At 73.1% G+C, this 57,671-nt stretch carries 49 protein-coding genes and 1 pseudogene (1 of these 50 running past the window's edge); 26 read left to right on the top strand and 24 right to left on the bottom strand.

Features of this window, described 5'->3' with window-relative positions; translation table 11 throughout:
• Nucleotides 1-294, bottom strand: partial view of a hypothetical protein gene (locus tag AB0C12_RS34890; RefSeq protein WP_360554390.1) — the start only. The gene continues 906 nt to the left of window position 1, outside the view; only the first 294 of its 1,200 coding nucleotides appear in the window; the start codon lies at nt 292-294; its stop codon lies beyond the left edge, outside the window.
• A 72-nt stretch (nt 295-366) separates the two neighbouring features.
• Here AB0C12_RS34890 and AB0C12_RS34885 point away from each other — a divergent pair, with 72 nt between their 5' ends.
• From AB0C12_RS34885 to fliQ, 4 genes are all read left to right on the top strand, one after another.
• Nucleotides 367-930 (top strand): sigma-70 family RNA polymerase sigma factor, encoded by a 564-nt coding sequence (locus AB0C12_RS34885; protein WP_360554388.1) that lies wholly within the window; start codon nt 367-369, stop codon nt 928-930.
• Entirely contained in the window at nt 923-1,678 is a 756-nt protein-coding gene (locus AB0C12_RS34880) for a hypothetical protein (protein WP_360554386.1), read from the top strand. The genes AB0C12_RS34885 and AB0C12_RS34880 overlap by 8 nt, the downstream gene beginning before the upstream one ends.
• A gap of 51 nt (nt 1,679-1,729) precedes the next feature.
• Entirely contained in the window at nt 1,730-3,004 is a 1,275-nt protein-coding gene (locus AB0C12_RS34875) for an erythromycin esterase family protein (RefSeq protein ID WP_360554384.1), read from the top strand.
• Between the two features lie 106 nt (nt 3,005-3,110).
• Entirely contained in the window at nt 3,111-3,380 is a 270-nt protein-coding gene (gene fliQ / locus AB0C12_RS34870) for a flagellar biosynthesis protein FliQ (protein WP_360542727.1), read from the top strand.
• 50 nt (nt 3,381-3,430) lie between these two features.
• On the opposite strand, the gene AB0C12_RS34865 is transcribed toward fliQ, so the two are convergent.
• The 6 genes from AB0C12_RS34865 to AB0C12_RS34840 all read right to left on the bottom strand — a co-directional run bounded on the left by AB0C12_RS34865 (nt 3,431) and on the right by AB0C12_RS34840 (nt 8,085).
• Nucleotides 3,431-3,892: an SRPBCC family protein gene (locus AB0C12_RS34865; protein ID WP_360554382.1), complete on the bottom strand. Its 462-nt coding sequence runs from the start codon at nt 3,890-3,892 to the stop codon at nt 3,431-3,433.
• Entirely contained in the window at nt 3,889-4,224 is a 336-nt protein-coding gene (locus tag AB0C12_RS34860) for a metalloregulator ArsR/SmtB family transcription factor (RefSeq protein ID WP_360554380.1), read from the bottom strand. Before AB0C12_RS34860 ends, AB0C12_RS34865 begins: the two co-directional genes overlap by 4 nt.
• A 73-nt stretch (nt 4,225-4,297) precedes the next feature.
• Nucleotides 4,298-4,825: an AAA family ATPase gene (locus AB0C12_RS34855; RefSeq protein ID WP_360554379.1), complete on the bottom strand. Its 528-nt coding sequence runs from the start codon at nt 4,823-4,825 to the stop codon at nt 4,298-4,300.
• Nucleotides 4,822-5,622 (bottom strand): methyltransferase domain-containing protein, encoded by an 801-nt coding sequence (locus tag AB0C12_RS34850; protein WP_360554377.1) that lies wholly within the window; start codon nt 5,620-5,622, stop codon nt 4,822-4,824. Before AB0C12_RS34850 ends, AB0C12_RS34855 begins: the two co-directional genes overlap by 4 nt.
• Complete coding sequence (locus tag AB0C12_RS34845) at nt 5,612-6,670, bottom strand: spore photoproduct lyase family protein (protein ID WP_360554375.1); 1,059 nt, start codon at nt 6,668-6,670, stop codon at nt 5,612-5,614. Before AB0C12_RS34845 ends, AB0C12_RS34850 begins: the two co-directional genes overlap by 11 nt.
• Nucleotides 6,667-8,085, bottom strand: a complete 1,419-nt coding sequence (locus AB0C12_RS34840; RefSeq protein WP_360554374.1) for a DHA2 family efflux MFS transporter permease subunit — start codon at nt 8,083-8,085, stop codon at nt 6,667-6,669. Before AB0C12_RS34840 ends, AB0C12_RS34845 begins: the two co-directional genes overlap by 4 nt.
• Nucleotides 8,086-8,184: 99 nt before the next feature.
• Between AB0C12_RS34840 and AB0C12_RS34835 the strand changes: the two genes are divergently transcribed.
• The 5 genes from AB0C12_RS34835 (at nt 8,185) to AB0C12_RS34815 (ending at nt 13,826) form a co-directional block, all read left to right on the top strand.
• Nucleotides 8,185-8,898, top strand: a complete 714-nt coding sequence (locus AB0C12_RS34835) for a TetR/AcrR family transcriptional regulator C-terminal domain-containing protein (RefSeq protein WP_360554372.1) — start codon at nt 8,185-8,187, stop codon at nt 8,896-8,898.
• A 151-nt stretch (nt 8,899-9,049) separates the two neighbouring features.
• Nucleotides 9,050-9,577, top strand: a complete 528-nt coding sequence (locus AB0C12_RS34830; RefSeq protein WP_360554371.1) for a hypothetical protein — start codon at nt 9,050-9,052, stop codon at nt 9,575-9,577.
• Between the two features lie 84 nt (nt 9,578-9,661).
• Nucleotides 9,662-10,477, top strand: coding sequence for a PRC and DUF2382 domain-containing protein (locus AB0C12_RS34825; RefSeq protein ID WP_360554369.1), 816 nt, complete (start codon nt 9,662-9,664; stop codon nt 10,475-10,477).
• 138 nt (nt 10,478-10,615) lie between these two features.
• Nucleotides 10,616-12,724 (top strand): glycogen debranching protein GlgX, encoded by a 2,109-nt coding sequence (gene glgX, locus AB0C12_RS34820; RefSeq protein WP_360554368.1) that lies wholly within the window; start codon nt 10,616-10,618, stop codon nt 12,722-12,724.
• Nucleotides 12,725-12,755: 31 nt separating this feature from the next.
• Nucleotides 12,756-13,826 carry a DUF4037 domain-containing protein gene (locus AB0C12_RS34815; RefSeq protein ID WP_360554366.1) on the top strand — a complete coding sequence of 357 codons (1,071 nt, stop codon included), beginning with the start codon at nt 12,756-12,758 and terminating at the stop codon, nt 13,824-13,826.
• Nucleotides 13,827-13,885: 59 nt separating this feature from the next.
• Here AB0C12_RS34815 and AB0C12_RS34810 read toward each other — a convergent pair.
• From AB0C12_RS34810 to AB0C12_RS34780, 7 genes and pseudogenes are all read right to left on the bottom strand, one after another.
• Nucleotides 13,886-14,874 (bottom strand): annotated as a pseudogene (locus AB0C12_RS34810) (IS481 family transposase).
• 107 nt (nt 14,875-14,981) lie between these two features.
• Complete coding sequence (locus AB0C12_RS34805) at nt 14,982-15,794, bottom strand: isocitrate lyase/phosphoenolpyruvate mutase family protein (RefSeq protein ID WP_360554364.1); 813 nt, start codon at nt 15,792-15,794, stop codon at nt 14,982-14,984.
• Nucleotides 15,795-15,848: 54 nt separating this feature from the next.
• Entirely contained in the window at nt 15,849-16,181 is a 333-nt protein-coding gene (locus AB0C12_RS34800; RefSeq protein ID WP_360554362.1) for a hypothetical protein, read from the bottom strand.
• Nucleotides 16,182-16,314: 133 nt separating this feature from the next.
• Entirely contained in the window at nt 16,315-18,552 is a 2,238-nt protein-coding gene (locus AB0C12_RS34795; protein WP_360554360.1) for a tetratricopeptide repeat protein, read from the bottom strand.
• Nucleotides 18,553-18,604: 52 nt separating this feature from the next.
• Nucleotides 18,605-20,095 (bottom strand): tannase/feruloyl esterase family alpha/beta hydrolase, encoded by a 1,491-nt coding sequence (locus AB0C12_RS34790; RefSeq protein WP_360554358.1) that lies wholly within the window; start codon nt 20,093-20,095, stop codon nt 18,605-18,607.
• A 59-nt stretch (nt 20,096-20,154) separates the two neighbouring features.
• Complete coding sequence (locus AB0C12_RS34785) at nt 20,155-20,829, bottom strand: response regulator transcription factor (RefSeq protein WP_360554356.1); 675 nt, start codon at nt 20,827-20,829, stop codon at nt 20,155-20,157.
• A gap of 103 nt (nt 20,830-20,932) precedes the next feature.
• The gene (locus tag AB0C12_RS34780) at nt 20,933-22,024 is read right to left on the bottom strand and encodes a sensor histidine kinase (protein ID WP_360554354.1); all 1,092 of its coding nucleotides are present in this window, start codon (nt 22,022-22,024) and stop codon (nt 20,933-20,935) included.
• Between the two features lie 117 nt (nt 22,025-22,141).
• Between AB0C12_RS34780 and AB0C12_RS34775 the strand changes: the two genes are divergently transcribed.
• Together AB0C12_RS34775 and AB0C12_RS34770 are read left to right on the top strand one after the other, a co-directional pair.
• The gene (locus tag AB0C12_RS34775; protein WP_360554352.1) at nt 22,142-22,540 is read left to right on the top strand and encodes a ChaB family protein; all 399 of its coding nucleotides are present in this window, start codon (nt 22,142-22,144) and stop codon (nt 22,538-22,540) included.
• Nucleotides 22,537-22,947: a DUF1810 domain-containing protein gene (locus tag AB0C12_RS34770; protein ID WP_360554350.1), complete on the top strand. Its 411-nt coding sequence runs from the start codon at nt 22,537-22,539 to the stop codon at nt 22,945-22,947. The genes AB0C12_RS34775 and AB0C12_RS34770 overlap by 4 nt, the downstream gene beginning before the upstream one ends.
• On the opposite strand, the gene AB0C12_RS34765 is transcribed toward AB0C12_RS34770, so the two are convergent.
• On the bottom strand, nt 22,935-24,602 hold the full coding sequence (locus AB0C12_RS34765; RefSeq protein WP_360554348.1) for a DEAD/DEAH box helicase: 1,668 nt from the start codon (nt 24,600-24,602) through the stop codon (nt 22,935-22,937). The genes AB0C12_RS34770 and AB0C12_RS34765 overlap by 13 nt on opposite strands.
• Nucleotides 24,603-24,686: 84 nt before the next feature.
• Complete coding sequence (locus AB0C12_RS34760; RefSeq protein ID WP_360554347.1) at nt 24,687-24,977, bottom strand: YiaA/YiaB family inner membrane protein; 291 nt, start codon at nt 24,975-24,977, stop codon at nt 24,687-24,689.
• Nucleotides 24,978-25,054: 77 nt separating this feature from the next.
• Here AB0C12_RS34760 and AB0C12_RS34755 point away from each other — a divergent pair, with 77 nt between their 5' ends.
• The 6 genes from AB0C12_RS34755 (at nt 25,055) to AB0C12_RS34730 (ending at nt 32,805) form a co-directional block, all read left to right on the top strand.
• Nucleotides 25,055-25,984, top strand: coding sequence for an FAD-dependent oxidoreductase (locus tag AB0C12_RS34755; RefSeq protein WP_360554345.1), 930 nt, complete (start codon nt 25,055-25,057; stop codon nt 25,982-25,984).
• Nucleotides 25,985-26,085: 101 nt separating this feature from the next.
• A complete protein-coding gene (locus tag AB0C12_RS34750) occupies nt 26,086-28,176 on the top strand; it encodes a PhoX family phosphatase (protein ID WP_360554344.1) in 2,091 nt (696 codons plus the stop codon).
• A gap of 133 nt (nt 28,177-28,309) precedes the next feature.
• Nucleotides 28,310-28,660: an STAS domain-containing protein gene (locus AB0C12_RS34745; protein ID WP_360554343.1), complete on the top strand. Its 351-nt coding sequence runs from the start codon at nt 28,310-28,312 to the stop codon at nt 28,658-28,660.
• On the top strand, nt 28,657-29,655 hold the full coding sequence (locus tag AB0C12_RS34740; RefSeq protein ID WP_360554341.1) for a sensor histidine kinase: 999 nt from the start codon (nt 28,657-28,659) through the stop codon (nt 29,653-29,655). The genes AB0C12_RS34745 and AB0C12_RS34740 overlap by 4 nt, the downstream gene beginning before the upstream one ends.
• A 106-nt stretch (nt 29,656-29,761) precedes the next feature.
• Nucleotides 29,762-30,577, top strand: a complete 816-nt coding sequence (locus AB0C12_RS34735; protein ID WP_360554340.1) for a DUF4142 domain-containing protein — start codon at nt 29,762-29,764, stop codon at nt 30,575-30,577.
• 134 nt (nt 30,578-30,711) lie between these two features.
• Nucleotides 30,712-32,805 carry a PhoX family phosphatase gene (locus AB0C12_RS34730; protein WP_360554338.1) on the top strand — a complete coding sequence of 698 codons (2,094 nt, stop codon included), beginning with the start codon at nt 30,712-30,714 and terminating at the stop codon, nt 32,803-32,805.
• A gap of 48 nt (nt 32,806-32,853) precedes the next feature.
• Here AB0C12_RS34730 and AB0C12_RS34725 read toward each other — a convergent pair whose 3' ends face one another.
• The 4 genes from AB0C12_RS34725 to AB0C12_RS34710 all read right to left on the bottom strand — a co-directional run bounded on the left by AB0C12_RS34725 (nt 32,854) and on the right by AB0C12_RS34710 (nt 37,242).
• Entirely contained in the window at nt 32,854-33,927 is a 1,074-nt protein-coding gene (locus AB0C12_RS34725; RefSeq protein ID WP_360554336.1) for a hypothetical protein, read from the bottom strand.
• Nucleotides 33,924-34,628 (bottom strand): TIGR03943 family protein, encoded by a 705-nt coding sequence (locus tag AB0C12_RS34720; protein ID WP_360554335.1) that lies wholly within the window; start codon nt 34,626-34,628, stop codon nt 33,924-33,926. Before AB0C12_RS34720 ends, AB0C12_RS34725 begins: the two co-directional genes overlap by 4 nt.
• Nucleotides 34,625-35,620, bottom strand: a complete 996-nt coding sequence (locus AB0C12_RS34715) for a permease (protein ID WP_360554831.1) — start codon at nt 35,618-35,620, stop codon at nt 34,625-34,627. The genes AB0C12_RS34720 and AB0C12_RS34715 overlap by 4 nt, the downstream gene beginning before the upstream one ends.
• Before the next feature lie 149 nt (nt 35,621-35,769).
• Complete coding sequence (locus tag AB0C12_RS34710; protein WP_360554333.1) at nt 35,770-37,242, bottom strand: GGDEF domain-containing protein; 1,473 nt, start codon at nt 37,240-37,242, stop codon at nt 35,770-35,772.
• A gap of 76 nt (nt 37,243-37,318) precedes the next feature.
• Here AB0C12_RS34710 and AB0C12_RS34705 point away from each other — a divergent pair, with 76 nt between their 5' ends.
• On the top strand, nt 37,319-38,494 hold the full coding sequence (locus AB0C12_RS34705; RefSeq protein WP_360554331.1) for an acyl-CoA dehydrogenase family protein: 1,176 nt from the start codon (nt 37,319-37,321) through the stop codon (nt 38,492-38,494).
• Here AB0C12_RS34705 and AB0C12_RS34700 read toward each other — a convergent pair whose 3' ends face one another.
• Nucleotides 38,495-39,175 (bottom strand): GNAT family N-acetyltransferase, encoded by a 681-nt coding sequence (locus AB0C12_RS34700; protein ID WP_360554329.1) that lies wholly within the window; start codon nt 39,173-39,175, stop codon nt 38,495-38,497.
• A gap of 82 nt (nt 39,176-39,257) precedes the next feature.
• Between AB0C12_RS34700 and AB0C12_RS34695 the strand changes: the two genes are divergently transcribed.
• The 3 genes from AB0C12_RS34695 to AB0C12_RS34685 all read left to right on the top strand — a co-directional run bounded on the left by AB0C12_RS34695 (nt 39,258) and on the right by AB0C12_RS34685 (nt 46,422).
• The gene (locus AB0C12_RS34695) at nt 39,258-43,463 is read left to right on the top strand and encodes a serine protease (RefSeq protein ID WP_360554328.1); all 4,206 of its coding nucleotides are present in this window, start codon (nt 39,258-39,260) and stop codon (nt 43,461-43,463) included.
• A gap of 10 nt (nt 43,464-43,473) precedes the next feature.
• On the top strand, nt 43,474-44,289 hold the full coding sequence (locus tag AB0C12_RS34690; protein WP_360554325.1) for an SDR family oxidoreductase: 816 nt from the start codon (nt 43,474-43,476) through the stop codon (nt 44,287-44,289).
• A 120-nt stretch (nt 44,290-44,409) separates the two neighbouring features.
• The gene (locus AB0C12_RS34685; protein WP_360554323.1) at nt 44,410-46,422 is read left to right on the top strand and encodes a translation factor GTPase family protein; all 2,013 of its coding nucleotides are present in this window, start codon (nt 44,410-44,412) and stop codon (nt 46,420-46,422) included.
• Here the strand turns inward: AB0C12_RS34685 and AB0C12_RS34680 are convergent.
• The 3 genes from AB0C12_RS34680 to AB0C12_RS34670 all read right to left on the bottom strand — a co-directional run bounded on the left by AB0C12_RS34680 (nt 46,350) and on the right by AB0C12_RS34670 (nt 51,530).
• Nucleotides 46,350-49,367, bottom strand: coding sequence for an EAL domain-containing protein (locus AB0C12_RS34680; RefSeq protein ID WP_360554321.1), 3,018 nt, complete (start codon nt 49,365-49,367; stop codon nt 46,350-46,352). The genes AB0C12_RS34685 and AB0C12_RS34680 overlap by 73 nt on opposite strands.
• 72 nt (nt 49,368-49,439) lie before the next feature.
• Nucleotides 49,440-50,486: a Gfo/Idh/MocA family oxidoreductase gene (locus AB0C12_RS34675; RefSeq protein ID WP_360554319.1), complete on the bottom strand. Its 1,047-nt coding sequence runs from the start codon at nt 50,484-50,486 to the stop codon at nt 49,440-49,442.
• Nucleotides 50,487-50,495: 9 nt separating this feature from the next.
• The gene (locus AB0C12_RS34670) at nt 50,496-51,530 is read right to left on the bottom strand and encodes a LacI family DNA-binding transcriptional regulator (RefSeq protein ID WP_360554318.1); all 1,035 of its coding nucleotides are present in this window, start codon (nt 51,528-51,530) and stop codon (nt 50,496-50,498) included.
• A gap of 113 nt (nt 51,531-51,643) precedes the next feature.
• Between AB0C12_RS34670 and AB0C12_RS34665 the strand changes: the two genes are divergently transcribed.
• The 5 genes from AB0C12_RS34665 to AB0C12_RS34645 all read left to right on the top strand — a co-directional run bounded on the left by AB0C12_RS34665 (nt 51,644) and on the right by AB0C12_RS34645 (nt 57,240).
• A complete protein-coding gene (locus AB0C12_RS34665) occupies nt 51,644-53,551 on the top strand; it encodes a discoidin domain-containing protein (protein WP_360554317.1) in 1,908 nt (635 codons plus the stop codon).
• 67 nt (nt 53,552-53,618) lie between these two features.
• Entirely contained in the window at nt 53,619-54,119 is a 501-nt protein-coding gene (locus AB0C12_RS34660; protein WP_360554316.1) for a hypothetical protein, read from the top strand.
• A complete protein-coding gene (locus tag AB0C12_RS34655) occupies nt 54,112-54,945 on the top strand; it encodes a helix-turn-helix domain-containing protein (protein WP_360554315.1) in 834 nt (277 codons plus the stop codon). Before AB0C12_RS34660 ends, AB0C12_RS34655 begins: the two co-directional genes overlap by 8 nt.
• Before the next feature lie 80 nt (nt 54,946-55,025).
• A complete protein-coding gene (locus tag AB0C12_RS34650) occupies nt 55,026-56,444 on the top strand; it encodes an MFS transporter (RefSeq protein ID WP_360554829.1) in 1,419 nt (472 codons plus the stop codon).
• Nucleotides 56,445-56,526: 82 nt separating this feature from the next.
• Nucleotides 56,527-57,240 carry a DUF1775 domain-containing protein gene (locus tag AB0C12_RS34645; RefSeq protein WP_360554313.1) on the top strand — a complete coding sequence of 238 codons (714 nt, stop codon included), beginning with the start codon at nt 56,527-56,529 and terminating at the stop codon, nt 57,238-57,240.
• Nucleotides 57,241-57,671 lie beyond the last annotated feature (431 nt).

The raw sequence follows: 57,671 nt of genomic DNA, 5'->3' as shown, positions 1-57,671 counted from the left end.
GCCCGCGGCCAGCGGCAGCGGCCGGCCCAGCTCGCCGGTCGCCGGGTCCAGCCGGACCAGGGTCGGCCCGCCGGCGCCGTCGCGGCCGAGCGCTCCCGCGGCCGCGCCGTCGGCGCTGGTCACCGCCGCCCGGCCGAGGCCGCGCCGATGCGGCCCGCCGAGCACCACCAGGCCTTCGCGGGTCCCGGCCAGCACCACATCCGGTACGGACACAGCGCGCCGCGGCTCGTCGCGGCAACCGGACAGCAGGGCGGCGCCGCCCGCGATGATGAGAAGATCCCGCCGGGTCGTCATGTCCGGTCGACACCGCGAGGTGTTCCTCGGGTTCCCGGGAACCTTTCCCCGGCGTGCGGTGTCGAGGAGGTGATGGTGACCGAACTGGACGATGCGGCAGCCGTGGCGCGTGCCCGCACCGGCGACGTGGACGCGTACGAGGTCCTCGTCGTCCGTTACACCACGCCCGCGCACCGGGCCGCCGTCCTGCTCGGTGCCGGGGCCGACGCCGACGACGTGGTGCAGGAGGCGTTCGTGAAGGCGTACCGGCAGCTCGCCCACTACCAGGGCCGGTCCGGCTTCCGGCCGTGGCTGCTGGCCATCGTCGCCAACGAGACCCGCAACCTGCACCGGTCCCGCCGCCGGCGGGACGGCCTGGTGCTGCGCGCCGCCGCCCGGGAGCACCCCGAGGCGGCCGAACCGGATCCGGCCGAGTCGGTCCTCGAGGGCGAACGCCGGCGTCACCTGGTCGAGCAGATCCGCCTGCTCGACGCGCGGGACCGGGAGGTGCTGGTCTGCCGGTTCCTGCTGGATCTGTCGGAGGCGGAGACGGCGCAGACCCTGGGCCTGCCCAAGGGCACGGTCAAGTCGCGGACGTCGCGGGCGCTGACCAGACTGCGCGGCCGCCTCGTGGGGCAGGGGGTGCCCGGTGCCTGACGACCTCGACGACCTCGCCCGGGAGCTGCGGGCGCTCGCGACCCGTCTCGACGTACCGGATGCCGCCGATCAGCGGGCCGCGGTGCGGGCCCGGCTCGCGCAGCCCGCGCCCCGCCGCCGGTGGTTGCCGGAAGTCAAGGTCCGGCCGGGCCGCCGGTGGATCGTGGCCGTGGTGGCCGCACTGATCGCGCTGGTCGCCGGGATCGCCCCGGCCCGCGCGGCGGTCGTCGACGCGGTCGGCGGGCTGCTGCGGATCGCGGGGATCGAGGTACGCCAGGAGCCCACTCCCCGGGGCCTGCCCGCCGACCCGAGCCCGCTGCCGTCGGTGCGCACCGGCAGCCTCGACACCGCCCGCAGTGTGGCGTTGTTCCCGGTGCGGGTCCCGGAAGAGCTCGGCCCGCCCGAACGGGTGGAACTGGGCGACCCGGATCCGGCCGGCGCGCCCCGGGTCGTCACGCTGGTGTACCGCGGCGGCACGGTCCGGCTCGACGAGTTCGACGGCCGGGTCAGCCCGTTCTTCTTCAAGTCCGCCCCCGAGGCCCGGTGGGTCGAGCTGGCAGGCGCGGACGCGATCTGGCTGCCGCAACCGCATCCGGTCACCTACGTCGGGCGGGACGGCGTCGAGCGCGTCGAAACCGCCCGGCTGGCCGGTCCCACGCTGATCTGGACCAGCGGCGACCTCACCTACCGCCTGGAGGGCTTCGCCGACCTGGAGGAGGCCCGCACGGTCGCAGCATCACTGCGCTGAGGCCCAAGAGTCAGACGTATGAACGGCGTCCGGGCCGGGTAGGCGCGGCTCATGGCACGCTACGGCGACGAAGTGGCATCCCTGGCGACCCCGCTGCGGGACCCCGGTGACCTCGACGAGCTGGTCGAACGGGCCGGCCCGGCCCGGGTCGTGCTGCTGGGCGAGGCGAGCCACGGCACCCACGAGTTCTACACCTGGCGGGCGGCGCTCACCCGCCGGCTGATCGAGGAGCAGGGCTTCTCCTTCGTGGCGGTGGAAGGGGACTGGCCCGACTGCGCCCGGGTGGACCGCAGCGTGCGGGGACTGCCGGACGAGCCCGCGGATCCGCGTGAGGCGCTGCTGGCCTACGACCGGTGGCCGACGTGGATGTGGGCCAACGAGGAGGTGACCGACTTCTGCCGGTGGCTGCGGGCGGGCAACGAGAGCCGGGAGCGGCCGGTGGGCTTCCACGGCCTGGACGTGTACTCGCTGTGGGAGTCGCTGCGCGAGATCCTGGTGCACCTGCGCGAGCACGACCCGGATCAGGTGCCGGCCGCGCTGGCCGCGTACCGGTGCTTCGAGCCGTTCGCCGAGGACCCGCAGTCGTACGCGTGGGCCACCCGGTTCGTGTCGGCGACCTGCGAGAACGAGGTGGTCGGCCTGCTGGTGCGGCTGCGCGAGCGGGCGGCGGCCGCGGCGGGGAAGTTCTCCGCCTGGCAGAACGCCGAGGTGGTCGCGGGTGCGGAGCACTACTACCGGGCGATGGTGCACGGCGGCCCGCGCTCGTGGAACGTTCGCGACCGGCACATGGACGAGACCCTGGACCGGCTGCTGACCCACTACGGTCCCGAGGCGAAGGCGGTCGTGTGGGCGCACAACACCCATGTGGGTGACGCCCGGGCCACGGACCAGGCCCGGCACGGCGAGAACACGCTGGGCGAGCTGGCCCGCGACCGGTACGGCCGGGACCGGGTGGTGCTGGTCGGCTTCGGTACGCACCGCGGCTCGGTGATCGCGGGCGACTCGTGGGGAGCGCCGATGCGCGAGATGGGTGTGCCGCCGGCCCGGCCCGACTCCCTGGAGGACGTGCTGCACGCGACGGCACCCTCCCGCGCGCTGTTCGTCTTCCCCGAGGACGGCCCGGCGCTGCTGACCGATGAGCTGGCCCACCGCGCGATCGGCGTGGTCTACCGCCCGGACCGCGAACGCTGGGGCAACTACGTCCCGACGGTGGTGGGCGAACGCTACGACGCCTTCCTGTGGTTCGACGAGAGCCAGGCGGTCCGCCCGCTGCACCCCGCGACCATCGACACCCGCGAACCCGAGACCTTCCCCTCCGGCGTTTGACCTATCTTCCTAGGACGCGGTAGGCGGTGTGAGCCCGAACCGAACGGCAACCGTGGCGCGCCCGTTCTGCGCTCCCCGGCTTCGTCAGGGTCCCGAAGGGGATGGCATGACGGACACGCAGATCGTTGAGCTGGGGCTGCAGGCCATGACCATCGCCGCGAAGATGTGCGCGCCGGTGTTGTTGACGGCGCTGCTGATCGGTTTTGCGATCTCGTTGTTCCAGTCGGTGACCCAGATCCAGGAGGCGACGCTGTCGTTCGTGCCGAAGGCTGTGGGCGTGGGTGCGGCGATCCTGTTCTCGGGTAACTGGATGTTGCACGAGATGGTCACCTTCACGACCCAGCTGTTCGAGAAGATCCCGACGCTGATCGGCTGACCTCCCGAGCAACGAAAAAAGGGCCGCCCATCGGGCGGCCCTTTTTGTCGTCAGCCAATCTTGAGAAGGTACGCGTCCAGCGCCGCGTAGCTCTGGTCAGCCCCGGCCTCCATGCCCGACTGGAGCATGCCGTCGCGGTCCTCCTGCGAGTCGAAGGTGCTCGACGCGGTCACCGTGGTCCTGCCGTCCTGCTCGGTGAAGACGAACTTCTCCACCAGGACGTGGCCGGTCATCGGCTCGTACTCGAAGGTCCAGGTGTAGGAGTCGGGCGCCGAGATCTCCCGGAACTCGCCCCGGAAGGCGTGCTCCTGGCCGTCGGCCGTCTCCACGAAGCGCCACTTGCCGCCGACCCGGAAGTCGATCGACACGTCGAGCGGGTTGCCCCGGCCCCACCAGTGCCGCAGGTGCTCGGCCTCGGTGTGCGCGGCGAAGACGAGCTCCCTGGGGGCGTCGAACGTGCGGCTCATGACCAGTTCGGTCGGGGTGGGGGTGCTGACCGTGATGGTGCTCATGACTGCTCCTTCTGCAGGTCGTCCAGGTATCCGCCGAGCGTGTCGTAGCGCTCTTCCCACAGGCGCCGGTACTGCTCGACCCAGCCCGCGATGTCGCGCAGCGGGGCGGGTTCGATCCGGCAGCGCCGCCATTGGGCCTCGCGGGTCCGGGCGATCAGGCCGGCGCGTTCGAGCACGTTCAGGTGCTTCGAGATCGCCTGCAGGCTGATCGGGAAGGGCTCCGCGAGTTCGTTGACCGTCGCCTCGCCGCGGGCCAGCCGGGCGAGGATCGCCCGGCGGGTCGGATCGGCGAGGGCGGCGAAGACGCCGCTGATCGGGTCGGCCGTCGTCATGCTCAACCACCTGGCTTATCAACTAGTCGGTTAATCAACCGATAAGTTGAGAGTACCGCTGGGTGCGGTGATGTCAAGAAGCGAAGGCGACCATCTCGCGCAGGCCGGGGGAGTAGCCGTCGGTGGTGTCCACCGTCAGCGTCGGCACCGGCAGGCTGATCGGCTCCCAGGACGCCTCGCCGGCGTCCATCCGGCGCAGCAGACCGGCGTCGTCGTGGGCCGCCCGGTTCGTTGTGGTCCGCAGGCGGTCGGTGATCCGGGTGCGGGCGGTCGACGGCGTGACCGAGCAGCGGACGACCCGGATCCGGGCCAGGCCGGCCAGCGGGGCCAGCCCGGGTTGCCACAACTTGTCCTGGAACGCCGCCTCGGCCACCGTGGTCACGCCGGCCCGCACCAGCAGGGTCAGGACGTCGAAGAACGTCGCCAGGGTGTGCAGCATGCCGGGGTCGGGTGTCCCGGCCCGCACCACACCCTCGCGGATCTCGTCGCGGCAGATCGCCGGGCAGCCGAGCTCGCGGGCCAGCGCGTGGGCCAGGGTGGTCTTGCCGCTGCCGGGTGGCCCGCTGACCACGACCAGGGCCGGACCGGCCGGCTCACTCACCGATCGGCCACCACGACGCGGATGGTGGTGGTCAGGTGGATGGTGCCGTCGTCGGTGCGGGCGCCGGCCAGCTCGGCCTCGGCCGCTGCGGTCGCCGCAGGCAGGCGCTCGGCCGGGACGGCGGCGAGGACGGCCCGGCCGCCGTGCGACGCGACCCACGTCAGCCACTGCTCGATCCCGGCGAAGCGGCTCACCTGGGTGAACTCGGTGATCCGGATCCGCGACCAGGCGCTCAGGGCGGCGCGCAGCGACTCCTCGGAGCCGAACATGCCGGGTGCCGGCTCGCGCCGTTGCGGCGTCGCGGTGTGCGCGGCCAGCGCCTTCATGGCGCGCTCGTAGCGCGGGTCGAACTCGGCGAACGAGCTGAACGCCAGCCGGCCGCCGGGACGCAGCAACTCCCGGTAGGCCGCCACCGCCGCCGGCGGATCCGGCAGGAAGAACAGCACCAGCCCGGCCGTGACGACGTCGAACGTGCCGGGCCCGAACGGCGGCTGCTGCGCGTCGCCGACCCGCACCGTCACGCCCGGAAGGTGCGCGGTCGCGGCAGCGGTCAGCTCGACCATGGCCGGAGCCAGATCGATGCCGACGACCCGGCCTGCCGGCCCGGCCGCCGCGGCGGCGTTCAGCAGCACCGCGCCGCGTCCACAGCCGACGTCGAGAACGTGCTCACCGGGCCGGATCGCCGCGCGGCGCACCAGCTCGGCGCCCATCGGCGTGAAGAAGTCGACGCCCACAATGTCGTAGCTGGCGGCCGCCGCGTCGAAGGTGCCGATCATCGCCGGCAGTTCAGAAGGCATAGCGGATCCGACAATACGGGGTGCGGGCGGCGATCAGGTCGGTCAGGGCGGCGACGTAGCGTCCCTTGTCGCCGGTGCGGTAGCGCACGTTCAGGGCGCCGTTCTCCGAGCGTTTCACCTGCTGCAGGTCCGGGCGCCAGAGCAGCTCCTCGGCCCGGGGATGCCAGCCCAGGTTGACCTCGTGCAGGTCCTTGTTGTGGGTCAGGAAGATGACCTCGGCGGCGAGCTGAGCCCTGGCCGCCGGGCCGATGCCCGCGTCGAGCTGATCGAGCAGGACCGCCCAGTCCTCGAGCCAGCCGTCGCGCACCACCACCGGGCTGAAGTTGACGTGCACCTCGTAGCCGGCCGCGACGAAGTCGTCGATCGCGGCGATCCGCTCGGCCACCGGGCTGGTGCGGATGTCGAGCAGCTTGGCGTCGCGCGCGGGCATCAGCGAGAAGCGGATCCTGGTGCGGCCCTGCGGGTCCCACTCCAGCAGCTCGCGGTTGACGTGCTTGGTGGCGAAGCTGGCCTTGGCCGTGGGCAGCCAGCGGAACAGCTCGACCAGGTCCCGCACGTTGTCGCTGATCCGGGCGTCGAGCGAGCAGTCCGAGTTCTCGCCGATGTCGTAGACCCAGGCGTGCGGGTCGCACTCGTTCGGCGCCGGCTTCACACCCTGACGGCTCACGTGGCGTTGCACGTACCCCTGGATCTTGTCGATGTTGGCGAAGACGGTGATGGGGTTGCTGTAACCCTTGCGGCGCGGCACATAGCAGTAGGCGCACGCCATCGCGCAGCCGTTGGCCGTGGACGGGGCGATGAAGTCGGCCGAGCGGCCGTTGGGGCGGGCGGCCAGCGACTTCTTGACGCCCAGGACCAGGGCCTCGCGCTTGATCCGGACCCAGCGGTCGACGTTGGTCTCGTCGCCGTACAGCTCGGGGATGCGGTGGTGGCTCTCCACCTCGACGCGTTCCGCCGCGGGGAAGCGGGCCAGGATCTCCTTGCCGCGGGGCAGGGCGGCGGCCTCCGGCTCCACGTAGATCCGGCGGATGTCCAGCAGGGCACTCATAGGGCAGGCACCGGGCTTTCGACGGGGGTGGCGGTGGCACGGGCGCGGCGGCCGGTGGTGGCCAGGCCGAGCGCGAGGACGGCCAGGCCGCAGCCGAACAGGATCCACCAGCCGGTGCGGCTCGCCTCGGCGAAGTGCTGCGCCGCCCGGCCGCTGAGGCCGGAGACCACCGCGGCGCCGACGACGGCCACGCCGAGGGCGGCGCCGACCTGACGGCTGGTCGAGGCGATCGCCGCCGCCACACCCGCCTGGGCGCGGGGCATGCCGGAGACCGCCGTGTCGGTGATCGGCGCGTTCACCATCCCGAAGCCGAAACCGAACATCGCGTACGCGGTGAACAGCAGCCAGACCGGGGTGTCGGCGGTGAGCCGGGTGAGCGGCAGCATCGCCAGCGCGATCGCCGAGCCGGCCAGGATCAGGGGCAGCCGGGGGCCGCGGGCGCCGACCATGCGGCCCGACAGCGGCGCGATCACCGCGGTCAGCGCCGCCATCGGCAACGTGTACAGGCCCGCTTGCAGCGCCGACAGGCCGCGCACCTCCTGCAGATACAGCGAGTTGAGGAACAGGAAGCCGCCGAGCGCGCCGAAGGCGCAGACCGCGATGACGGTCGCCCCGGAGAACGGCACGCTGCGGAAGAACCGCAGATCCAGCAGCGGCTCGGTGCGGCGCGACTCGTACGCCAGCAGCGAGCCCAGCGCCACCGCCCCCAGCACGAAGCAGCCCACGATCAGCGGCGAACCCCAGCCGGCGTTCGGGCCCTCGATGATGCCGAACGTGACCGAGGCCAGGACCAGCAGCACGAGCACCTGGCCGACCGGGTCGATGCGGCGGGGGTGATCGGCCCGCGACTCGGGGACGTACCGCGCGGCCAGCACGATCGCGGCCGCCCCGACCGGCACGTTGATCCAGAAGATCGACCGCCAGCCCAGCCCGGCGACCAGCAGTCCGCCCAGCACCGGGCCCAGCGCCATGCTCAGCCCGACCACCCCGCCCCACACGCCGATGGCCCGGGCGCGCTCGCGGGGCTGGGTGAACGTGTTCGTGATGATCGACATGGCCACCGGGTTGAGCATCGAGCCACCCACCGCCTGCACCATCCGGAACACGATCAGCCAGCCCAGCCCCGGCGCCACACTGCACAGCAGCGACCCGGCGGTGAACAGCGCCAGCCCGGTCTGGAAGGTGCGCCGCCGGCCCACCCGGTCGGCGGTCGACCCGGACAGGATCAGCAGGCTCGCCAGCACCAGCGTGTACGCGTCCAGCACCCACTGCAGCGAGGAGACGGACGCGTCCAGGTCGGCCCGCAACGAGGGCAGCGCCATGTTCACGATCGTGACGTCCAGCCCGACGATGAACAGGCTCAGGCAGCAGATCGCGAGCACCAGCTGGCGGCGGCGGGGACTGAGCTCGGGCATCGGGTCCTTTCTACTCCCTCGGGCGGGGCTGTCCGCGGAACCGGGCGGGGCGGCGTGACACACTTCATCCGGCTGCGTGGCGTACGGGTCGGAGGGTCCATGCGGAACAGCGAGACGGGGCTCGATCGGCAACGCATCGTGCGGGCCGCGGTGCGTTTCATCGACGAGCGCGGCCTGCGCGAGCTGACCATGCGGCGCCTCGGGGCGTACCTCGGGGTCGAGGGCATGGCACTGTACCGCCACCTGCCCGGCCGGGAGGCCTTGCTGGACGCGGTGGTCGAGTCCGTCGTGGACGAGCTGTACGGCGACCCCGACCTCGGGCTGGAAGCGCCGGCCGGCTGGGTCGACTACCTCCAGCGTCTGGCCCACGGTCTGCGGCGGATCGCGTTGGCCCACCCCGAGGTGTTCCCGCTCGTGGCCACCCGGCCGGCGGCGGCGCCCTGGGTCCGGCCCCCGCTGCGCAGCCTGCGCGGGATCGAGTCGCTGTTGCAGGTCATGACGTCGGCAGGCTTCTCCGACGAGGACGCCGCCGCGGTGTACCGGGCGTTCAGCAGCTTCCTGCTCGGCCATCTGCTGCTGGAGGTCTCCGCGCTCGGCGTCGAGACCGGCCCGGTGGAGGAGCCGGAGGTGGCCCCGGTGCACGACCTGAGCGCGTACCCGGCGCTGCGGCGCCTGGAGCCGCACCTGTCGCAGGACCACTCGGCCGCGGACTTCGAGGAGGCCCTCGAGACGCTGCTCGACCGCGTCGCGCTGATGCTGCCCGCTCGCCCGCGGGGCGGGAGGCGAGCAGTACCCCGGAATGGCGATCAATAACGTCCTGAGCACTTCCGGAAAGAATGAAAGATCGTCTGTTTATGCGGTAAACAGCCGGGCACATCTGCTGGCACAAGGATGTCGTACCGCCGCACTGAGCAGCGGATTCGATGATCGACCCCCCGCCACGCATGCCCCCCCGGAGCCCGCTATGAGCAATCCCCGAAATGGGCACGACGACGTTGCTGCGACGCGTTATTCCCGCGACGAGCGGACCGTTCACACGGGTCCCGCCGGCCACGACGGCGACGACATCGGAGCCACCGCGGTCACGAGTGAGCGGCATGCCGTGCTTCAGCGCGAGAAGGAGCGCCACGGCGGCATCAAGTGGGGCTCGGCCTTCTTCGGCTGGCTCACCGCCACCGGCTACTGCGGCGGTTACGTCGCGGGCCGGATGGCCCGCCTCAGCGGGGCCAAGCAGGGCATCGGCGTCTGGATCTGGTCCATCGTCATCGCGGTGGTCGTGGCCGTCGTCGGCGCACTGGCCGGCGCCGAGTTCGACATCCTGGCCGAGCTGGGCGGCTTCCCGCGCCTGCCGATCAATGAGGGCGACGTCACCACCGGCGGCATCATCGCCATCGTGGTGGCGGTCGTGGCCGCCCTCGTGGGCGCCGTCCTCGGCGGCCTCGCCGGCATGCGGTACCACCGCAAGGTCGACAAGGCGGGCCTCGGGCTCTGACCGCCCGCAACACCGGAAACCGCAACATCGCACACCGGGCCGGCCGGTCGATCGGTCGTGCCCACCCACCGGAAAGGAACCAGCATGCTCACCCGGAACGACACCCAGAAGCTGCTCGACTCGGACGTCTACGAGACCGACGGCACCAAGATCGGGTCGGCGGCCGACGTCTACCTCGACGCGCAGACCGGCAACCCCGAATGGGTCTCGGTCAAGACCGGCCTGTTCGGCACCAAGCAGAGCTTCGTGCCGCTGGAGGGCGCCAACCTGGAGGGCGACCGCATCGTCGTCGCGTTCAGCAAGGACCAGGTGAAGGACGCGCCGCGGATCGACCCCGACGGCCGGCTCAGCCCGGCCGAGGAGGACGAGCTCTACCGCTATTACGGCCTCTCGTCGACCGGCGGCAACCTGGACCGGGACGGCGACGGCTACACCGACACGACCGCCGGCACCACCGGTACCGCAGCGTACGACCGCGACGACCGCGACGACCGCGGTGATGTCTCCGGCCGCGACACCGACGACGCCATGACCCGCTCCGAGGAGCGTCTGGTCACGGACACCCACACCGAGGAGGCCGGCCGGGCCCGGCTGCGCAAGTACGTCGTGACCGAGCAGGAGCAGGTCTCCGTGCCGGTCAGCCGCGAGGAGGTACGCCTGGAGCGCGAGCCGATCACCGACGCGAACCGTGGTGCGGCCCTCGACGGCCCGACCATCTCCGAGGAGGAGCACGAGGTCACGCTGCACGCCGAGCGCCCGGTGGTCGACACCGAGGCCGTGCCGGTGGAGCGCGTACGCCTGGGCAAGGAGACCGTCACCGACACCGAGCGCGTCTCCGGTGAGGTCCGCAAGGAACAGATCGAGTTCGACGACGAGACCAGCGGCCGCAACCGCCGCTGATCCGTACCACGCCGGCGCCTCCCGGGTTGGGCGACCCGGGGGGCGTCGTGGTGTGTCGTGCCCCGCATCGGATCCAGGGTTCGAGGCAGGGCAGAGTGGGAAGCCATGCGCGGAGCGTCCGCTGTGTTGAGGAGAGACATGAAGATCTGGCCCGGTTCGCCGTACCCGCTGGGGGCCACCTACGACGGCGGAGGGACCAACTTCGCGCTCTTCTCCGAGATCGCCGACCGGGTCGAGCTGTGCCTGTTCGACGACGACGGCACCGAGACCCGTATCGACCTGCCGGAGCGCGAGGCCCTGGTGTGGCACGGCTACCTGCCGCGGGTCGTGCCCGGTCAGCGGTACGGCTACCGCGTGCACGGCCCGTACGACCCGGCCACCGGGCTGCGCTGCAACCCGTCGAAGTTGCTGCTCGACCCGTACGCGAAGGCGATCGACGGGCACCACGAGTGGAACAACGCGCTGTTCTCCTACAACTTCGGCAACCCGGGCGAGGTCAACTACGAGGACTCGGCGCCGTACGCGATGCGGTCGGTGGTGATCAACCCGTTCTTCGACTGGGCCAACGACCGGCCGCTGAAGATCCCGTTCCACCAGACGGTGATCTACGAGGCGCACGTCAAGGGCATGACCCAGCGCCACCCGGGCATCCCCGACGACGTCCGCGGCACCTATTCGGGGCTGGCCCACCCGACGATGATCAAGCATTTCAAGGAGCTCGGGGTCACCGCCGTCGAGCTGATGCCGGTGCACCAGTTCGTGCACGACAGCACCCTGGTCGACCGCGGCCTGCGCAACTACTGGGGTTACAACACCATCGGCTTCTTCGCCCCGCACAACGACTACGCCTCGTTCGGCGGGCACGGCGGCCAGGTGCAGGAGTTCAAGTCGATGGTCAAGGCTCTGCACGCGGCCGGCATCGAGGTCATCCTGGACGTGGTCTACAACCACACCGCCGAGGGCAACCACCTCGGGCCGACGCTGTCGTTCCGCGGCATCGACAACCCGGCGTACTACCGGCTCGTCGACGACGACAAGCAGTACTACTACGACACCACCGGCACCGGTAACAGTCTCAACGTGCGCCACCACGAGTCGCTGCGGCTGATCATGGACTCGCTGCGCTACTGGGTGACCGACATGCACGTCGACGGCTTCCGCTTCGACCTGGCCTCCGCCCTGGCCCGCGAGTTCCACGAGGTGAACCGGCTGGCCGCGTTCTTCGACCTGGTCAACCAGGACCCGATCGTCAGCCAGGTCAAGCTGATCGCCGAGCCGTGGGACGTCGGCGACGGCGGCTACCAGGTCGGTGGCTTCCCGCCGCTGTGGACCGAGTGGAACGGCAAGTACCGCGACTCCGTCCGCGACTTCTGGCGCGGCGAGCCGGGCAGCCTGGGCGAGTTCGCCTCCCGCTTCACCGGCTCCTCGGACCTGTACGAGATCGACGGCCGCCGCCCGATCGCGTCGATCAACTTCGTCACCGCCCACGACGGCTTCACGCTCAACGACCTGGTGTCGTACAACGAGAAGCACAACGAGGCCAACGGCGAGGACAACCGCGACGGCGAGAGCCACAACCGGTCCTGGAACTGCGGCGTCGAGGGTCCCACCGAGGACGCCGAGGTGGTCAAGCTGCGCGAGCGGCAGAAGCGCAACTTCCTCACCACGCTGGTGCTGTCGCAGGGCGTGCCGATGATCGCCCACGGCGACGAGCTGGGCCGCACCCAGCACGGCAACAACAACGTGTACGCCCAGGACAGCGAGCTGAGCTGGGTCGACTGGGAAGACGCCCGGATGCACGACGTGCAGACCCGCTTCACCGCGTCGCTGACCAAGCTGCGCGCCGACCACCCGATCTTCCGCCGCCGCCGCTTCTTCACCGGCGAACCGGCCGGGGATTCCAAGGTGCCCGACATCGCCTGGCTGCGCCGCGACGGCGAGCCGATGACCGAGCCGGACTGGAACACCCGGTCGGGCATGACGATGACGGTGTTCCTCAACGGCCACGGCATCCCCGAGCGGGGCGCGCTGGGCGAGGAGATCATCGACGACTCGTTCCTGGTGCTGTTCAACCCGCTCGCCGAGGGCGTGACGTTCACCCTGCCGCCCCGCTCGTACGGCCGTACCTGGGAGACCGTGGTCGACACGGCCGACCCGCTGCTGGCCGCCAGGCGCCGCACGACCAAGGCGGGCGGTCAGCGCAACGTCGAGGGCCACACCATGGTCGTGCTGCGCTGCCGCTACTGAAACCGGTTGCGCGGTACGGCACGCTGAGGCCGTGTCCGGGATCGCGCTGAGCCACCGCTTCTACGAGCACGCCGTCCGCCCGCTGCTGGGCGGACGGCGGCACGCCGCGGCCCTGCTCGGCGAGGGCTCCGAGGTCCTCGGTCTCGACGACGCGGTCTCCACCGACCACGACTTCGGCCCCCGCGTGCAGATTTTCCTGCCCGACGGCGGACACCCGCCGTCGTTCGCCGCGCTGCCGGACGTCTTCGAGGGCCACCCGACGTTCTTCGCCGCCGCGGACCGCAACGGCGGCGCGCCGGGCCATCAGGTCGAGGTGACGACCGCCGGAGCCTTCTTCGCCCGGCGGCTGGGCGTCGACCCGGCCGGCGGCCTGGGTGTGGCGGACTGGCTGCTGACGCCGACGCAGACCCTCGCGACGCTGACCGCCGGGGCGGTCTTCCACGACCCGGACGGTGAGCTGACCGGCCGCCGGGCGGCACTGCGCTGGTATCCGGCCGACGTGTGGCGCTACGCCCTGGCGGCGGGGTGGCTGCGGGTCGCCCAGGAAGAGGCCTTCGTGGGGCGGGCCGGGGCTGTCGGCGACGACCTGGGCTCCCGGCTGGTCGCCGCCCGGCTGGTTCGCGAGCTCGTCCGGCTGGCGTTTCTGATCGAGCGCTGCTGGGCGCCGTACCCGAAATGGCTCGGCAGTTGTTTCGCCCGCCTCGACCTGGCGGCGACGGCCGGGCCGGCGCTGGCGGCCGCGACCGCCGCCGCGGACTGGCGCGACCGGGAGGCGGCGCTCGTCACGGCCGCCGGTGTGCTGGCCACGGCGACCAACGACCTCGGGCTGGCGGCGCCGGTCGACCCGGCGCCCCGGAGGTATTACACGCGTGACATCCGGGTGCTGTTCGCCGACCGGCTGACGGTGGCGCTGACGGCGGCCATCACCGAGTCGGAGGTCCGGGCGATGGTCGACCGGCTGGGTGGGCGCCGGGGCGGTCCGATCGGGACGCTGCCGGGCACGATCGACCAGGTGACCGACTCGACGGAGATCCTCGGTGACCCGGCCCGCTGCCGGCGGGCGGGACCGCTGCTCGGCCTGGCCGGGCACCCGCACGAGTGAACTGCCGGCCGGACCCGCACAGCTGACACCTCCGCGCTGCCCGTCCGACGGGTGCGCGGCTAGGTGTTCTGTCCGGTGAGGTTAGGGACGCGGCTGGCGGGTGGTCCGCCGATCGCGGTGTGGTGGCGGTGGTGATTGTAGGTGTGCAGGAACCGGGGTAGGGCTCGGCGGCGGGCGTTTTCACTGGTGTAGGCCTTGGCGTAGGCCCATTCGTCGGTCAGGGTGCGGTGGAAACGCTCGACCTTGCCATTGGTCTGTGGCCGGTAAGGGCGGGTTTTCTTCACGGTCACACCGAGCTGGTTGCAGGTGTCGTGCCAGAGCCGGGAGATGTAGCAGGAGCCGTTGTCGGTCAGCACCCGGACGACGGTGATGCCCTGGGCGGTGAACCAGGCATGGGCGCGTCGCCAGAAGCTGGCGGCGGTTTCCTTGGTTTCGTCGGCCAGGATTTCGGTGTAGGCCAGCCGGGAGTGGTCGTCCAGTGCGGTGTGCAGGTAGGCGTAGCCGAGCCGGGCGCCACCGCGTTTGTCGGCGGTGTGCCCGGGTGTGGCGGTGCGGTTGAGTTTGCCTTGGGCGCGGCCTGGGTGCGCCAGCCGCCGCCGTCGGGGATGTTGCCGAGTTTCTTGATGTCGACGTGGATCAGGTCGCCGGGTGCGAGGTGTTCGTAGCGGCGGATCGGTTGCCGTGTGCCGCGATCAAGGTCGGCCAAGGGTTCGGCGCGGGCGCGGCGCAGGTTCGCGTGACACGTCGACGCGGCCAGGCCGAGGCGCCAGCCGATGCGTACCGGTCCGAGTCAATTGCTGCGGCGCAGGTGCAGCACTTTGCGTTCGATCGGCCGAGGTGTGCGGTTCGGGCTGCGCCGGGGTCGGCTGGAGCGGTCGGTCATGCCCGCCGCGCCGTCGCTGCGGTAGCGGTCGGCCCACCGTTTCGCTGTCGTAGGGCTGACCTGGAAGCGTTCGGCGGCCCCGCGCAGCGGCCAGCCGTCATCGACGACACAACGCGCCAGGCGCAGTAGGCCGCGTTCGGTCAAGGGTGCATTAGCGTGCGGCACGAGGACCTCCTGGGTGGTGTGGAACCTTCGACAAGCTCCACCTCACCCGGAGGTCCTCATCCATGTCAGGAACTCCGGCCCGTTACCAACGTCCATGGACAGAACAGCTAGGGCCTGTCCCAGGAGCGGGCCCCGAAGGCCTGTTCGATCTCGGCGCCGGTCAGGCCGCGGGACCGGAACGTCGTCGTGCCGCTCTCCAGCAGCTCCCGGGCGGCGTCCCGCAGGCCGCCGTACGCGGCCCAGGCCAGCGCCCCACCGGTCGAGATCCGCCGCACCCCCAGCTCACTCAGCTCGGCGACCGTCGGCGTGCCCGGCAGCGCGAGCACGTTGACCGGGGCCGGCACCGACCGGACGAGCCGGCCGATGTCCGCCGGGTTCCGCAGGCCGGGCGCGTACACCACGTCGGCGCCCGCGGCCCGGTAGGCGTCCAGCCGGGCGATCGTGTCGTCGAGGTCGTCGTGGCCGTACAGGTGGTTCTCGGCTCGGGCGGTCAGCACGATGCCGTGCCGGGCGCAGGCCCGCGCGGCCGCCGCGACGCGCTCGGCGCCGGCCTCCAGCGTCTCCACCCGGTCCGCCGCGGGGTCGTAGTCCTCGATCGAGATGCCGGCCGCGCCCGCGTCGGCCAGCCGGTCCACCGTCTCGGCGATGCCCGCCGGGGTGTCCGCGAAGCAGCGTTCGGCGTCGACGGTGAGCGGGATCCGCACCGCGGCCGTGACCGCCGCGACGTGCGCCACCAGTTCGTCCCGGGTGACCTGCTGGTCGAGCTTGCCCAGGCCGGCCGCGAGGCCGGAGGACGTGGTGGCCAGGGCCGGGAAACCGAGGCTCTCCAGCAGCCGGGCCGAGCCCGCGTCCCACGGGTTCGGCAGCAGGAAGGTGCCGGACTCGTGCAGGGCCCGGAAACGATCGCGAAGGCCGGTCATGGTGATCAGCGTAGAGACCGTGGCCCGGCCCCGTGGGGCCGGGCCACGGTGTCCTCAGAGCGGGCCGAAGGCGTTGAACCGCCGGTTGTACGCGCCCTCGGAGGAGTCGCAGGCCGCAGTGCTCTCCTCGCCGCTGCCCACCGCCCGCCAGGCACCCTTGCGGGTGTAGTCGCGTCCCAGCCAGACGTCGCAGCTCACCACCGCCTGGTACTGGCCGGTGCCGGAGCGGCAGATGGCCGTGCCGACGTTGCCCGACCCGCCGACCGAACAGTCCCACGGCACCGCCGAGGCGGCCTGCACGCCCACGAAACCCGCCGTCACCGTGGTCAGGGCCGCCGTCATCGCCAGCCCCGCCAGGATCCGTGCCCCGCATCGTGTGGTGGTCATGATCATGATTCCTCCCCGTGTGGTGACGCGTCCGCAGCCGCCGCCCCCGTCGCGCCGCCGGCTGCGGCTCGCCTCCATCGTCGGTTCCGGGTGGGTCCGGGGGACAGGCAAGGACCCGGCAGGGAAGCGGCAATCAGCGGCGGCCGCGGTCAGCGGCGGCGTAGAAGCGGTCCCGGTCGGCGCCGTCGAGGCCGAGGGCGACGGACAGCAGCCGCAGGGTCTCCGGCCGGGACTGCCCGGCCCGGCCGGACTCCAGGTAGCGGATGGTGCGCACGCTCAGCCCCGTACGGGCGGCCAGGTCCTCCTGCGACATCCCGCCGCGCAGCCGGTGGCGCCGCAGCTCGCCGCCGAGCCCGGGCGGCACCGGGGGGTCTTCGCCCGGTGCGGTCGCGGTGAGCTTGCGGCGCAGCTCGGCGGCCTGCGGATGGCCGAGGTCGGCGAGGATCTCGTACGCCTGCCGCCACCGGTCGGCCGCGGTGTCCCCGTCCAGCAGGCTCTCGTGGACGTCGCCCAGGTGCCCGAGGATCTGGGCCTCCAGGGCCGGGTTGCCGAGGCGGCGGGCGAGCCGCAGGCCCTCCTGGAGCTGGCGGACGGCCTCGTCGACGTTGTCCAGCTGGTGCTGCAGCCAGCCGATGCTGTCCCGGGTCACGACCTCGTTCGGGTGGTCACCGGCCCGCTGCTGCAACGCGAGCGCCTCGACGTAGTACGGCAGCGCCGCGCGCAGCTCACCCCGCTGGGTCAGGTACCAGCCCGCGGCCAGGCTCGCCTTGCCCGCCCACATCGGTGCGTCCACCTGACGGAACAGCGCCAGCGACTGCTCCACCCGCACCAGCGCGTCGTCCTGCTCGCCCTGCAACCAGCACAGGTACGACAGGATGAACAGGCACTCGCCCTCGCCGGCCCGGTCACCGGCGGCCCGGACCAGTTCGAGGGCCTGGCCCATGTGCTCCCGGGCCGCCGCGAACCGCTGCCGGCGGCCGTCCGCCACGGCGAGGAACGAGTACGCGTACGCCAGCGCCGGCCCGTCGCTGAGGGCCTCGGCCGCCCGCAGGGCCACCGCCCAGGCCGCGCCCTCGTCGTCCCAGCGTCCCTGCTCGTTGAGGAACGTGTCCAGCGCCCAGCTCAGCTGCCATGCCTGCGCGTCCAGTCCCTCGTCCTTGGCCTGCCGCACCGCCGCCAGCAGCACCTCGCGTTCGTTGCGCAACCAGCTCAGCGCCGTCTTCAGGTCGTCGAGGGGTTCCGGCCGGGCGCCGTCGGCCGGGTGGTCCAGCGACAGCGGGATCGGCGCCCGCGCCGGGTTCAGCACCAGATCGGCGTGGTAGGCGCTGTGCGTGTAGTGGTCCAGCAGCCGCTGCAGCGCCGCCCGCCGGTCGCCGGCCGGGTCGGTGCGGCGGACGAGCTCACCCGCGTACGCCCGCAGCAGGTCGTGCATCGCGTACCGGCCGCCGTCCCGCCCGGTCAGCAGCCCGGCGCCGGTCAGCTCCCGCAGCGCCCGGCGCGCGTCGAGATCGGGCAGACCGGCCAGCGCGGCGACCCCGGCGACCGCGATGTCCGGCCCGGTGACCAGCCCCAGCAGCCGGAACACCCGGGCCGCGGGCGCGCTCAGCGCGTCGTACGACCAGGAGAACACGGCCCGGATGCCGTCGCGTCCGCCGTCTTCGAGGGCCTCCAGCCGGCCGACCGGCCGGCGGAGCTCGGCCGCCAGGGTGCCGAGCGGGACACCGGTCAGCCGGGCCCGGGCCGCCGCGAGCGCCAGGGCCAGCGGGAGACGTCCGCACGCGTCCACGATGTCGGCCACGGTTGCCGGGTCCGCCGCCACCGGACCCAGCCGGCGCCGGAGCAGCTCCATCGCCGCCGGTCGGGCCGGCACGTCCAGGTCGAGCGGCGCGGCCCCGGAACCGGCGACCAGCCCGGTCAGCCGGCGCCGGCTGGTGACCACGGTCCGGACCTCGTCACCCGGCGGGATCAGCGGTCGTACCTGCTCGGCGTCGCGGGCGTTGTCCAGGATCACCAGCAGCCGGCGCGGTGCGGTCAGGCTGCGGTAGAGCGCGAGCTGTGCGTCCGGATCGGCGGGGATCCGGTGCGGCTCGGCGCCGAGCGCGTCGAGCAGCAGGCGTACGGCGCCGGCCTGATCCCGCGGCGCGTCCGTGCCGTCGAAGCCGCGCAGATCGACGTAGAGCCGGCCGTCCGGGAACCGGGCCGCCGCGCGGTGCGCCCAGTGCACCACCAGGGTCGTCTTGCCGGTGCCGGGCGGCCCCGAGACGACCACGACCCCCGACGGCGCGGAGCCGAGCTGGGCCAGCTCGTCCTCCCGGCCGGTGAATCCCTCGACATCGGGCGGCAACGGCGCGGGGCCTTCCGTACGGGACACAGTGAGCGTTCCTCCGATGCTGACGGACCGGGCGTCCCTGACATTGTCGTCGTCAGTGTCGACCACTGTGGAACGGTTGCACTGTCAGGTATCGCACCAGCTCCGGCGGGTCGGTGGCGGTGACCGTCGGCACCGCGAGCTCGCCCGGCGCCACTCCGGACTCGACCCAGTCCATCAGCGGGGTGAGCAGCTCCGGCACCCCGATCTCGGTGACCCGGTGCAGGTCCGGGCCGAAGAGGCAGTGGTAGCCGGCCGGGATGAGGTAGAGCCGGGAGAACGACCGGGCCCGGGCGAAGCCGCCCGCCCGCCGCTCCACGGCCCGGTAGTAGTCGATCGTGGACCAGGGCGGAATCACGCCGTCCGCCCAACCGTGGTAGAGGATCAGCTTGCCGCCGCGGCCCCGGAACGCCGCCAGATCGGGATTGTCGGCGCGGTAGAGGGCATCCCCGACGATCGACAGCCGGTCGACGGCCGCCCGGTCGAAGCGCACGTCGTCGAGCGAGTACGTCGGCGGCGGATTCACCGGATAGGCCAGATACCGCAGGTAGTTCAGCGCGATCACGGCCGCGTCGGTCGCCGCCGGCCGGGTGCCCGCCGGGCCGATGAACCAGGTCCAGGTCAACTCCGAGCCGTACGGCACTCCACCGTGGAAGAGGTTGCGCCCGGCCCGGTCGACCGGCCCCCGGTAGAACGCCGTCACCGCGGCCACCTGCGCGCCGGTCAGGCACGCCGGACCGTCGACCCCGGCCGGGCAACGCAGCGAGGCGGGCCGGAAACCGCACTGCCGCGGATCGGTGATGACCTCGCCGCAGGCCCGGGCGACCGCCGCGTGCAGGGCCGGCAGCTTCTCGGCGCTGAGGATCTGCCCGCCGTCGGCGGCGGTGTTGTGCCGGACCAGCCAGGGGTTGAACACGCCGGACAGCAGCGCGAGGTCGGTCACCGGCGCCCCGGCCAGAATGCCGTCGAAGTCGGCCGGATACCGCTGGGCCAGCGTCAGCCCCTGCCGGCCCCCGGTCGAGCATCCGTCGAAGTACCGGTGCGCGGGCCCCCGCCCGTAGTACGCGCGCAGCACCGCCGTCGCCACACCGGCCAGCTTGTGCTCCGAGGTGAGACCGAACTCGACCCGCCGGCGCGGATCGGCGCCCCAGGTGGCCGGTTGCGTGTCCGTGCCCCGGTGCCCGCTGTCGGAGGCGGCGAGGGCCAGCTTGCCGGCCAGGGCCGCTGGGCAGCTGTAGCCGAGCGGGGGCACGTCGAGCTCCGGCACGCTGCCGCACAGGCCCGAGCAGCCCTGCTGCACGTACTGGCCGGTCCAGCCGCTGGTCGGCATCTTGATCGTGAAGGTGGTGCCCGGCGTGAAGCTGCCGTGCACGGCGCAGAACTCGTTGCCCCGGACAGTCTCGGGGGCGGCCGAGGCGATCCGCACGCCGGGCAGCTCCACCCGGGACAGGGCTCCGCAAGCGGCGACGGGCGCGCCCGGTGCGGGCGCGGGCCCACCCAGACCCAGCGGTACGGCGGCCAGCGCCGCCAACAGCAGTTTCATCATGGCCTCGAGCGTGCCGTCCCGGCGCGGTGAGCGAATCGGTCCACGGATCGGTCCGCGGCTCAGTCCCGGGGCGGAGTGGTGCCGGGCCGGACCAGCCCCACCTCGTACGCGAGCACCGCCGCCTGCACCCGGTCCCGCAGGCCCAGTTTGGACAGGATCGCCGACAGGTGCGTCTTGACGGTCGCCCGGCTCAGCGTGAGCCGTTCCGCGATCTCGTCGTTGGACAGCGCCCGGGCGACCAGGGCGAGGACCTCGACCTCCCGCTCGCTGAGCGCCGCCAGGCTCCGGGGCGGCTCCCCGCCGGGCAGCTCGAGCGCGAAGCGGTCCAGCAGCCGGCGGGTCACGGTGGGGGCCAGCAGGGCCTCGCCGCTCGCGACCACCCGGATGGCGTCGGCCAGCTCGGCCGGCCGGATGTCCTTGAGCAGGAAGCCGCTGGCCCCGGCCCGCAGCGCGGCGAACACCGGCTCGTCCAGGTCGAACGTGGTCAGCATGATGATCCGGGCCGGGTGGCCGGCCCGGGCGAGCTGCCGGGCGGCCGCGATGCCGTCCATGCCGGGCATCCGCACATCCATCAGGATGACGTCGGGCCGGACCTCGGCCGCCAGGGCGACGGCACTGCGGCCGTCACCCGCCTCACCGACGACCTCCAGGTCGTCACGACTGTCGATGATCATCGCGAAACCGGCCCGGACCAGCTCCTGGTCATCGGCGATCAACACCCTGATCGACGTCATCGGCCCCCTCCCGCGACCGTCGCCGCCCGGCCTTCGCCCGCGACCGTCGCCGCCCGGCCTTCGCCCGCCTCCGGAGGCCGTCGGCCAGCCGCGGCCGGCGCGGTCACGCGGCCCGGGCCAAGGGTAGGTCGGCGCGGACCCGGAAGCCGCCACCCGGCAGCGGCCCGGCGTCCAGCGTGCCGCCGAGCAACTGCGCGCGTTCCCGCATGCCCACGATGCCGCGGTGCCCCGACCCGTCGACCCGTCCGACCGCACGCGCCGGGCCCTCGTCGCGGACCTCCACCCGCAGCGCGTCCGGCTCGCACCGCACCGTCACCTCGGCCCGGGTCGCCTGGCTGTGCCGCAGCGTGTTGGTCAGCGACTCCTGCACGATCCGGTAGGCCGACAGGTCCACCGCCGCGGGCAGCTCGCGCAGCTCGGTGCGCAGGTCGACCCGCAGGCCCGTGGCGCCGAGCGCGGCAGCGAGCGCCTCCAGCTGCGCCAGCCCCGGCTGCGGGCCACCGTCGGCGGGGTCGTCGGCGCTCATCGTGTGCAGCAGGACCCGCAGCTCAGCCAGGGTGGAACGGGCCGCCGTGGCGATCGTCCCCAGCGCCGTGCGGGCCTGCTCGGGCCGGCGATCGAAGACGTCCTCGGCGGCGGCCGCCTGCACGACGATGACCGACACCGTGTGGGCCAGGACGTCGTGCAGCTCGCGGGCGATCCGGTGGCGTTCCCGCAGCACGAGGCGCCGCCGCTGGTCCTCGCGCCGCAGCGCCCGGGTGCGCCCGAGCTCGCCCAGCGTCCAGCCCAGCGCGGGCCCCGCGGCGGCCAGCAGCAGATTGCGCCAGTCGCCGTCGACCAGCTTCCACGGGGTCGCCGCGACCAGCAGAGCCAGCACCCACAGCGACCGGCGCGGCGTGCGCAGCCGGGTGTAGCAGGCCAGCACGGCGGCGGACTGGCCCAGCCAGCCGATGTCCGGGGTCAGCACCTCCAGGCCGATGCCGGCGACCACGGCCACCGCCATCGCCGCCTCGGGCCGCCACCTCATGAACGCCACGGTGCCCGCCTGCACCAGCGCACAGACCACGGCGACCGCCCGGCCCGCGGTGGTCGCCGGGCCGCCCGGGGTGATCAGCACGAGCGCCACCAGGACCACGGACAGTCCCGCCGCGACGGAGCTGCCCGCGATCCGTTCCTGGTCCCGGGGAAGGCGCACGCAGCGATCGTAGGCGGCCGGCCGGAGGCGGTCATCGGTCCCGGGAACGACCCGCGTCTCATCCCCGGGAACGACGCCCGCGGTTTGCCGCTGCCCGGCCCGGGAAACCTGATCGGTATGCCAACTCGTGAGGACATGCCGGGGACGCTGAAGCGGTCCCCGAAGAAGGCGCAGGACACGTACGTCGCGGCGCACGACTCGGCCGTCAAGGAGTACGGCGAGGGCGAGCGCGCCCACCGGACCGCCCTGGCCGCGGTCAAGCACTCGTTCGAGAAGGTCGGCGACCACTGGGAGCCCAAGGCGAAGAAGGGTCCCAGCGACGCCAAGGCGGCCGGCGGGCGGGACACCCCGAAGCAGACCGCCGGTGGGGTCGACGCCAACGCCAGCAAGGAGCACCTGCTCAGCGTGGCCAAGAAGCTCGACATCAGCGGCCGGACCTCGATGAAGAAGTCCGAGCTGGTCGAGGCCATCCAGAAGGCCAACGCCAAGAGCACCCGCAAGGCGCGCCGCAAGTGAGCGACCTGGCCCGCTTCGTCAGCGCCCAGCAGGACGTCCACGAGCGGGCCCTGGCCGAGCTGACGGCGGGCAGCAAGCGCAGCCACTGGATGTGGTTCGTCTTCCCGCAGATCGCCGGGCTCGGCCGCACCGCCACCGCGCAGCACTACGCCATCGCCGACCTGGACGAGGCCCGGTCCTACCTGGCCCATCCGGTGCTCGGGCCCCGGCTGACCGAGTGCGCGCGGGCCCTGCTCGGCGTGCACGGCCGCACCGCCACGCAGATTCTGGGCACTCCGGACGACCTCAAGCTGCGGTCGTCGATGACGCTCTTCGCCCACGCGGCCGAGGACCCGGCCGTGTTCCGGGCCGTGCTCGACCGCTACTACGGCGGCGAGGACGACCCGGCCACGCTTCAGCGGCTGTAACGCTCCCGGCGTACGGTCGGTTTGCGGCCCCGGATCGTGGCCTGCGACATCGCCTCGATCACCATCTCGGCGGCCGATTCCGGCACCTCGACCAGCGAGAAGCGGTCGGTGATCTGGATCGCGCCGATGTCGCGGGCGCTGAGCCCGGACTCGCCGGCGATCGCGCCGACCAGGTCCTGCGGGCGCAGCCCGGCCCGCCGGCCGAGGCCGATGAACAGCCGCGCGACGCCGGCCCCGGCCGGTCCGCCGCGGCGCTCGGGACGCTTGCCGTCGCGGCCCTCGGGGCGGTCCCGGACGACCTCGCGCGGGGTGGGGATCTCCTGCTCGTCGACGTCGCCGCCGGCCGCCTCGTGGGCCAGCCTGACCGCGGCCAGGGCCACCGTCTCGATGTCGAACTCACTGGTCAGCGACTCGATGACCACGCGGAACCGCTCCAGGTCGTCGGCCTGCAGGCTGCTCTCCAGCGCCGACCGGGTCAGCTCCAGGCGCCGGGCCCGCAGGTCGGTGACCGTCGGGACCTTCTCCAGGGTGATCCGCTGGCGGGTGAGCCGCTCGATCGCCTTGAGCATCCGGGACTCGCGCGGCTCGGCCAGGGTGATCGCGGCGCCCTCGCGGCCCGCGCGCCCGACCCGGCCGATGCGGTGCACGTACGCCTCGGGCGCCGACGGCACGTTGTAGTTGACCACGTGGGTGAGCTGCTCGACGTCCAGCCCGCGGGCGGCCACGTCGGTCGCGACCAGCAGCTCGGTGCTGCCGGCGCGCAGCCGGCCCATGACCCGGTCCCGCTGGTCCTGGCTCATGCCGCCGTGCAGGGCCTCGGCCCGGTAGCCGCGCCCGTTGAGCGTCTCGGTGACCTGGTCGACCTCCTCGCGGGTGCGGCAGAAGATGATCGCCGCGGCGGGCGCCTCCACGTCCAGCACCCGGCCCAGCGCGGCCGGCTTGTGCGCCCGGGCCACGATGTACGCGCTCTGCCGGACCAGGGGGATCTCGCCGGGGGCGGAGGCCTCGCGGCCCATCTGGATCCGGACCGGCTCCTTGAGGTGGCGGCGGGCGATGCCGTCGATGCGCGGCGGCATCGTCGCGGAGAACAGCACGGTCTGCCGGGTCTGCGGGGTCTCGGCCAGGATGGCCTCGATGTCCTCGGCGAAGCCCATGTCGAGCATCTCGTCGGCCTCGTCGAGCACGACGGTGCGCACGTCGCTGAGGTTCAGCGTCTCGCGGCTGATGTGGTCCAGCACCCGGCCGGGGGTGCCGACCACAACGTCCACGCCACGCTGCAGGGCTTGCAGCTGGCGTCCGATGGGCTGTCCGCCGTACACCGGCAGGACACGGACGCCCAGGTCACGGCCGTAGCGGTGGACCGCCTGGGAGACCTGCTCGGCCAGCTCGCGGGTGGGCACCAGCACCAGGGCGGCCGGGCCGCCCTTGGCGTCGGGCTCCAGGCGGTGCAGCAGCGGCAGCGCGAAGGCCGCGGTCTTGCCGGTGCCGGTCGCGGCCTGGCCCAGCAGGTCGTGGCCCTCCAGCAGCGGCGGGATGGCCTCGCGCTGGATCGGCGTCGGCTCCTCGTAGCCCAAGCTGGTCAGTGCCTTCAGCAGCTCGGGACGGAGCGCCAGACCGGCGAAGCCTGTCGCGTCCGCGAACAGGTGCTCGCTCATTATCTCTGCTCCGGATCGATCGTGCGCCGGTCACATCGGTGACCGGCATCAACGACGACAAGGATACGGGGCCGGCATTCGGGCTCAGCCGGCCGGGACCTTGAACGGGTCGTGGTCGGCCAGCAGCTTGTCCAGCCGGGCCTGGTCGACCCGGCGGACCACGGTGCCCGCGTCCTGCATGTCGCGGACGCATTTGGCCAGCGTGAACGCCGACGTGACGACGTAGAGCAGGCCCACGGCGAGGAAGGCGCGGATCCAGCTGCCCACCGGCAGGTACGCGATCCCGGTGGCGACCGCGGTCAGGGACAGCGCGAAGGAGGCGATGGACTGCACGTAGAAGGCGGTGGTGGTCTTCGGTTGCGGATTGGTGTCCATGCCGCAGTCTGGTCCGGGCGGTCGTACCTGCGACTGAGCCCGGGTACTCAGAGCCGGGTTACGACAGGATGACGGACATGGCGGACGTGGTCGTGGTGGGCGGCGGCATCATCGGTCTGACAGCGGCGATGCGGCTGCGGCAGCACGGCGCGGCGGTGACCGTGTGGACGCCGGAGGACCCCGCCCGGACGGTCTCCGCGGTGGCCGCCGCGGCCTGGTATCCGACCCGGACCGGCTTCGACCGGCGGATCCTGGCCTGGGCCGCGGCCACCTACGACCAGTTCCGCCGGGACGCCTTCGACCGGGTGCCGGGGGTGCTGGTGCGTGAGACCCGCAACCTCGAGCGGTCCGGCGCGACCGGTGAGCCGTGGTGGGCGCCGGCCGCGCGGGACGTGCGCTACCTGCCGGCCGAGCCGCCGTGGACCCGGGAGGTGCGCTTCCGGGCGCCCCTGGTGGAGATGGGCGTGTATCTGCCGTGGCTGCGCGAGCGGCTGCTGGCCGCCGGGGTGCGGGTGCGGCGGCGCCGGGTCGACCGGCTGGAGGAGGCCCTGGTGGAGGCGCCGGTGGTGGTCAACGCGACCGGGCTGGCCGCCGGCGCGTTGTGCGGTGACCCGGAGGTGGTCCCGGCCCGCGGGCAGATCGTGCTGGTCGCCAACACCGGCATCTACACCTCCGTCCGCGACGAGGGCGAGCCGTCGACCTACGTGCACCCCCGCAGCCGCGACGTCGTGCTGGGCGGCACCTGGCAGGAGGGGGACTGGAACACCACGCCCGATCCGGCCACGCGGGACGCGATCCTGGAACGCTGCGTGGCCCTGGTGCCCGAGCTGGCGGGTGCGCCGGTCGTGGGGGAGAAGGTCGGGCTGCGCCCGGTGCGGCGTGGGGGCCCGCGGGTGGAGGCGGAGAAGTGGCCGGGCGGGACGGTGGTGCACGCGTACGGGCACGGCGGCGCCGGCATGACGCTCTGCTGGGGCTGCGCCGACCAGGTCGCCGAGCTTGCTCTCTGACAACAGCCGATCACCTTCCGTTCACCTGCCCCCGCGACTAGGCTCAGGTTTCCGGCATCGATCTTGATGAATCATGCAGAGTCGCGTGAGGAGACCGTCCGATGACCGACCGACCCCGCCTGCTACCCCTTCTCGGACCGGCCGGGCATGCCGGTCGCGATCCGAAGACCTGCCTGTACCGCTGCGGCAACGCCTGCGACCATCCCGTGCCCAACGAGTCCGCCAACCCGTACCTCGGTGACGTGGTCAACACCGCGATGACGCGCCGGGGTGTGGTCCGGGCCGGTGCGGTCGGGGCCCTCGTCCTCGGCTTCGGGGCCGCGCCGGCTGCCGCGGGCGCCGCGCAGGCCGCCGAGCCCGGGGCAGCGCCCAAGCACGGTGGTGGGGGCGCCGGGGCGCTGACCTTCAAGCCGATCCCGCCGAACGAGCTGGACACGGTGATCGTGCCCAACGGCTACGACAGCGCGGTGGTCATCCGCTGGGGCGACCCGATCCTGCCCGGCGTGCCCGGCCTGGACGTGCACCGGCAGACCGCGCGCCGGCAGTCCGCGCAGTTCGGCTACAACAACGACTTCCTCGGTGTCCTGCCGCTGGGCCGCGACGGGCGCCGGGCCCTGCTCGTGGCCAACCACGAGTACACCAACGAGGAGCTGATGTTCCCCGGCTTCACCACTCAGGAGGCGCTGAGCGTCGAGCAGGTCCGGGTGGCGATGGCCGCGCACGGCATGTCCGTGGTGGAGCTCGAACGCGTCGGCGGCACCGGGCAGTGGCGGCCCGTCGGCGGCCGGCGGCCGTACAACCGGCGTTTGACCATGCTGGACACGCCGTTCCGCTTCACCGGCCCGGCGGCCGGCACGGCGCTGCTGCGCACCGCGGCCGATCCCCGCGGCCTGACCCCGATCGGTACGCTCAACAACTGCTCCGGCGGCGTCACCCCGTGGGGCACCGTGCTGTCCGGCGAGGAGAACTTCAACCAGTACTTCGTCGGTGGCGACGCCGCCCCGGCCGCCCTCAAACCGGCCCTGGCCCGCTACGGCATCTCCACCACCACCCGGGTGCCGGACGAGTCCCGGCGCTGGGACCGCGCCCAGGAGCGTTTCGATCTGGCCGTACACCCGCACGAGGCGCACCGCTTCGGCTGGATCGTCGAGGTCGACCCGTTCGACCCCGGCTCGACCCCGCGCAAGCACACCGCGATGGGCCGCTTCAAGCACGAGGGCGCCAACGTCATCGTCGCCAGGAACGGTCAGGTCGCCGCGTACATGGGCGACGACGAGCGGTTCGACTACCTCTACAAGTTCGTCTCCGCGAAGAAGTTCGTCCCGGGCGGCTCGGCCTCGGCCCGCCGGCACAACCTGACCCTGCTGGAGTCCGGGACGCTCTACGTCGCGAAGCTGACCGGTGACAGCCCGCCGGCGGAGATCGACGGCACCGGCAAGCTGCCGTCCGACGGCGCCTTCGACGGCCGCGGCACGTGGATCAAGCTGGTGTCGGGGGACCGCTCGTACGTGCCCGGCATGACCGCGGCCGAGGTGCTGACGTTCGCGCGGCTGGCCGGGGACGCGGTCGGCGCCACCAAGATGGACCGGCCCGAGGACGTGCAGCCCAGCCTGCGGACGGGCAAGATCTACGCGGCGCTGACCAACAACGTCAACCGCGGCGTGGGTACGAACGCGGGGCCGGACGAGGCCAACCCCCGCCGGGAGAACAAGCACGGCCAGATCTTCGAGATCGTCGAGGACGGCGGCGACCACACGGGTGAGACCTTCACCTGGTCGCTGCCGATCGTCTGCGGCGACCCGGCCGACCCGTCGACGTACTTCGCCGGCTACGACAAGACCGCCGTGTCGCCGATCTCGTGCCCGGACAACGTGGCCTTCGACAGCACCGGCAACCTGTGGATCGCCACCGACGGCAACCAGCTGGGCAGCAACGACGGCCTGTTCGCCACCGCCATCGAGGGGCCGGAGCGGGGCCACCTCAAGCAGTTCCTGACCGTGCCGCCGGGCGCCGAGACCTGCGGGCCGTTCATCACCGGCGACGACCGCTCGGTCTTCACGGCGGTGCAGCATCCCGGTGAGATCGACGGCGCGACGCTGGACGAACCGGCCTCGACGTGGCCCGACGGCGACTTCGCCAAGCCGGCCGTGGTGGTGACCTGGCGCCTGGACGGAGGCCCGATCGGCAGCTGACCCGTGCGACGGGCTCGCGTACCGGCGGGCCCGTTACTCCTTTCGTGGCAGCGGGTTGCGGCCCGGCCGGCCGCGTCGGACGCTGGTGGCGGCAGCGTGCCGAGGACCCGGTCGATGGCGGTGGTTGTGATCTATGGAGCGGCAGTCGGAAGTCCTGGCCGACTGCGAGGTGGTGTGGTCGGCCGGCTGGATCGCGGTGTCCGGCGCGATCGACGCGGCCAGCGCGCCCCTGCTCGGGCAACGGATGCGCACTCTCGTCGGTCTTGGGCAGCTCGACGTCGATTGCCGCTCCGTCACGGTGCTTGATGTGGCCGGTCTTCGCATGCTCGCCGAGGTGGGCGCCACGGCACACGCCGTAGGCGCGACCGTGTGTCTGCAGTGCTCACCGGCAGTGACGGAGATGTTGACCTTGTGTGGTGTACGGGAGCTTCCCGGCGTAACGCTGAGACAGGGGAGCCACGACAGCCCAGGGAGCCGACAGTGATCAGCCTGGCCGATGGCGGCCGCTCGGGGACCTTCGACCACCGCGCCCTCGTCGTCGACGCGGACGACACCGTCGACCGCGTGCTGCTCCCGTTCCTGCGCCGGAAGATCACATCCGACCAGCCGGTCCTGATGGTCGTCGGCGCCGACACCGAAGCGGTCGTCCGCGACCGCCTGGGCCCCGACGCCCACGCCCTGCAATGGGCGCCGATGAACGCGTTCTACCAGCGAACGGGCTTCACCTACTCGAGATTTCTGCGATATCTGCGGGAACGGCAGTCCCGGCAGGAGGTCGTCCACATCATCGCCGAGCCCGATGTCGTGACCGACCCCGACGCACCGGTGGACCGGTCCGCCGCCTACCTGGGCTACGAGGCGATGGCCAATGAGGTGTACACCTGCTACCGCTGCTCGATCACGTGCGTCTGGCACAGCCACCGGCAGGCGCCGTCGATCATCGACGAGGTCCGCCGGGTCCACCAGCGTGAGCTGAGCGCCGAAGGCGTCGTGGAGAACCCGGGGTACGTGGCGCCGGGCGACTTTCTCGGCGAGCGGGCGCCGGCCGACACGGCTGCGGTCCCCCCGGTCACGGAGGTGGACCTGACGGTATGGCACGTCGAGGAGGCGGCGGCCTGTCGCGCCGCTGTCGCCCGGTGGGCGACCTCGCAGCACTTCGTTCCCACGGCGGTCCGGCAGGTGGTCACGGCCACCGGTGAAGTGGTCACCAACGGGCTGAGACATGGCCGGCCGCCGGTGCGGACCCGGGCGTGGAGTCAGGGCGCCACGCTGATCGTCCACGTCGAGGACCACGGCGGACGGTGCATCCCCGTCGACGCCGGCTACCGGCCGCCGGTCAGCCCGGCCGATCCGGCCGGGCTGTGGGTCGCCCGCCAGCTCGCGGACGTCCTCACCACCCGCACCGCCGGTGGCCGGACCGCCGTACGGATGTACTTCCCCTTCGCGGTGATCCACCGCAATCTCCGGGTGCCCACCTGACATCCCCGCGGCCGGCGCCGGAATTTTCGGCGCGTTGATCCGAAACAGCCCGCGATCCGTATTCCGGCCTACCAGGATCATCGAAGAACCATGGCCGGAGGTTGACGTGTTCGCGGTCGATCGGATGTTGCGTCACCTGGCGGGCACGGCACTGGCCGCGGTCGCCCTGCTCGCGTTCGACCCGCAGGTGGCCTGGGCCGAACCCGGCGTACCGGTGCCGCCCAACGGCCTGCTCACCGACCGCGGCCGGGGTGACGTCTCCGACGCGGACCGCGATTTCGCGGTCAAGGTCCGGCTCGCCGGGCTGTGGGAGATCCCGGCCGGCCAGATGGCCCAGGAGAAGTCGCAGGATCCGCGGATCCGCGCGATCGGCAAGGACATCGCCACCCAGCATGTCGCGCTCGACAAGCTCGTCCGGGCCGCGGCCAAGAAGCTGGACGTCACCCTGCCCGACAAGCCCAACGCCGACCAGCAGAAGTGGCTCGCCGAGATGCGCGACGCGGAAGGCGAGGAGTTCGACCGCGTCTACATCGACCGGCTGCGGGCGGCGCACGGCAAGATCTTCCCGGCCATCGCCTCGATCCGGGCCGGTACCCGCAACGACACGGTGCGCAAGCTGGCCCAGCGCACCAACCAGTTCGTCATGACGCACATGACGCTGCTGGAGAGCAGCGGCATCGTCGACTTCGCCGCGCTGCCGACCGTGCCGCCGCCGGCCGCGGCCACGGGCGGAACGGCGAACGTCGCCCAGCAGGCACCCGCGAGCTCGGTCTCGGACCTGTCGGTGACCCGGAATCCGGTGCCCGCCATGATCCTGGTCGCGATCGCGAGTGCGGCGGTGACCGCCTTCGTCCTGCGGTACTTCATGCAGGCCTCCCGCCGGACCTACCGGCGGCAACGTCCCCGGTACTTCGAGTCCTGACCCCCGGTACGACCCGGGCCGTCGTGTTCATCCGGCGTTCACCGTACGTCCGGACCAGCTCCAATCGCAGCTCTTAGCGTCAGGCGACCCCGTCCGTGACGGGAGCCATATTGCCTGCGAGGAGCTCTGCCCCGATGACTGAACGACCCCGCCTGCTGCCGCTGCTCGGCCACACCGGGCGCGACGCGATGACGTGCCTCTACCGCTGCGGCAACGCCTGCGACCACCCGGTGCCGAACCGGACGGACAACCCGTACCTCGGCGACGTCGTGAACACCGGGATGTCGCGCCGCGGTGTGGTGCGCGCCGGTGCCGTGGGCGCGCTCGTGCTCGGCTTCGGTGGCACGGCGGCCGCCACGGCCGGACCGGCGTCGGCCGCGCCGGTCGCCGAGGGCCTGCCTGCCACCCTCAAGAACGGGAAGGCCGGCCCGCTGACCTTCAAGGCCATCCCGCCGAACAAGCTCGACAACCTGATCGTCCCGAACGGCTACGACTCGGCCGTCGTGATGAGCTGGGGCGACCCGGTCCTGCCCGGCGCGCCGGAGTTCGACATCAGCGGGCAGAGCGTGCGCCGGCAGTCGGCGCAGTTCGGCTACAACAACGACTTCGTCGGGGTCCTGCCGCTGGGCCGCGACGGGCGCCGGGCGCTGCTCGTGGTCAACCACGAGTACACCAACGAGGAGCTGATGTTCCCCGGCTTCACCACCCTGGACGCGCTCAGCGTGGACCAGCTCAAGATCGCGATGGCGGCCCACGGCCTGTCGGTCGTCGAGCTGGAGCGGGTCGACCGCACGGGGCAGTGGCAGCCCGTGCGGGCCCGGCGGCTGCCGTACAACCGGCGGATCACCGCGCTGGAGACGCCGTTCGCGTTCACCGGCCCGGCCGCCGGCTCGGTGTGGCTCCGGACCGCCGCCGACCCCAAGGGTCGGACCGCGATCGGTACGCTCAACAACTGCTCCGGCGGCGTCACCCCGTGGGGCACCGTGCTGTCCGGCGAGGAGAACTTCAACCAGTACTTCGTGGGCGGTGACGCGGCCCCCGAGGCGCTCAAGCCCAAACTGGCCCGCTACGGCATCTCCACCACGGCCCGGGTGCCGAGCGGTTCGCGGCGCTGGGACCGCGCCCAGGAACGTTTCGATCTGGCCGTGCACCCGCACGAGGCGCACCGCTTCGGCTGGATCGTCGAGGTCGACCCGTTCGACCCTGATTCGACCCCGCGCAAGCACAACGCGATGGGCCGCTTCAAGCACGAGGGCGCCAACGTCATCGTCGCCAAGGACGGCCACGTGGTCGCGTACATGGGTGACGACGAGCGGTTCGACTACCTCTACAAGTTCGTCTCCGACGGCAGGTACCTGCCCGGCGACTCGGCCCACGCCCGCCGGCACAACCTGACCCTGCTGGAGTCGGGCACCCTCTACGTGGCCAAGCTCGGCGGCGACAGCCCGGCAGCCGAGATCGACGGCACCGGCAAGCTGCCGTCCGACGGTGCCTTCGACGGCCGCGGCACCTGGATCAAGCTGGTGTCGGGCAACCGCTCGTACGTGCCCGGCATGACCGCCGCGGAGGTGCTCACCTTCACCCGGCTGGCCGGCGACGCGGTGCTGGCGACCAAGATGGACCGCCCGGAGGACGTGCAGCCCAGCCCGCGTACGGGCAAGATCTACGCGGCCATGACCAACAACACCAACCGCGGCGTCGGCACCAACCCCGGCGTCGACGAGGCCAACCCGCGCAACGCCAACAAGCACGGCCAGATCTTCGAGCTGGTCGAGGACCGCGGCGACCACACCGGCGAGTCGTTCACCTGGTCACTGCCGATCCTGTGCGGTGACCCGGCCGACGCGTCGACGTACTTCGCCGGCTACGACAAGACGGCCGTGTCGCCGATCTCGTGCCCGGACAACGTGGCCTTCGACAGCGCCGGCAATCTGTGGATCTCGACCGACGGCAACGCGCTGGGCAGCAACGACGGCCTGTTCGCCACGGCGATCGAGGGATCCGAGCGGGGCCACCTCAAGCAGTTCCTGACCGTGCCGCTGGGTGCGGAGACCTGCGGGCCGTTCATCACCGGCGACGACCGGTCGGTCTTCGTCGCGGTGCAGCACCCGGGCGAGATCACCGGCGCGAGCGTCGAGAAGCCGGCCTCGACGTGGCCGGACGGGGACTTCGCCAAGCCGTCGGTCGTGGTGACCTGGCGCCTGGACGGCGGCCCGATCGGCAGCTGAGCCCGGTCACCAGCTCCCGGCGCCACCCCGGCGCCGGGAGCTGATCTCTCAGACGGTGCGCAGGTCCAGGGTGTGCCAGACCAGGTTGTCCTGGTCGCCGGTGGCCCACCAGACCACGCCGTTGCGGGTGAAGACGCCGTCGACCGCCGGGCTGATGTCCACCGTGCGGTCCGTCTTCAGGTCGTGGATCAGCAGACCCGCCGTACCGGTCAGGTCCGAGTCCGGGCCGGTCTCCGACAGCAGCTCGAAGCGGTCCAGCACCGCCACGTCCGGGACCGCCGCCCCGGCCGCGCTGCCCGCCACGCGCCGGCGGGCCGAACCGTCCGGGTGCATCAGGTCGATGCGGGCCAGGCCGTCGCCGTTCATCACCAGGACCCGGCACCACGTCGCGGAGCAGGTGATCAGCTCCGGTCCGGTGGTGCGGACCGGGGTGTCCTTGTTGGCCGCCAGGTTGCGCAGGACCGTCGTGCCGGACTGGTCGCCGCCGCCGTTGGTCAGCCACGGCCAGGTGGTCAGCGCCCACGTGCCCGGCTCCTCCCGGACGGCGACCCGGCCGCCGGTCAGGGGGACCGAGCGGATCTCGGTGACCTGCTCGCCCTCCGGTGCGGCGGCGGCCCAGTGCACCCGGCCGTCGGCCAGCACCAGGTCCCACTGGGAGCCGAAGAACACGGCGTTGCCGGTGTCGGTGGTGAGGCGGCGGGCCGGCCCACCGGCCACTTTCGTGGTCCAGATCTCCAGCGGGCTGCCGTCGGCGGATTCCGTCCACACCAGGTCGTCGCCGCTGATGGTGAAGGCACCGAACTCGGGGTTGCCCGACAGCGGACGGCGGCGCAGCTCCCGGACGGTCTCGTCGGCGTTGCGCACGAGCAGCCGCTCGGCGGTGCCGTCGGGGCTGGGCGCGGTGCCGACGCTGGTGCGGGCGTCGAGGAACAGGCCCGGGTGGTAGATCGGCCCGTCACGCAGGTTGCCGGGCAGGTCGGCGCGTTGCGCCCGGGGCCAGGCGGCGGCCAGGCCCGTCCGGGCGGCAGGGGTGGTGCCGGGCTTGTCGGGGGCGAACACGAGCAGGGCGGCCCCCGCGGCGAGGGCCACGACCAGGGCGGCCAGGGCGCGGAGCGGGGTCACTCGTACTGCTGCTTCGGTGCGGCGATCTCCTGCCAGGACTTCACCTGCAGGTACGGCACCTTGGCGTCGTTGACCGGGTCCTGTTCGGTCTTACCGGTCCAGGTGCCGACCACCTGGATCCAGGTGTCCGCCGGTACGGCCGCCGGCACCTCACCGCTGAGCGCCACCTTGATCGGCCGGCCGTCGGCGGCGCAGCAGGACATCACCATCCGGGCCAACATCGGTGCGCCGTCGGGCCCGGGCGTGACGAAGCCGGTCAGTCGCAGGTTGCGCCCGGTGAGGCTGCGGCCGTCGTCGAAGACCGCCCGGGAGGCGTAGTCCAGCAGCCCCAGATCGACGGGGTCTCCCGCCGGCAGCGCCGGATAGTCCGAGTCCGTGCCGGGAGCGGTCAGCACCGTGCCGGCCTGCCCGGCCGCGTCCGAGCCGAGCGCGGGCGGGGCGACCAGCAGGAGCCCGAGTACGGGCAGCAGCAGCAGCCACCCCACCTTCGGCTCGTGGTGGTGCTCGCCGTGCGCCTGGGCTTTGCCGCGCAGGTCGTACCAGAGGGTCAGCACGGCTGCCGCGACCAGCAGCAGGCCCGCACCGATCAGGAAGGGCCGCAGGCCTTCCTTGACGTAGCGCAGGTACAGGTCGGAGAGGCTCGCCTTGAGGATCGCGCCGCCGAACAGCAGCATGATCACGGCCTGGGCCTGCTTGTTCACAGCAGCACCGCCCCGATGCCGGTGCCGACCAGGATCGCCGCGGCGAACGTGGCCGGGGCGAAGCGCACGGAGAAGCGCCGGCCGAAGACCCCGGTCTGCATGGCGATCAGCTTGAGGTCGACCATCGGGCCGACGACCAGGAACACCAGCCGGGAGGTCAGCGAGAACTGCGACAGCGACGCGGCCACGAAGGCGTCCGCCTCACTGCAGATGGACAGCAGCACGGCCAGCACCGCCAGCGCGATGATCGACAGCACTTCGTTGCCGGCCAGCGTCTGCAGCCAGCTCTCCGGCACGACCACGTTGATGGTGGCCGCGGCCGCGGCGCCGAGCACCAGGAATCCGCCGGCGTGCATGACGTCGTGCCGGCAGGCGGCGACGAAGGCCTTGAGGCGGGAGCCGTCCTCGTGCGGGCGGGCCGGCAGCTTGATCCATTCCGCCTTGCCCAGCCGCAGCCAGAGCCAGCCCATCGCCACGGCCACGATCAGGCTGGCCACGCCCCGGGCGACGACCATCTCGGGGTTGCCGGGGAAGGCGACCGCGGTCGCGGTCAGCACGATCGGGTTGATCGCCGGGGCCGAGAGCAGGAACGCCAGCGCGGCCGCCGGGGTGACGCCGCGGCGGATCAGCGACCCGGCGATCGGCACGCTGCCGCACTCGCAGCCGGGCAGGACCACCCCGGCCAGCCCGGCGGCGGGCACGGCCAGCGCCGGATGCCTGGGCAGCGCCTTGGCCCAGAACGAGCGCGGCACGAACACGGCGATGACCGCGGACAGCACCACGCCGAACACCAGGAACGGCACCGCCTGGACCAGCACCGACACGAACACGGTGGTCCAGGTCTGCAGCCGGGGCGCGGAGACGAGGGCGGCCAGCGGGTTGCGGAAGACCACGAGCAGCACCAGCAGCCCGGCCAGGATCTCGACCGAGCCGATCCGGCGGCCGGTTGCCGGGGCGTCCGGTGGTGCGGGCGGTGCCGAAGTCCGGGCGATGTCGTCACCCGGCGCGGCATCGCGCCGGTCGGTGACGTCCTCGGGTGCGGTCACAGTGGTCACTCCGGATGGCGGGTCGGTCGGTCGGCCGCCGCCCACCATACCGACCCGGCCCGGCGTCCGGGCATCCCGCAACGGCGTGGGTAACCCTATGCTGAGCTGCGCATATGTTCACGTGACGACGCGGCGGCGATCTGGTTGCGGCCGGCTGCCTTGGCCGCGTACAGGCCGGCGTCGGCCCGCTGGAGCAGGTCCTCCGAGGTCTCGGTGCCGTCCCACTGGGCGACGCCCGCCGAGAAGGTCTGACCCAGCGGCGTACGCGCCAGGGCCCGGCCGATCACCTCACGGGCCACCTCCGCGTCGGCGCCCGGCAGCAGCACGACGAACTCCTCGCCGCCCCAGCGGGCCACCGTGTCGCCCTGGCGCAGCGCGCCGTGCCAGGCCGCGCTCGCCTCCTTGAGCAGCCGGTCCCCGGCCGGGTGGCCGTAGCTGTCGTTGAACTTCTTGAAATGGTCGAGGTCCAGCAGCGCCACCGCCAGCGGGGCGCCGTCGCGACGGGCGTGCTCCAGGGCCCGGGGGAGCTCGTCGTTCCAGGCGCGCCGGTTCGGCAGCCCGGTCAGCTCGTCGGTGCGGGACAGCTCCCGGACCTGCCGGGTCTGCAGTTCCACCTGCCGGACCAGCTGCGCCATCCGGGTGACGACCAGCAGGAACAGCGCCGTGCAGCCGATCACGATGGCCAGGCCGTCCGTGACCCCGCCGTGGTAGAGCTGGGTGGCCAGGATCGCCGGGGCGATCAGCGACGTGGTGGTCAGCACGACCAGCTGCAGCTTGCCCAGCCGGGGCGGCCGCGGCGCCGCGGTGACGCCCAGCTCCCGCGCGCCGGTGTGCAACGCGGCGATGCCGAACAGGGTGAACGCGACCAGGAACACCTCGTCCAGGCCCCGGCGGAACCAGAGCACCTCCTCCAGGTGCACGCCGAGGTCGCCGAGGTTGCCCAGCAGCACCCAGGCGGTGTCACCGATGAGGAACGCGGCCAGCGAGCCGGTGATCCACCAGAACGGCGCGCCGCGGCTGCCGCCGCTGCGCAACAGCCGGGTCATCATCGCCAGCAGCAGCAGATCCCCGACCGGGTACGCGACCTGCACCGTGCGCCCGAGCACCGACATGTCCGGGTCCTGGGCGGCCGGGTGGATCACGTACACCCAGGCGAGCAGGCCCAGGCCGGTGGTGATGGTGGTGGCGTCGACCATCGCGGTCCAGTTGCGCCGCCGGTCGCGGCGGCGGATCAGCAGGGCCAGGCCGAGCGCGCAGGCCGGGTAGAGGCCCAGGAAGAACGGGTCGGACGGGGTGGGCATGTCGCTCCAGCCCAGCACCTGATCGCTGTAGATGGCGACACCGATGCCGGTGGCGTTGCTGAAGACGCCGGCGGCGAAGCACCACCAGGGCAGCCGGTCGGCCAGCGGCAGCCGGCGTACGCCCAGGACGATGGCGGCGGTGCCCGCGTACCCGATGGCGACTTCCCAGGTGCTCTCCCACCAGCCGTTGTCGGGGATCAGCTGATAACCGGCGATGGCGAGCGCCATCGCGGCGGCGTAGAGCTTCCAGGTGCGGCCACTCGTCATCCATCCAGCACAACCCGGCCGGGGTGCCGGCCCGGGAGCTGTCCCGGTGCCGTGCGGTTGCACCTACGATCGGGCGGTGCCGACCATCGATTCGCATGACGCCGCCCTCGCCGCCGCCGCTGACGTCGCCGCGGCGCTCGCCCCGGGGGTGATCCAGCGCGACCGGGACGGGGCTGCCGCCGTACCGGTCGAGGCCCTGGCCGCCCTGGACCGCTCGGGGCTGCTCGCGATCACCGTGCCGGCCGCCGACGGCGGCCCGGCGCTGAGCCCGGTGACGCTGGCCGAGGTGACCCGGGTCATCGCGGCGGTCGACCCGGCGCTCGCCCAGGTCCCGCAGGCCCACTTCCTGCTGGTCGACGTGCTGGCCGTGCACGGCGACGCGGCCCTGCGGGCCCGGCTGTTCGGCGATGTGCTCGCCGGCCGCCGGATCGGCAACGCGCTGGCCGAACGCGGCGGCCGGCACGCCCAGGACCTGTCCACCCGGCTGAAGGACGGCCTGCTCAGCGGCCGTAAGTACTACTGCACCGGCGCGCTGACGGCGGCCTGGATCGCGGTCAGCGCGCTGGACGGCGACGGCCGCCTGGTGCTGGCCTTCGTGCCGCGCGACGCGGTCGGCGTCACCGTCGACACCGATTGGGACGTGCTGGGCCAGCGCGCCACGATCAGCGGCACGACGACGTTCGAGGACGTGCCGGTCGAGCTCGTGCTGGACTACGCCGGCGCCTTCGAGGTGCCGCAGCAGCTGGGTGCCCGGGCCCAGCTCGTGCACGCGGCGATCGAGGTCGGCATCGCCGAGGGGGCGCTCCGCGACGCCGCCGCCTACCTGCGGGAGAAGGCCCGGCCGTCCACCGAGGCGGTGCGCGCCGGTGCCGCCACGGCGGCGGGCGATCCGCACGTGCTGCACCGGTACGGCCGCACGGCGAGCCGCGTCCGAGCAGCCGCCGCCCTGCTGCGGGAGGCGGCAGCCGTCCTCGAGGAGATCGGACTCGTCCCGGCCGACGCCGAGGCCGCCGCCCGCGGTTCCCTCGCCGTGGCCGCCGCCAAGGCGTTCGCCAGTGAGGTGGCCGTCGAGACGGCCTCGGAGCTGTTCGCGATGTGCGGCACCAGCTCGACGGCGGCCAAGTACGACCTCGACCGGCACTGGCGCAACGCGCGGACGCACAGCGTGCACGACCCGGTCGACTGGAAGTACCACCACCTGGCGGCCTGGGAGCTGGCCGGCGTGCAGCCGCCGAACCACGGCCAGCTCTAGCTACCCGGCCGGGTCCAGCCGGAACGCCGCGAACACGATCGGCGTGCGGACGGTGAAGCCGAGCTGCTCGTAGAGCCGGATGGCGCCGGTGTTGGTCCCCGCCGCGTGCAGGAACGGCACCTCGCCGCGCGAGCGGATGCCGGCCACCACCGCCCCGATCAGCCGCGTCGCCAGCCCGGCCCCGCGGTACGCCGGGTCGGTGCACACCGCGCTGACCTCGGTCCAGCCGTCCAGCCGCATCCGTTCACCGGCCATCGCCGCCAGCACCCCGTCGCGCCGGAGGCCCAGGTAGGTGCCCAGTTCCGGCGTGCGCTTGCCGAACGGTCCGGGCCGGGTCCGCTGCACCAGGTCCAGCATCTCCGGCACGTCGTCGGCGGTCAGCAGCTGGGCCTCGGGATCCGCCGCGCCGCGCACGTCCGGCCCGATCAGCTGCACGCCCGGTGCCCCGCCGACGTGCGTCCAGCCGGGCTGCCGGGCCAGTCCCGGCGCGGCCAGCAGCGGCTCGTGGTCCGTCCCGGCCAGCGCGGCCAGGTCCTGCCAGGCGGCCGGGTCGGCGGGATCGTCGACGGCCGCGAACGGGCTGACGTCGCTCAGGTAGCGGGCGCTGCGACCGTGCCGCTCGGCCAGGCCGGCGTGCGGGCCGGTCAGCGCGGCCCATGCGGGGTTGTCCAGTACATGCACGCCGCCGATTCTGCCCGCTGCTAGGCCGCCGGACGCAGGGATTTGTGCGGGCCGCCACAGTGGACCGGGTGGATATAGTCGGATGTCGTTGCCGAAGGGGATCGGAGCACGCGTGGCGGAGCTGGCCCGGCCGGAGTCCGCGGTGGTGCGGTTCCGCGACGGTGGTGGTGCGGTCGTCGGCGCCGGGTTCCTCGTCGGCGACGGCCTGGTCGTCACGTGCGCGCACGTGGTGGCGGCCGCTCTCGGCCGCGACGAGCAGCAGCGGCCCGGCGGTCCGGTCACGCTGGAGTTCCCGGTACGCGGAGCGCTCGGCACCGCCCGGCGCACGGCCGAAGTCGTCGGCTGGACTCCGACCCGCCCGGACGATCGCGGTGACGTCGCCGTGCTGCGTCTCGACGAGGGCGCACCCGAGGGAGTCCGGCCCGTGGCGCTGAGCCCCGGCCCGGCCCCATCCGGCGCGGAGATCAAAGCCCTCGGTTTCCCCGGCGACCTGTCCGAGCAGGGCATCTGGGCGCACGGCCGGCTCCGCGACGAGCAGGCCACCGGCTGGCTGCAGGTCGACGCCGTCTCCGACGCCCGGGCGATCAGCCCCGGCTTCAGCGGCACGCCGGTGTTCGGTGCCGGCGGCGGAGTGGTCGGCATGGTCGTCGCGGTGGTCGGGGACGCCGGGCACACCACGGCCTTCCTGCACCCGGTGCGCACGCTGCTGGCCGAGCATCCGGAGCTGCAGCAGGCCCAGGCCTCGCCGTACCGGGGGCTGACCGCGTTCGCCGAGCGTGACGCCGAGTACTTCCGGGGCCGCGACCGGCTGATCGAGGATGCGCTCGGCAGGGCCGCCACGCATCCGCTGCTTGTGCTGATCGGGCCCTCCGGCAGCGGCAAGTCCTCGCTGGCCCGCGCCGGCCTGCTGCCCCGGCTGCGCGCGCAGGGCCGGACGGTCGTCACGGCCCGCGTGCTGCCCGACGAGCCGGCCGCCAGCCTGCTGAGCCGGATCCTCGGTGAGCTCGTCGGATCGCCCGCCGGCGGGCCCGAGCCGCCGGCCGGCCGCGTCGCGGAGCTGCTGCGCGACCGGGAGGGCCTGGTCCTGCTGATGGACCAGTTCGAGGAGGCCGGCCCGGACACCGCCCGGACCGTCACCGGCCATCTCCATCGTCTGGCGGAGGCGGCCGGGACGCTCGCCGACGGGTCACCCCGGCTGCTGATCGTGGTGACCCTGCGCGGCGGCCAGCTCGACGCGGTCGCGACCGGGGAGACCGCCGTGGCCATGCAGGCCGGGCTGGTGCTGGTCGCGCCGATGACCGCCGGGCAGCTGCGCGCGGCGGTGACCGCGCCCGGGGCCGAGTTCGAGCCGGGCCTGGTGGAGCGGATCGTCGCCGACGCCGGTACGGAGCCCGGCACCCTGCCGCTGCTGGAGTTCACCCTGGACCGGCTCTGGCAGCGCCGCGAGCACGGTCTGCTCACCCACGCCGGCTATGACGAGCTGGGCGGGGTCGAGGGTGCGGTGGCCCGGTACGCCGACCGCGCGTACGAGCGGGACCCGGTCCGGTCCCGCCGGCTGCTGGTGCTGCTGGCCGGCCCGGACGACGACGGGACGTTCCGCCGCCGCCCGCTGCGCCTGGCCGACCTGCCGGGCGGGCTGCGTCCCACCCTGGACCGGCTGGTGGTGGCGCGGCTGGTCGTCGTGGGGCCGGGCGCGGCCGGGGAGCACGTGGTGGAGCTCGCCCACGAGTCGCTGATCCGCGCGTGGCCCCGCCTGCGCGAGTGGCTGGAGCAGGACCGTGCCTACCTCACCTGGCTGACCGAGGTGCGCCGCGCCACCCGGCGCTGGACGGAGACCCACCGCGAGCCGGCCGCCCTGCTGCGCGGGGCGGCGCTGACCACCGCGGTGCGCTGGGCCGGGGACAGGGCGCCCGATCTGGGCGCGGAAGAGGCGCAATTCGTGCGCGCGAGCGTGGCGCAGGAGCACAGCCGGGCCCGCCGCCGCCGCAGTGTGACCGCCGCGCTGGTCGTGCTGACCCTGATCGCCGGGGCGTTCGCGCTGGCCGCCCAGCAGCAGACCGGGGTGGCCCGCGACCAGCTGCGCACGGCGGTCTCGTGGCAGCTCGCCGACGATGCCGAGCGGTTCCGCCGCAGCGATCCGGCCACCTCCCTGCAGCTCGCCCTGGCCGCCTGGCACACCCAGCCGACCCCGGAGGCGTACGGCGCCCTGTTCACCCAGTACGCGACCTACGAACCGGTGCAGCGCCTGTTCACCGGCCTCACCGCCACCCCGGGCGCGCCGATCTCCTCCATCTCCACCAGCTCGGACGGGTCGGTGACCGTGGTGGTCGACGAGTTCGGCGGCGGCACGGTCTGGCGTGGCCTCGCCACGGGTGACCCGCAACGGATCAGCTTCGCGCCCGGCAACACGTACGTCGGTGGCAGTTTCCAGATCAGCCCGTCCGGCCGTTACCTGGGCTACGCCAACGGCCTGGGCGGGGTCTATGTCCGCGACATCACCCGGCCGGACCTGCCACCGGTCGACCTGGCGCCGTCCGGGCCGGACCGCGCGCACGGCTCCACGGTCGTCAAGTCGTTGCGGTTCGCGCCCGACGACAGCCGCCTGCTGGTGCTGCGGACGGATTTCGGCGGGACCAGCGCCGAGCTGCGGATGTGGGATCTGCGCACCCGCGCGGCGGTGCCGGGCCTGCCGGCGACCGACGGCGAGCTGGTGCCCTCGGCGGCGTTCTTCGGCCCGGATCCCGGCACCGTGGTGTTCAGCGCCCTGGACTTCGTCGCGGCCTACGACCTGACCGGCCGACGGCCGCCGCGGGTGTTGCGGGGCGGCCGCCAGCGGCTGATGGTGGCGTCCGGGGGCGCCCTGACCCTCTCCTGCGCCAAGGACCGGGTCGAGGTCCGTGACATCGGCACCGGCAAGGTGGTGCGGACGGTCGGCCTGCCGGACTGCTTCGGTCTCGAGATGGACGCCGCGAGTGAGTTCGGTACGGTCGCCAAAGTCGAGGGCGTGGACCGGGGGACCAGCGCGACGCTGGTGGTGCTGGATCCGCGCACCGGGGAGCTGCACCGGGTGCCGGCACCGCCGGCCAATCTCACCACCGGCTTCACGCCGATCGGGCGGCTGGCCGTCCACCGCGGCGCCGGCGGGGCGCCCGGTGCGCTTCTGGCCGACGGTCCCCAGCTCTACCGGCTGCCACTGGGCCCGCCGGTCACCCTCGCCCAGACCGGTGCGTACGACCTGGACCTGAGCGGGCGCACACTGGTGACACCCGACGGCGCCTACCGCGTGCGTTTCGACACTCTCAGCGGGCGTATCACCGTCGTGCGGTCGGGGACGAAGCAGCAGGTCGGGGCCATCACCGCCGAGCGGCTCCCGAAGAACAACACCTTCCTCGGCGTCCCGCACGCGATCACGGGTGACAGCCAACGCCTGCTCACCGCCTACCGCGGCCGGCTCATCGTCTACGCGCTGCCGGCGCTGACGGTCGTGCATCGCGTACAGCTGCCGGTGCCGCCCGGCCTGGGCGCGCTGCCGATCACCGACAACACCGTCGACGACTGGGCCGGCTCGGTCGTACCGGTCGGGGACGGCGAGGCCATCGTCCTGTACGCCGGCGTGCTGACCCGCTGGAACGTGGCCACCGGCGCTCCGATCGGCGCACCGGTGGAGCTGCGCGAGGGCAAGGAGCCGGGGGCGCGCAGCCGGGCGGCGCAGCTGGCGTTCGTCTCGGGCCGCCGGCCGGGTCATCCGGACCAGGTCGCGGTGGTGTTGCCGGGCTCCACGGTGCAGCTCTGGAGTCTCGACCGTCGCCGGGCGCTGGCCACTTTCCGGGTGGACGAGACCCAGACCCCGAACTCCGTCGTCTTCAACCCGGACGGCACCCGGCTGGCCGTCAACCTGGAGAAGGGCATCGTGGCGGTCTGGCCGGTCGCCGACCCGCAGCGCACGCCGTGGAGCATCCCGATCGGCGTGGGCCCGTCGATGCTGGGCTTCACCCCGGGCCCGGACAGCCAGCTGGTCACCGTCGAGTCGCTGGGTGCCACCGAGCTGAGCTTCTGGGAGGTACGCAGCGCCAAACGGGTGGCGACCCTGACCACCCCCTCCGGCAGCCGGCTGCGGCTGCAGGGCTACGACCTGAAGGTGTTCTCCGACGGCTTCACCCGGCAGCTGCGCGTCGACCCGCAGCTGTGGTACCGCAGGCTGTGCGAGCTGGCCGCCCGGCCGTACACGGCCGAGGAGCTCCGGCTGCTGCGCGAGCGTCGGGCCCCGGTGGACCGGCCCTGCCCGTAACGTCACGCCCATGAGTGCAATCGCCGTCACCGGCGCGACCGGTCAGCTCGGTGGCCGGGTCGCCCGCCGTCTCGCCGCCCGCGGCCTCGCCCAGCAGCTGCTGGTCCGCGACCCCGCCCGCGCACCCCAGCTGCCCGGAGCCACTGCCACCCGGGCAAGCTTCACCGACCGCGACGCCGTCCGGGAGGCCCTCGACGGCGTACCGGTCGTGCTCATGGTCTCGGCGTCGGAAAATGAGGAGCGCGTCGAGCAGCACCGGGCCTTCGTCGACGCCGCGGCCGCCGCCGGGGTGGGCCACCTCGTGTACATCTCGTTCGTCGGTGCCGCCCCCGACGCGACGTTCACCCATGCCCGCGACCACTGGCACACCGAGCAGCACATCCGGGCCACCGGGCTGCCGTTCACCTTCCTGCGCGACAACCTCTACGCCGACTTCCTGCCGTACCTGGCCGGGACCGACGGGGTCATCCGCGGGCCGGCCGGCGACGGCCGGGTCGCCGCCGTCGCCCAGGACGACATCGCCGACGCGGCGACCGCGGTGCTCACTGATCCTGCGGCTCACGCGGGGCGGACGTACGACCTGACCGGCCCGGAAGCGTTGACCCTGCACGAGGTCGCGGCCCTGCTGTCGGTCACCTACCAGCCCGAGACCGTGCCGGAGGCGTACCGCTCGCGGAGCTCGTCGGGCGCACCCGGCTGGCTGGTCGACGCGTGGGTCTCGACCTACACCGCGATCGCCGCCGGTGACCTCGCGGCGGTCACCGACGCGGTGCCGCGCCTGACGGGCCGTCGCGCCACCTCGGTGGCGGAGTTGGTAAAGCGGTAGCGCCCGCCGCGCGCCCGCTTTAGGTTGGCGGGGACCAGCGGAGCCCAGGGAAAGGGACGGACATGCGAGGAACCGGTGTGTTCAGGCCGTCCATCCGTTCCCTGACCTCTGAGGATCTCCTTGCCCACGCTCAATCTCGGCATCCTGGCGCACGTCGACGCCGGTAAGACCAGCCTCACCGAGCGCCTGCTCTTCGCCCACGGCGCCGTGGCGGCGCTCGGCAGCGTCGACGCCGGCAGCACCACCACCGACAGCGGCGCGCTCGAACGCGAGCGCGGCATCACCATCCGCTCCGCCGTGGCCTCGTTCCGGCTCGGCGGCCTGCGGGTCAACCTCATCGACACCCCGGGCCACCCCGACTTCATCGCGGAGGTCGAACGCGCCTTGGCTGTGCTCGACGGCGCGGTGCTGGTGCTCTCCGCCGTCGAGGGGGTGCAGGCGCAGACCCGGGTGCTGATGCGCTCGCTGCGCCGGCTCGGCATCCCCACGCTCATCTTCGTCAACAAGGTCGACCGGGCGGGTGCGCGCGGCGACGCCCTGCTCGCCGAGATCCGGTCGAGGCTGCGGGTCGACGTGGTGGCTCTCAACGCCGTCCGCGGCGCCGGCACGGCGACCGCGCACGTCGTGCCGCGCGAGTGGGAACGCGACGCCGCGGAGGCCCTCGCCGACCACGACGACGGCCTGCTGACCGAGCTGGTCGAGGGCCGCGTACCGGATCCGGTCCGGGTCCGCCGGGTGCTGGCGGCGCAGACGGCCGCCGGCCAGGTCCATCCGGTGTTCTTCGGCTCGGCGACCACCGGCGCCGGCACCGGACCGCTGGCCGGCGGCATCGCCACGCTGCTGCGTCCCCGCCCGGCGACGGCGACCGGCACCCGCGGCGTGGTGTTCGCCGTCGAGCGCGATCCCGGCGGGGAGAAGGTCGCCTACCTGCGGCTGTTCGCCGGCGTGGTGCGGCCCCGGCAGCGGGTCGTGCTGCACCGGCCCGGCCCGGACGGCACGACCGGTGAGATCCGCGGCCGGATCAGCACCCTGCAGGTCGTCGGCGGCGCGGAGACCGAGCTCACCGCCGGTGCCATCGCCCGCGTCCACGGCCTCGGCGGCGTCCGGGTCGGCGACCGGCTCGGACCCGCCGGTGACCACGGTCCCGCGCCGCAGTTCTCCCCGCCGAGCCTGGAGTCCCTGGTCCGGCCGCGCGACCCGGCCCAGCAGGTACGGCTGCACGCCGCCCTGACCGCCCTGGCCGACGAGGACCCGCTGATCCGCGTCCGTACGGTGCCCGGCGGCGGCACCTCCGTGCTGCTGTACGGCGCAGTCCAGCGCGAGGTGCTGGCCGACCGGCTGGCCCGCGACTTCGGCCTGGTCGCGGAGTTCGGTGAGATCCGGCCGGTCTACTTCGAGCGGGTCGCCGGCACCGGCGAGTGCGTGGTCGCGTTCGACCCGCGCCGGCCCAACGACTTCTGGGCCACCGTCGGGCTCCGCGTCGAGCCGGGACCACCCGGTTCCGGGCTGCGCTACCGCCGTGACGTGCAGCCGGGCGCTGTCCCGAAGGCCTTCCACCGGGCGACCGAGGAGGCCGTACGCCGCACGCTGGAGCAGGGGCTGCGCGGCTGGGAGGTCGTCGACTGCACTGTCACGGTCATCCGTACCGGTTACAAGGCCCCGTCGTCGACCGCCGCTGACTTCCGTGGCCTGACGCCCGTCGTGCTGTTGCGGGCCCTGCTCGAGGCCGGGACCCGGGTGTGCGAGCCGTGCCAGGCGTTCGAGCTGGAGGTGCCCGCCGTGGCGCTGAACGCGGTGCTCGGCCGGCTGGCGGTCCTCGGCGCCGACGTCACCGGCTCGGCCGAGCGGGCGGAGTCATGGGTGGTCGCCGGACTGCTGCCGGCGCGGCTGATGCACGAGCTCACCACCGCCCTGCCGGGGCTGACCCACGGCGAGGGCGCCCTGTGGAGCCGGCCCGGTCCGGACCGGCCGTTGCGCGGGCCCGCGCCGAGCCGACCGCGGCTGGACGGCAACCCGCTCAACTACGAGGAGTACCGGCGCTTCCTCAGCGCGCGGCCGCCTCAGGCCGCGACGCCCACCGCACCCAGCAGCGGCGGGATCTCGGCCGGCCACAGCGGGCGGGCGAACAGGTAACCCTGGCCGTACGGGCAGCCCATCCGTTCCAGCAGCTCCCGCTGGGCGCCGTCCTCGATGCCCTCGGCGACCACGGTCAGGTCCAGGTTGCGGGCCAGCGTGACGATCGCGTTGACCAGCGCGCGCTGCTGCGGGCTGGCGATGATGTCGTCGATGAACGACTTGTCGATCTTGAGTACGTCGACCGGCATCTGCCGCAGGTAGCTCAGCGAGGAGTAGCCGGTGCCGAAGTCGTCGATGGCGATCCGCACGCCCAGGTCGCGCAGCACCCGCAGGTCGGCCCAGACCTGCTCGGCGTCGCGCAGCACCAGGCTCTCGGTGATCTCCAGCAGCAGCCACCCGGGCTGCGCGCCGGCGTCGGCGATGGCCTGGCGGACCTGGTCCACGAAGCCGGGGGTGCGGAACTGCCGGGCCGAGACGTTGACGCTCACGTAGCCCAGCGCCAGCTGCGGGTCGGCGGCGTGCCAGGCGGCGAACTGGCGCAGCGACTCGCCCAGCACCCACGCGCCGACGCCGACGATCGCGCCGCTCTCCTCGGCCAGGTCGATGAAGTGGTACGGCCCCAGCAGCCCCCGCTCCGGGTGCTGCCAGCGCACCAGCGACTCGACCCCGACGACGGCCTGGGTCGTGATGTCCACGATCGGCTGGTACTGCAGCACGAACTGCCGCGCGTCGATCGCCTCCAGCAGCGAGGTGCGCAGCTCGAGCCGCTCCACCATGGCGGTGTGCAGGTCGCTCTGGTAGCGCTGCCAGGTGCCCTTTCCCGCGCCCTTGGCCAGGTACAGCGCCAGGTCGGCGTGGCGCAGCAGCTCGGTCGGGCTGGTCGCGTCGTGGTTGGTCGCCACGCCGACACTGGCCGCGCCGTTGACGATGTGCGTACCGCCGAGACCGTCGCTCACCTCGACCGGCGTGGACAGCGCGGTGATGATGCGGGCCGCCACCTCCTCGGCGGCGCTGGCGTCGGCGGCGTGCGCGACCAGGATGGCGAACTCGTCGCCGCCCATCCGGGCGGCCGTGTTGCCCGGCCCGATCGCCTGGGCGATGCGCTGGCCGACCGCGACCAGGAGCTGGTCACCGACGGCGTGCCCGAGGGTGTCGTTGACCTCCTTGAAGTCGTCCAGGTCGACGAAGAGCACGCCGAGCTCGCCGGCGCCGCTCTCGGCGAGCACGAACGCGTGATCGAGCCGGTCGCGGAACAGCACCCGGTTGGCCAGCCCGGTGAGGCCGTCGTGGAAGGCCTGGTGGGCCAGGTCGTTCTCCAGCCGGCGGCGTTCGGTGACGTCCCGGACGGTCAGCACCACGCCCGCGACGGTCGGGTCGGCGCGCAGGTCGCGCCCGCCGCACTCGACCTGCAGCAGGCGCCGGTCCGCGCAGACGGCGGTGAGGTCGATGCCGTCGGCGTGGCCGCGTTCGGTGCGGATCCGCACCAGGGCGTCGGCCAGGGCGTCGTGGTGGGTGTCGGCGATGAGCATGGCCAGCGGGGTGCCGGTCAGGTCGGTCCAGCCGAAGACGGTGGCGGCCGACGGGCTCGCGTACCGGATCCGGTCGTCGTCGCCGATGATCAGGATGACGTCCGACGCGCTCTGGATCAGGGTCCGGAAGTAGGCCTCGCCGTCGCGGCGGCTGATCTCGCCGGCCAGGCCGATCCGCTCGACGACCATGGTGACCTGGTCGAACAGGGCCTGGACGGCGGGTCGCAGCGCACGCAGCGTCGGCGTCGGGGCGGCCAGGTGGATCGAGCCGCGCTGGGGCGGGTTGCCGGGCAGGATCATGACGGCGTGCAGGGCGTTGTCGAAGCCGTACTCGGGTGCCGGCTCCAGGCTGACGCCGAACTCGACAGTGCCGCCGTCCGTCAGCGGCGTCTTCTCACCCACGATGAGCTCGTAGCGGCGCTCGGCGGGCATCAGCATGGCGACGGCGGCGCGGACGGCCGCCATGATGTCGTCCTCGGTGGTCGCGGCGGCCAGGTCGGCGTTGGCGCGGCGCAGCGCGGTCTCGCGCAGGTTGGTCTGGCGCTGCTCGGCCAGCAGGTCCCCGACCCGACCCATGACCAGCAGGAACATGAGCGCCGAGCCGGCCGCGATGACGGGTGCGTCGACCACGCCGCCGCTGAGGTACTCGGCCAGCAGCACGGCGGGCGCGATCAGGGTGGCGAGCGAGAGCAGCACCAGCCGGCGCCCGCCGGTCTCGACCCGGGTGCAGGCCGGCGCGCGGTCGTCGGTCAGCCAGATCATCGACGGGTGCAGCGCGGCGTAGCCGGCTCCCGCGTAGAAGACGATCCAGCCCAGGTCGATCGGGCCGCCGACGATCCAGTCGCTGTCCAGCCGGCCGAGGCCGTAGACGACGTCGGAGACCAGCACGCCGACGATCGAGGCGGCCAGCCAGCTCACCGCCGGCGGCTTGCGCCCGGCCGCGGTCAGCAGCCGGATCATCATCGCCAGCGCCAGTACGTCACCCAGCGGGTACGCGACCGAAACGGCCTTCTCCACCAGCGTCAGCTCGGTGGCCCGGGTGTACGGGGCGATCATGTAGACCCAGGAGAGCAGGCCCAGGCTGACCGTGGGCACGAGCGCGTCGAGCAGCGCCGCCCGGTTGCCCTCCCCGGAGCGGGCCCGGATGAACAGTGTCAGCGCGGCGGCGAGCAGCGGGTAGACCAGCAGGTACAGCACGTCCGAGGGGCCCGGGAACGGCGCGTCCAGCTTCAGCGCCTCTTGGGCGTAGTAGATGATGTCGCCGCCGACGAAGAACACCAGGGCGACGGCGAGCAGATACCAGGGCAGGGCCCGCGTCGGCCGGTGCGCGCGGACGCCCAGCACGATCGCGGCCGCGCCGGACAGCCCGATCAGTCCCCAGGTGAAGACGTGCAGACCGGGCCAGAGGTAGTAGACCGCGGTCAGCACGGCGAGCCAGACGGCGAAGCAGGCGCGAACGATTCGCGTCGTCATCCGGCCTCCGTTCGGCGGACTGCGGGCAGGTCACCTCTCCCATCGGCGGCGATCGGGTCGGCTTGAGACGGTTTACGCCCAGATCTCCGTACCGGTGGTGACGGTCCGGTCGGTGTCGGCCGCCTCCTCGACAGCCAGCGCGATCAGGTGGTCCTGTGCCCCGTCAGCCAAAGGGTAGGGCGCGGGGGCGGTGCCGCGCACCCATGCCGCGGTGGCGTCCAGCAGAGTGGCGATGGCGATCTCCTCGTCGCTCCAGCGCCGGCCCGGGTACGGGTTGCGGTACAGCACCTCGCCGCCCAGCGTGATGGTGTCCGTGTCGAAGCCGTCCAGGTCCAGGTCGTAACCGGTCTGCCGGCGTACCAGGGGCGAGCGGACCAGCGTGCGCGGCTCGCTGAGCCGGATCACCTCGTCGTCGCGCAGCTCCCCGTGGCTGCCGCGCACCAGCAGCCGCCGGAAGCGCAGCTGGTTGTGCCATTGGTTGTCGGTGAAGTCGTAGAGCCCGGAGCGGCCGTCGCCGAAGTCGAGCGTGGCGATGGTCGTGGTGGCCGGCCGCGGGTCGGGGTCGTCGGTCCAGCCGTCGCGGGTCAGCGGGTCGACCAGCGGGGCGGTGCTGCGGCTGGCCCGTACCGTGACCGGGCCGCGGCCGACGCCGAGCAGTCCCCGCATCAGCGAGATCGCGTGGTACTGGTGGGTCGAGGAGACCTGCACCTGGGTCGGGGTGCCGATCAGCCCGGCCCGGACGGCCGCCGCCCGGGCCGCGTGCGAGGGCATCAGCAGATACTGCTCGGCCACCTGCACCAGGCCCGAGTCGCCGACGGCCGCCCACAGCTCGCGCAGGCCGGCGGCGTCGGGCGCGGGTGGCGTCTCGGCCAGCACCGGCAGGCCACGCTCGACGGCCTCGACGACCACGCCCGGAGTGACCGGCCAGGGCACCGCGGTCACCACGAAGTCCGGCGCGGTCTCGGCCACGCACTCGGCCAGCGAGGTGAACGTCGGCACGGGCAGCTCCCGCGGCGACCGCACCACGACTCCGGCGCACCGCACGCCCTCGAGGCCGGCCGCGAGCCGCCAGAACATCTCGGCGCGCCAGCCGGCGCCCACCACTGCGAAGGAGGTCACCGGCGCACTTTAGCGGCCCGTGGCCGCGCCGGTGGAGTCCCTGACGACCAGTTCCGTGGCCAGCTCGACGTGCAGGGCGTCCAGGGCGTGCCGGTCCAGCAGCCGGGCCAGCAGCGTGACGGCCATCCGGCCCAGTTCGGCCAGGGGCTGGCGCACGGTGGTCAGCATCGGGCTGGTGGCCCGGCTGAGGTCGATGTCGTCGAAGCCGGCGACGGACACGTCCCGCGGCACCCGCAGTCCGCGCTCGGCGGCGGCCTGCAGCGCGCCGACGGCCGCCTTGTCGTTGAAGCCGACCAGTGCGGTCGGCCGCTCCGGCAGGTCGAGCAGCTCGCCGGCGGCCCGGCGGCCCCACGCCACGGTCGGTTCGACGTGCCGGACCAGCTCCGGTGCGCCGATCACCCCGGCGTCGGCCAGGGCCGCCGCGTGCCCGGCGAGCCGGGCGTCGCTGGCCAGCCACTCGCGGGGGCCGGCCACGACGCCGATGCGCCGGTGGCCGAGGTCGGTCAGGTGGGCGGTCAGGCTGCGGGCGCCCGCGGCGTGCGCGGCCGACACGGCGGCGACGTCGCGGGGCGGGGGCAGCCGCGGGTCGACCACGACGAACGGGAACCGCCGGCTGCGCAGCGTCTCCAGGTCGGCGGCCGGTTCCGGCGGCAGGATCAGCACGGCCCCGGCGATGCCCGCCCGGCCGTGCAGGCCCGGCAGCACGGGGGAGTGCTGGGCGGCCTCGCCGGCGCTGAGCAGCAGGGGACGGTCGTGCAGCTGCAGCGTCTCGGCGATCGAGGACACGATGATGCCGAAGTAGTCGGTCAGCCGGTACGGGCAGCGGACCAGCACCGCCCCGGGGATCGACCGGCCCCGACCACGGGGCCGGGGGCCGGGCCGCTCCAGCCGGGCGACCGTGCTCTCGACCAGCTCGCGGGTCTCGGCGGTGACACTGCCGCGGCCGTTGAGCACGCGCGACACGGTGGCGATGGAGACGCCCGCCGCCGCGGCGACTTCCCGGACGGTGCTCCGGCCCGTCCGTGTTACATCGCTTTGTTTCACGAAAAGGACCGTAGCAGCGCCAATGAACGGTTGACAGAGGAGTTTCCGGATTGTTTCCTGTCGATGGCGGCGGAACCTCTTGTTCCATCTGTTACAGGGTTGGGGAGCGAGCCATGAGACGGCGAGCGTTCGGGGCGGCGGCCACCGCTGCCCTGTTGATGGTGACCACGGCACCCGCGCAGGCCCACGGCGGCCGGACCCCAGAGGCCCGGGTGTGGGTCACCACGGTCGACCGGGCGGAACAGCTGCACGAGCGGGCGCCGGTCGCGTTCCGCCGCGGCGGCAGCCCGGAGACCACCATCACGATCGACCCGGGCACCCGCTACCAGAGCATGGACGGCTTCGGCGCCTCGCTGACCGACTCCGCCGCGAGCGTGCTGTACCGCCTGGACCCGGCGGCGCGCGAGCAGGCGATGCGGTCGCTGTTCGATCCGCGTTCCGGGATCGGCGTCAGCTTCCTGCGCCAGCCGATCGGCTCCTCCGACTTCACCGCCGCGGCGGCGCACTACAGTTACGACGACGTGCCGGCCGGGCAGACCGACTTCGGCCTGCGGCACTTCGGCATCGACCACGACCGGGCGCAGATCCTGCCGCTGCTGCGCCGGGCCCGGCAGCTCAACCCCGAGCTCAAGATCATGGGTACGCCGTGGAGCCCGCCCGCGTGGATGAAGACGACGGACTCGCTGATCGGCGGGCACCTCAAGGACGACCCGGAGATCTACGACGCGTACGCCCGCTACCTGGTCGCCTTCGTGCAGGCGTACACCCGGGCCGGGGTGCCGATCGACTACCTCACCGTGCAGAACGAGCCGCAGAACCGGCACGACGGCGGCTACCCGGGCGCGGCCGTCCCGGTGGCGCAGGAGGCCAAGGTCATCGCGGCGCTCGGCCCGTTGCTGCGCCGGGTCAGCCCCCGCACCAAGATCCTCGGCTACGACCACAACTGGACCACCCATCCCGGCGACGTCGCCACCACCCCGGCCGGTGAGGACCCCGAGACCGACTACCCGTACCGGTTGCTGGACAGCCCGGCGGCGAAGTGGATCGCCGGGACCGCGTACCACTGCTATTCGGGCGACCCGAGCGCGCAGACCGCGTTGCACGAGGCGCACCCGGACAAGGGCATCTGGTTCACCGAGTGCTCGGGCTCGCACGGCCCCACCGACACCCCGGAACAGATCTTCCGCGGCACGCTGACCTGGCACGCCCGCACCCTGACCATCGGCACCACCCGCAACTGGGCCAAGTCGGTGGTCAACTGGAACATCGCCCTGGACAGCACCGGCGGCCCGCACCTGGGCGGCTGCGGCACCTGCACCGGGCTGCTCACCCTGCAGGCCGACGGCACGGTGACCCGCGACGCCGAGTACTTCACCATCGGGCACCTGGCGAAGTTCGTGCGCCCCGGCGCGGTCCGCATCGCCAGCACCTCGTTCGGCACCACCGGCTGGAACGGCCAGCTCATGGACGTGGCCTTCCGCAACCCGGACGGCTCCACCGCTCTGGTGGTGCACAACGAGAACGACGACCCGCGCACCTTCGCGGTCGCCGTGGGGGACCGGTCGTTCGAGTACACGCTGCCCGGCGGCGCCCTGGCCACCTTCACCTGGCCGCGCGGTCTGACCTCGGAGCTCGACCTCGTGCCGTTGACCGGGGCCACGGCGACGGCCTCCCCGGCGGGGGAGACCCCGGCGGCCGCGGTCGACGGCGACGGCTCCACCCGCTGGTCCAGCGGCGCCGCGCAGCAGCCGGGCCAGTACCTGCAGGTCGACCTCGGCCGTAGCCGGACGTTCCGCCGGGTGGCCGTGGACAGCGGCGCCAGCACCGGCGACTACGCCCGCGGCTGGGAGCTCACCGCCAGCACCGACGGCAGCCACTGGCGCACCCTGGCCCGCGGTACGGGCACCGGCCAGCTCACCAACGTCGACGTCCGTCCGACCCGGGCCCGCTACCTGCGGGTCACGTCGACGCTCAGCAGCGGAAGCTGGTGGAGCATCGCGGATCTGCGCTTGTACCGGTGATCGCTTGACCCCGCCCCAGGGGCAGGCGGCACCCTGAACGCCTGCCCCTGAGCGGAGGAGAGACCTGATGGACATCCGTACCCGTGACGTGCCCGAACAGCACGTCGTCACCGAGCAGCGCAGCGTCGACCAGGCCGCCCTGGAGGCCTGGCTGCCCGGCGCGATGGCCCGGGTCGCGGCGGCCGCCACCGAGGCCGGCGGGGTGCTCGCCGCCGGCACGTGGCCCTATCTGGAGCGCCCCGTGACCGACGACCCGGTGTTCGTGGTCATCTACGAGGGCAACCCCAACGAGGGCGAGACCCCGGTCGAGGTGTGCGCCCCGATCGCGGACGCAGCCGCCGCGACGCGCACGATCCCCGCGCACCGCGAGGCGTACGTGCGGGTCACCAAGGAACAGGTCGTCACCGGCGCACTGGGCGGCGTGTACGAGGCCATCGAGAAGTGGATCGGCGAGCAGGGGCTGGTCGTGGCGGCGGCGCCGCGGGAGACGTACTGGACCGACTTCCCTGCCGCGGGGGCGCAGGACCCGGTCTTCGACGTCTCCTTCCCGGTCGCCGCCCGTGGCTGAGGAGCTGTCCGGTCTGCTGACGACCGGCGAGTTCGCCCGCCGGTCCCGGCTGTCGGTCAAGGCCCTGCGCCTGTACGACCGCAGCGGCCTGTTACGCCCCGCCGAGGTCCAGCCCGGTAACGGCTACCGGCGCTACGCCGAGCACCAGCTCTACGCGGCCCGGCTGATAGTGCTGCTGCGCCGCCTGGATATGCCGCTGTCGCAGATCGCCGAGATCCTCGGGGCCGGCGGCGCGTCGGGCGGGGAGCTGCTGGCCCGCTACTGGACGGACGTGGAACGGCGGCTCGCCTCCCAGCGCGACCTGGCCGACCGCCTGGTCCGCAGCCTCGCCGGGGAGACCGGCGCCCCGCCCGGCGCCTGGCCGGTCGCCACCCGCGAGGTGCCCGCCCAGGTCGTGCTGACCGAGCAGCGCTACGTCACCTCGGCCGAGCTGGGCTGGACCCGCGAGGCCGCCGCCCGGCTCACCGCCATCGCCGGGCGGCACGGCGGCCCGGCCGGACCGCGCTTCGTGGTCTTCCACAACGAGGTCAGCGAGGACAGCGACGGCCCGGTCGAGGTGTGCGTGCCCGTCGCGGCCGGTGCCGTCGACCCGATGGTGGCCGCGACCCGCCACGAGCCCGCGCACCGCGAGGCGTACATCCCGGTGATCCGCGGCCACTTCGAACCGCCGCAGATCATGTCCGTCTACGACGCCGCGCGCCGCTGGGTCCGCGATCGCGGCCTGCTGATCACGGCACCCCCGCGTGAGGTGTACGCCTACCCGGCCGACCTGGACCACGGCGCCCCGGACGACCTGATGTGTGACGTGGCAGTCCCGTACGCCTGAGCACATCCGCGTTTGTGGCACCGGCCGCAGGGCATCAGCGGCCCGTGACGAGTACCCAGGATGCCAACCGCTGGAAGGCGATGTCCGTCGCCCTGGTCGCGGGCTTCATGACCCTGCTCGACGTGAGCATCGTGAATGTCGCGCTGCCCTCGATCCGGGCCGACCTCGATCTGAGCTCGGGCGGACTGCAGTGGGTGCTGTCCGGCTACGCCCTGACCTTCGGCCTGCTGCTGGTCCCCGCCGGCCGTTTCGGCGACGCCCGCGGCCGCCGCAATGTGTTCATCGCCGGCCTGGCCGTCTTCACCCTGTCCAGCGCCGCGGCCGGGCTGGCCACCAGCGCGCTCTGGCTGATCGTGGCCCGGCTGGTCCAGGGCGCCGCCGCCGGCGTGGTCAACCCGCAGGTGTCCGGCCTGATCCAGCAGCTGTTCCGCCCGGCCGAGCGGGGCCGCCCGTTCGGCCTGCTCGGCGCGACCATCGGCATCTCGACGGCGGTCGGCCCGCTGCTCGGCGGCCTGCTCATCCAGGTCTTCGGGGCCGAGACGGGCTGGCGGTGGATCTTCTTCATCAACGTGCCGATCGGCGCGGCGGCGATCCTGCTCAGCTACAAGTGGATCCCGGCCCGCCGCGACGACCAGCGCAAGCACGAGAGCCTGGACCCGGTCGGCGTGGTGCTGCTCGGCGTGGCCGTCCTGCTGGTCCTGCTGCCCCTGGTCGAGGAGCGCGAATGGCAGGGCCCGGCGAAGTGGCTGCTGCTGGTCGCCGGCCTGGTCCTGCTGGGCGGTTTCCTGGCCTGGGAGCGCCGGTACGCCCGCCGCGAGACCCCGCTGATCGAGCTGAACCTCTTCAAGGTCCGCTCGTACGGCCTGGGCGCGCTGATCGGCCTGCTGTACTTCGCCGGCTTCACCACTCTGTTCTTCATCTACACGCTCTACCTGCAGAACGGCCTGCGCTACAGCGCGCTGCTGGCCGGGCTCGCGATCACCCCGTTTGCGCTCGGCTCGGCCGGCGCGGCCGCGCTCGGTGGCCGGATCGTCAACCGCTACGGCCGGCCCCTGGTCGCCCTGGGCCTGGCCCTGGTCGCGGCCGGGCTGGCCGGCACAGTCCTGGCCCTGGACCTGGTCCCCGGCACGAACGGCGGCTGGGCCGCGGCGCTGCCCCTGCTGGTGGCGGGCCTCGGCAGCGGCCTGGTGATCAGCCCGAACCAGACCCTGACGCTGGCCGAGGTGCCGGTCGAGCGGGCGGGCAGCGCGGGCGCGGTCCTGCAGACCGGCCAGCGCATCGGTACGGCGGTGGGCATCGCCGTGGTCGGCGCGGTCTTCTTCAACCGCCTGGCGTCGACGAACAACGACTGGTCGTCGGCGCTGCGCACAGCCCTGCTGGTGACCATCGGCCTGGTGCTGGTGGCGCTGGCCGCGGCCCTGGCCGACGTGGTCGCCGCCCGCCGCGCCGCCGCCCACGAGAACCGCGGCGCCGACCGGGAACCCCAGCACGTCGGCTGACCGGCAAGATCACTGGAACTTTCCGGCGACGGCGAGCGACTACGGAACCGGTTGACTCTCTCCCGCGAAGGTGGTTCTCGGCGTGCGTAACAGGTTCCGGATGACGACGATCGGTGTGCTGGCAGGGCTGGGGGTGCTGGCCGCGGCCGGGCCGGCGGCGGCGCACGTCGAGGTGAGCGCCGACAAGAACCGGGCCGGGGCCACGGACGTGACCCTGACCTTCCACGGCGAGGCCGAGAACCCGTCCGGCATCAAGAGCGAACGGGTGGTGCTGCCGGAAGGCATCACCCCGGCCGACGTGACCCTGGTGAAGGCGCCGGCGGGCTGGACCTTCCAGGCCACCGCGGACGGCTTCACGGTGGGCGGCAAGGCGCTGGCGTCGGGCAAGGACGCCGAGTGGAAGGTCAAGGTGGCCAAGCTGCCCGACGGCGAGACGCGGCTGTCGTTCAAGACCCTGGAGACGTACGCCGACGGCGAGGTGTCCCGCTGGATCGAGGTCCAGGAGGAGGGCAAGGACGAGCCGGACAACCCGGCGCCGCTGATCAAACTCAAGCCGGGACCGTCGACCGCGCCGGCGACCACCAGCGCCGCCCCCTCGGCGGCGGCCTCTGCATCTGCCTCCGCCGCCCCGGCCGCCTCGGCGGCGCCGACGGCCACAGCCACGATCCTGGCCGAGCCGGTGGCCGAGGAGGGATCGTCGCTCTGGTGGCTCTGGGTGCTGATCGCCGTCGTCCTGGGCGGAGCGGCCCTGGCCACGGTGCTGATCCGCCGTCGCGCGACACCACCCGCCAACTAGCCTGCGACACCACCCGCCACCAGCCTGACGGCACGTCCGGGCCGCGTAGCGTCGCGGCCCGGACAAGCCGAGACGCTCACGGCCGGATGCCATTTGCCTACGAGCCGCTACCCGGCCCGGCTTGCTCTTGTCTGCCTGCCTGGCCGACCCGGCCGCGCCGGCCCGCAGATCCGGTCATGCTCGGCTGACCTGCTTGGCCTGCCTCTACCTAGCCCGACTGTCCGGAGCCGGCCCTGTCTGCCCGTCCCGAGCTGGTCCGGTTGGCCTGCCCGGCCCGACCAGCCGGCTCGGCCCCTGTCTGGCCGGCCCTGCCGCGCCGGCCCGCCGATCCGGCCGTGCTCGGCTGACCTGCTTGGCCTGCCTCTACCTAGCCCGACTGTCCGGAGCCGGCCCTGTCTGCCCGTCCCGAGCTGGTCCGGTTGGCCTGCCCG

The sequence above is a fragment of the Actinoplanes sp. NPDC048967 genome, from assembly GCF_040649415.1.
GTDB lineage: Bacteria > Actinomycetota > Actinomycetes > Mycobacteriales > Micromonosporaceae > Actinoplanes.
This window is presented reverse-complemented; position numbering and strand designations above follow the sequence as displayed.

Coding starts and splice junctions, on each gene's coding strand:
- AB0C12_RS34695 (WP_360554328.1), top strand. CDS start 39,258: ATGTCGTTGCCGAAGGGGATCGGAGCACGCGTGGCGGAGCTGGCCCGG.
- AB0C12_RS34865 (WP_360554382.1), bottom strand. CDS start 3,892: ATGAGCACCATCACGGTCAGCACCCCCACCCCGACCGAACTGGTCATG.
- AB0C12_RS34885 (WP_360554388.1), top strand. CDS start 367: ATGGTGACCGAACTGGACGATGCGGCAGCCGTGGCGCGTGCCCGCACC.
- AB0C12_RS34730 (WP_360554338.1), top strand. CDS start 30,712: ATGACTGAACGACCCCGCCTGCTGCCGCTGCTCGGCCACACCGGGCGC.
- AB0C12_RS34680 (WP_360554321.1), bottom strand. CDS start 49,367: ATGACGACGCGAATCGTTCGCGCCTGCTTCGCCGTCTGGCTCGCCGTG.
- fliQ (WP_360542727.1), top strand. CDS start 3,111: ATGACGGACACGCAGATCGTTGAGCTGGGGCTGCAGGCCATGACCATC.
- AB0C12_RS34710 (WP_360554333.1), bottom strand. CDS start 37,242: ATGACGAGTGGCCGCACCTGGAAGCTCTACGCCGCCGCGATGGCGCTC.
- AB0C12_RS34840 (WP_360554374.1), bottom strand. CDS start 8,085: ATGCCCGAGCTCAGTCCCCGCCGCCGCCAGCTGGTGCTCGCGATCTGC.
- AB0C12_RS34830 (WP_360554371.1), top strand. CDS start 9,050: ATGAGCAATCCCCGAAATGGGCACGACGACGTTGCTGCGACGCGTTAT.
- AB0C12_RS34835 (WP_360554372.1), top strand. CDS start 8,185: ATGCGGAACAGCGAGACGGGGCTCGATCGGCAACGCATCGTGCGGGCC.
- AB0C12_RS34665 (WP_360554317.1), top strand. CDS start 51,644: ATGAGACGGCGAGCGTTCGGGGCGGCGGCCACCGCTGCCCTGTTGATG.
- AB0C12_RS34845 (WP_360554375.1), bottom strand. CDS start 6,670: ATGAGTGCCCTGCTGGACATCCGCCGGATCTACGTGGAGCCGGAGGCC.
- AB0C12_RS34800 (WP_360554362.1), bottom strand. CDS start 16,181: ATGACCACCACACGATGCGGGGCACGGATCCTGGCGGGGCTGGCGATG.
- AB0C12_RS34825 (WP_360554369.1), top strand. CDS start 9,662: ATGCTCACCCGGAACGACACCCAGAAGCTGCTCGACTCGGACGTCTAC.
- AB0C12_RS34690 (WP_360554325.1), top strand. CDS start 43,474: ATGAGTGCAATCGCCGTCACCGGCGCGACCGGTCAGCTCGGTGGCCGG.
- AB0C12_RS34750 (WP_360554344.1), top strand. CDS start 26,086: ATGACCGACCGACCCCGCCTGCTACCCCTTCTCGGACCGGCCGGGCAT.
- AB0C12_RS34805 (WP_360554364.1), bottom strand. CDS start 15,794: ATGACCGGCCTTCGCGATCGTTTCCGGGCCCTGCACGAGTCCGGCACC.
- AB0C12_RS34760 (WP_360554347.1), bottom strand. CDS start 24,977: ATGGACACCAATCCGCAACCGAAGACCACCACCGCCTTCTACGTGCAG.
- AB0C12_RS34860 (WP_360554380.1), bottom strand. CDS start 4,224: ATGACGACGGCCGACCCGATCAGCGGCGTCTTCGCCGCCCTCGCCGAT.
- AB0C12_RS34745 (WP_360554343.1), top strand. CDS start 28,310: ATGGAGCGGCAGTCGGAAGTCCTGGCCGACTGCGAGGTGGTGTGGTCG.
- AB0C12_RS34785 (WP_360554356.1), bottom strand. CDS start 20,829: ATGACGTCGATCAGGGTGTTGATCGCCGATGACCAGGAGCTGGTCCGG.
- AB0C12_RS34660 (WP_360554316.1), top strand. CDS start 53,619: ATGGACATCCGTACCCGTGACGTGCCCGAACAGCACGTCGTCACCGAG.
- AB0C12_RS34790 (WP_360554358.1), bottom strand. CDS start 20,095: ATGATGAAACTGCTGTTGGCGGCGCTGGCCGCCGTACCGCTGGGTCTG.
- AB0C12_RS34775 (WP_360554352.1), top strand. CDS start 22,142: ATGCCAACTCGTGAGGACATGCCGGGGACGCTGAAGCGGTCCCCGAAG.
- AB0C12_RS34875 (WP_360554384.1), top strand. CDS start 1,730: ATGGCACGCTACGGCGACGAAGTGGCATCCCTGGCGACCCCGCTGCGG.
- AB0C12_RS34765 (WP_360554348.1), bottom strand. CDS start 24,602: ATGAGCGAGCACCTGTTCGCGGACGCGACAGGCTTCGCCGGTCTGGCG.
- AB0C12_RS34850 (WP_360554377.1), bottom strand. CDS start 5,622: ATGCCTTCTGAACTGCCGGCGATGATCGGCACCTTCGACGCGGCGGCC.
- AB0C12_RS34755 (WP_360554345.1), top strand. CDS start 25,055: ATGGCGGACGTGGTCGTGGTGGGCGGCGGCATCATCGGTCTGACAGCG.
- glgX (WP_360554368.1), top strand. CDS start 10,616: ATGAAGATCTGGCCCGGTTCGCCGTACCCGCTGGGGGCCACCTACGAC.
- AB0C12_RS34650 (WP_360554829.1), top strand. CDS start 55,026: ATGTCCGTCGCCCTGGTCGCGGGCTTCATGACCCTGCTCGACGTGAGC.